The organism is Pseudomonas sp. yb_5, assembly GCF_043103865.1.
GTDB classification, from domain to species: domain Bacteria; phylum Pseudomonadota; class Gammaproteobacteria; order Pseudomonadales; family Pseudomonadaceae; genus Aquipseudomonas; species Aquipseudomonas putida_Y.
Genome location: NZ_JBICKE010000103.1, coordinates 1 through 55593, shown reverse-complemented (window position 1 = coordinate 55593; position 55593 = coordinate 1). Strand labels below are relative to the sequence as shown.

General features: G+C 61.0%; 56 protein-coding genes (1 of these 56 only partly in view). 20 read left to right on the top strand and 36 right to left on the bottom strand.

Features of this window, described 5'->3' with window-relative positions; all coding sequences use genetic code 11:
• The 9 genes in view from ACF8GF_RS18720 to ACF8GF_RS18680 are tightly spaced (at most 17 nt apart) and all read left to right on the top strand, a layout consistent with a single transcriptional unit that may run on beyond the window.
• Positions 1-614, top strand: the 3' end of a protein-coding gene (locus tag ACF8GF_RS18720; RefSeq protein WP_176683824.1) for a GspE/PulE family protein. It extends 835 nt beyond the left edge of the window; 614 of the gene's 1449 nt are visible here — the last part of the coding sequence; its start codon lies beyond the left edge, outside the window; it ends in the stop codon at positions 612-614.
• A 3-nt stretch (positions 615-617) separates the two neighbouring features.
• Positions 618-1820 carry a type II secretion system inner membrane protein GspF gene (gene gspF / locus ACF8GF_RS18715; RefSeq protein WP_392488547.1) on the top strand — a complete coding sequence of 401 codons (1203 nt, stop codon included), beginning with the start codon at positions 618-620 and terminating at the stop codon, positions 1818-1820.
• A gap of 17 nt (positions 1821-1837) precedes the next feature.
• Positions 1838-2272 (top strand): type II secretion system major pseudopilin GspG, encoded by a 435-nt coding sequence (gspG, locus tag ACF8GF_RS18710; protein WP_176683677.1) that lies wholly within the window; start codon positions 1838-1840, stop codon positions 2270-2272.
• A gap of 3 nt (positions 2273-2275) precedes the next feature.
• A complete protein-coding gene (gspH, locus tag ACF8GF_RS18705; protein ID WP_209967748.1) occupies positions 2276-2713 on the top strand; it encodes a type II secretion system minor pseudopilin GspH in 438 nt (145 codons plus the stop codon).
• A complete protein-coding gene (locus ACF8GF_RS18700; RefSeq protein WP_209967746.1) occupies positions 2710-3078 on the top strand; it encodes a type II secretion system protein GspI in 369 nt (122 codons plus the stop codon). The genes gspH and ACF8GF_RS18700 overlap by 4 nt, the downstream gene beginning before the upstream one ends.
• Positions 3075-3665: a type II secretion system protein J gene (locus tag ACF8GF_RS18695; RefSeq protein WP_176683674.1), complete on the top strand. Its 591-nt coding sequence runs from the start codon at positions 3075-3077 to the stop codon at positions 3663-3665. The genes ACF8GF_RS18700 and ACF8GF_RS18695 overlap by 4 nt, the downstream gene beginning before the upstream one ends.
• Positions 3662-4738 (top strand): type II secretion system protein GspL, encoded by a 1077-nt coding sequence (locus ACF8GF_RS18690; RefSeq protein WP_392488546.1) that lies wholly within the window; start codon positions 3662-3664, stop codon positions 4736-4738. Before ACF8GF_RS18695 ends, ACF8GF_RS18690 begins: the two co-directional genes overlap by 4 nt.
• Positions 4735-5121: a type II secretion system protein GspM gene (gspM, locus tag ACF8GF_RS18685; protein WP_392460668.1), complete on the top strand. Its 387-nt coding sequence runs from the start codon at positions 4735-4737 to the stop codon at positions 5119-5121. The genes ACF8GF_RS18690 and gspM overlap by 4 nt, the downstream gene beginning before the upstream one ends.
• Positions 5118-5780, top strand: coding sequence for a general secretion pathway protein GspN (locus ACF8GF_RS18680; protein ID WP_176683671.1), 663 nt, complete (start codon positions 5118-5120; stop codon positions 5778-5780). The genes gspM and ACF8GF_RS18680 overlap by 4 nt, the downstream gene beginning before the upstream one ends.
• 275 nt (positions 5781-6055) lie before the next feature.
• Here ACF8GF_RS18680 and ACF8GF_RS18675 read toward each other — a convergent pair whose 3' ends face one another.
• The 3 genes from ACF8GF_RS18675 to ACF8GF_RS18665 form a co-directional block, all read right to left on the bottom strand.
• On the bottom strand, positions 6056-6817 hold the full coding sequence (locus ACF8GF_RS18675) for a siderophore-interacting protein (protein WP_176683670.1): 762 nt from the start codon (positions 6815-6817) through the stop codon (positions 6056-6058).
• Positions 6810-7355 carry a PadR family transcriptional regulator gene (locus ACF8GF_RS18670; RefSeq protein WP_392488545.1) on the bottom strand — a complete coding sequence of 182 codons (546 nt, stop codon included), beginning with the start codon at positions 7353-7355 and terminating at the stop codon, positions 6810-6812. The genes ACF8GF_RS18675 and ACF8GF_RS18670 overlap by 8 nt, the downstream gene beginning before the upstream one ends.
• Before the next feature lie 89 nt (positions 7356-7444).
• Complete coding sequence (locus ACF8GF_RS18665; RefSeq protein WP_392488544.1) at positions 7445-10594, bottom strand: transglycosylase domain-containing protein; 3150 nt, start codon at positions 10592-10594, stop codon at positions 7445-7447.
• A 392-nt stretch (positions 10595-10986) separates the two neighbouring features.
• On the opposite strand from ACF8GF_RS18665, the gene ACF8GF_RS18660 reads away from it, so the two are divergent.
• Positions 10987-12405 (top strand): amino acid permease, encoded by a 1419-nt coding sequence (locus ACF8GF_RS18660; protein ID WP_176683667.1) that lies wholly within the window; start codon positions 10987-10989, stop codon positions 12403-12405.
• A 36-nt stretch (positions 12406-12441) separates the two neighbouring features.
• Here ACF8GF_RS18660 and ACF8GF_RS18655 read toward each other — a convergent pair whose 3' ends face one another.
• Positions 12442-14061, bottom strand: coding sequence for an FMN-binding glutamate synthase family protein (locus ACF8GF_RS18655; protein WP_176683666.1), 1620 nt, complete (start codon positions 14059-14061; stop codon positions 12442-12444).
• Positions 14062-14450: 389 nt separating this feature from the next.
• On the opposite strand from ACF8GF_RS18655, the gene ACF8GF_RS18650 reads away from it, so the two are divergent.
• Entirely contained in the window at positions 14451-14864 is a 414-nt protein-coding gene (locus ACF8GF_RS18650; RefSeq protein WP_176683665.1) for an NUDIX domain-containing protein, read from the top strand.
• On the opposite strand, the gene metR is transcribed toward ACF8GF_RS18650, so the two are convergent.
• The gene (gene metR, locus ACF8GF_RS18645) at positions 14848-15765 is read right to left on the bottom strand and encodes a transcriptional regulator MetR (RefSeq protein ID WP_003254981.1); all 918 of its coding nucleotides are present in this window, start codon (positions 15763-15765) and stop codon (positions 14848-14850) included. The two genes, ACF8GF_RS18650 and metR, sit on opposite strands and share 17 nt — an antisense overlap.
• Positions 15766-15960: 195 nt before the next feature.
• Between metR and ACF8GF_RS18640 the strand changes: the two genes are divergently transcribed.
• Complete coding sequence (locus ACF8GF_RS18640) at positions 15961-16956, top strand: alpha/beta fold hydrolase (protein ID WP_176683664.1); 996 nt, start codon at positions 15961-15963, stop codon at positions 16954-16956.
• Between the two features lie 80 nt (positions 16957-17036).
• Here ACF8GF_RS18640 and ACF8GF_RS18635 read toward each other — a convergent pair whose 3' ends face one another.
• The 6 genes from ACF8GF_RS18635 to ACF8GF_RS18610 form a co-directional block, all read right to left on the bottom strand.
• Positions 17037-18365: a sigma-54 dependent transcriptional regulator gene (locus tag ACF8GF_RS18635; RefSeq protein ID WP_339443739.1), complete on the bottom strand. Its 1329-nt coding sequence runs from the start codon at positions 18363-18365 to the stop codon at positions 17037-17039.
• Entirely contained in the window at positions 18362-20266 is a 1905-nt protein-coding gene (locus tag ACF8GF_RS18630) for an ATP-binding protein (RefSeq protein ID WP_339443738.1), read from the bottom strand. Before ACF8GF_RS18630 ends, ACF8GF_RS18635 begins: the two co-directional genes overlap by 4 nt.
• Positions 20267-20333: 67 nt before the next feature.
• Complete coding sequence (locus ACF8GF_RS18625; RefSeq protein ID WP_012273899.1) at positions 20334-21068, bottom strand: amino acid ABC transporter ATP-binding protein; 735 nt, start codon at positions 21066-21068, stop codon at positions 20334-20336.
• The gene (locus ACF8GF_RS18620; RefSeq protein WP_176683662.1) at positions 21065-21736 is read right to left on the bottom strand and encodes an amino acid ABC transporter permease; all 672 of its coding nucleotides are present in this window, start codon (positions 21734-21736) and stop codon (positions 21065-21067) included. Before ACF8GF_RS18620 ends, ACF8GF_RS18625 begins: the two co-directional genes overlap by 4 nt.
• Positions 21737-22483, bottom strand: coding sequence for an amino acid ABC transporter permease (locus ACF8GF_RS18615; RefSeq protein WP_392488543.1), 747 nt, complete (start codon positions 22481-22483; stop codon positions 21737-21739).
• 145 nt (positions 22484-22628) lie between these two features.
• Positions 22629-23546 (bottom strand): glutamate/aspartate ABC transporter substrate-binding protein, encoded by a 918-nt coding sequence (locus ACF8GF_RS18610; RefSeq protein ID WP_176683660.1) that lies wholly within the window; start codon positions 23544-23546, stop codon positions 22629-22631.
• Positions 23547-23878: 332 nt separating this feature from the next.
• Here ACF8GF_RS18610 and ACF8GF_RS18605 point away from each other — a divergent pair, with 332 nt between their 5' ends.
• On the top strand, positions 23879-28201 hold the full coding sequence (locus tag ACF8GF_RS18605) for an NEL-type E3 ubiquitin ligase domain-containing protein (RefSeq protein ID WP_392488542.1): 4323 nt from the start codon (positions 23879-23881) through the stop codon (positions 28199-28201).
• Positions 28202-28228: 27 nt separating this feature from the next.
• Here the strand turns inward: ACF8GF_RS18605 and glpD are convergent, their stop codons facing one another.
• From glpD to ACF8GF_RS18585, 4 genes are all read right to left on the bottom strand, one after another.
• Positions 28229-29767 (bottom strand): glycerol-3-phosphate dehydrogenase, encoded by a 1539-nt coding sequence (gene glpD, locus ACF8GF_RS18600; RefSeq protein ID WP_176683658.1) that lies wholly within the window; start codon positions 29765-29767, stop codon positions 28229-28231.
• A 303-nt stretch (positions 29768-30070) separates the two neighbouring features.
• Positions 30071-30826: a DNA-binding transcriptional repressor GlpR gene (gene glpR / locus ACF8GF_RS18595; protein ID WP_176683657.1), complete on the bottom strand. Its 756-nt coding sequence runs from the start codon at positions 30824-30826 to the stop codon at positions 30071-30073.
• 101 nt (positions 30827-30927) lie between these two features.
• On the bottom strand, positions 30928-32427 hold the full coding sequence (gene glpK / locus ACF8GF_RS18590; RefSeq protein WP_060495345.1) for a glycerol kinase GlpK: 1500 nt from the start codon (positions 32425-32427) through the stop codon (positions 30928-30930).
• A 51-nt stretch (positions 32428-32478) separates the two neighbouring features.
• Positions 32479-33330: an MIP/aquaporin family protein gene (locus tag ACF8GF_RS18585; protein ID WP_176683656.1), complete on the bottom strand. Its 852-nt coding sequence runs from the start codon at positions 33328-33330 to the stop codon at positions 32479-32481.
• 302 nt (positions 33331-33632) lie between these two features.
• On the opposite strand from ACF8GF_RS18585, the gene ybaK reads away from it, so the two are divergent.
• Positions 33633-34103, top strand: a complete 471-nt coding sequence (ybaK, locus tag ACF8GF_RS18580) for a Cys-tRNA(Pro) deacylase (protein WP_176683655.1) — start codon at positions 33633-33635, stop codon at positions 34101-34103.
• Between the two features lie 37 nt (positions 34104-34140).
• Here the strand turns inward: ybaK and ACF8GF_RS18575 are convergent, their stop codons facing one another.
• Both ACF8GF_RS18575 and argF read right to left on the bottom strand, forming a co-directional pair.
• Complete coding sequence (locus ACF8GF_RS18575; protein WP_176683654.1) at positions 34141-35250, bottom strand: ABC transporter ATP-binding protein; 1110 nt, start codon at positions 35248-35250, stop codon at positions 34141-34143.
• Entirely contained in the window at positions 35247-36167 is a 921-nt protein-coding gene (argF, locus tag ACF8GF_RS18570) for an ornithine carbamoyltransferase (RefSeq protein WP_176683653.1), read from the bottom strand. The genes ACF8GF_RS18575 and argF overlap by 4 nt, the downstream gene beginning before the upstream one ends.
• 373 nt (positions 36168-36540) lie before the next feature.
• Between argF and ACF8GF_RS18565 the strand changes: the two genes are divergently transcribed.
• Both ACF8GF_RS18565 and grxD read left to right on the top strand, forming a co-directional pair.
• Positions 36541-38649 carry a molybdopterin-dependent oxidoreductase gene (locus ACF8GF_RS18565; RefSeq protein ID WP_392488541.1) on the top strand — a complete coding sequence of 703 codons (2109 nt, stop codon included), beginning with the start codon at positions 36541-36543 and terminating at the stop codon, positions 38647-38649.
• Between the two features lie 91 nt (positions 38650-38740).
• Entirely contained in the window at positions 38741-39076 is a 336-nt protein-coding gene (grxD, locus tag ACF8GF_RS18560) for a Grx4 family monothiol glutaredoxin (protein WP_021781969.1), read from the top strand.
• A 57-nt stretch (positions 39077-39133) separates the two neighbouring features.
• Here grxD and bfr read toward each other — a convergent pair whose 3' ends face one another.
• Both bfr and ACF8GF_RS18550 read right to left on the bottom strand, forming a co-directional pair.
• Positions 39134-39607 (bottom strand): bacterioferritin, encoded by a 474-nt coding sequence (gene bfr / locus ACF8GF_RS18555; protein WP_003254948.1) that lies wholly within the window; start codon positions 39605-39607, stop codon positions 39134-39136.
• Positions 39608-39806: 199 nt separating this feature from the next.
• Positions 39807-40025 (bottom strand): bacterioferritin-associated ferredoxin, encoded by a 219-nt coding sequence (locus ACF8GF_RS18550; RefSeq protein ID WP_003254947.1) that lies wholly within the window; start codon positions 40023-40025, stop codon positions 39807-39809.
• Positions 40026-40249: 224 nt separating this feature from the next.
• On the opposite strand from ACF8GF_RS18550, the gene ACF8GF_RS18545 reads away from it, so the two are divergent.
• Positions 40250-40852 (top strand): peroxiredoxin, encoded by a 603-nt coding sequence (locus tag ACF8GF_RS18545; protein ID WP_003254945.1) that lies wholly within the window; start codon positions 40250-40252, stop codon positions 40850-40852.
• 196 nt (positions 40853-41048) lie between these two features.
• On the opposite strand, the gene ACF8GF_RS18540 is transcribed toward ACF8GF_RS18545, so the two are convergent.
• A complete protein-coding gene (locus ACF8GF_RS18540) occupies positions 41049-41891 on the bottom strand; it encodes a TIR domain-containing protein (protein WP_392519791.1) in 843 nt (280 codons plus the stop codon).
• A gap of 208 nt (positions 41892-42099) precedes the next feature.
• Between ACF8GF_RS18540 and ACF8GF_RS18535 the strand changes: the two genes are divergently transcribed.
• Positions 42100-42294, top strand: coding sequence for a hypothetical protein (locus ACF8GF_RS18535; RefSeq protein ID WP_252459572.1), 195 nt, complete (start codon positions 42100-42102; stop codon positions 42292-42294).
• Positions 42257-42532, top strand: coding sequence for a hypothetical protein (locus tag ACF8GF_RS18530; RefSeq protein ID WP_252459573.1), 276 nt, complete (start codon positions 42257-42259; stop codon positions 42530-42532). The genes ACF8GF_RS18535 and ACF8GF_RS18530 overlap by 38 nt, the downstream gene beginning before the upstream one ends.
• Positions 42533-42650: 118 nt before the next feature.
• On the opposite strand, the gene ACF8GF_RS18525 is transcribed toward ACF8GF_RS18530, so the two are convergent.
• From ACF8GF_RS18525 to pyrC, 16 genes are all read right to left on the bottom strand, one after another.
• Positions 42651-43355: a hypothetical protein gene (locus ACF8GF_RS18525; RefSeq protein WP_392519790.1), complete on the bottom strand. Its 705-nt coding sequence runs from the start codon at positions 43353-43355 to the stop codon at positions 42651-42653.
• A gap of 1 nt (position 43356) precedes the next feature.
• The gene (locus tag ACF8GF_RS18520) at positions 43357-43548 is read right to left on the bottom strand and encodes a hypothetical protein (RefSeq protein ID WP_392519789.1); all 192 of its coding nucleotides are present in this window, start codon (positions 43546-43548) and stop codon (positions 43357-43359) included.
• 3 nt (positions 43549-43551) lie between these two features.
• Positions 43552-44001 carry a hypothetical protein gene (locus ACF8GF_RS18515; protein WP_392519788.1) on the bottom strand — a complete coding sequence of 150 codons (450 nt, stop codon included), beginning with the start codon at positions 43999-44001 and terminating at the stop codon, positions 43552-43554.
• Complete coding sequence (locus tag ACF8GF_RS18510; RefSeq protein ID WP_392519787.1) at positions 43998-44186, bottom strand: hypothetical protein; 189 nt, start codon at positions 44184-44186, stop codon at positions 43998-44000. The genes ACF8GF_RS18515 and ACF8GF_RS18510 overlap by 4 nt, the downstream gene beginning before the upstream one ends.
• A gap of 98 nt (positions 44187-44284) precedes the next feature.
• Entirely contained in the window at positions 44285-45226 is a 942-nt protein-coding gene (locus ACF8GF_RS18505) for a hypothetical protein (protein ID WP_392519786.1), read from the bottom strand.
• The gene (locus tag ACF8GF_RS18500) at positions 45216-45635 is read right to left on the bottom strand and encodes a hypothetical protein (protein WP_392519785.1); all 420 of its coding nucleotides are present in this window, start codon (positions 45633-45635) and stop codon (positions 45216-45218) included. Before ACF8GF_RS18500 ends, ACF8GF_RS18505 begins: the two co-directional genes overlap by 11 nt.
• Positions 45632-46156, bottom strand: coding sequence for a hypothetical protein (locus tag ACF8GF_RS18495; RefSeq protein ID WP_392519784.1), 525 nt, complete (start codon positions 46154-46156; stop codon positions 45632-45634). The genes ACF8GF_RS18500 and ACF8GF_RS18495 overlap by 4 nt, the downstream gene beginning before the upstream one ends.
• A gap of 7 nt (positions 46157-46163) precedes the next feature.
• Positions 46164-46655 carry a hypothetical protein gene (locus ACF8GF_RS18490; RefSeq protein WP_392519783.1) on the bottom strand — a complete coding sequence of 164 codons (492 nt, stop codon included), beginning with the start codon at positions 46653-46655 and terminating at the stop codon, positions 46164-46166.
• Between the two features lie 77 nt (positions 46656-46732).
• Positions 46733-47065: a hypothetical protein gene (locus ACF8GF_RS18485; RefSeq protein WP_252459582.1), complete on the bottom strand. Its 333-nt coding sequence runs from the start codon at positions 47063-47065 to the stop codon at positions 46733-46735.
• Positions 47066-47638: 573 nt separating this feature from the next.
• On the bottom strand, positions 47639-47983 hold the full coding sequence (locus tag ACF8GF_RS18480; protein WP_392519782.1) for a hypothetical protein: 345 nt from the start codon (positions 47981-47983) through the stop codon (positions 47639-47641).
• A gap of 252 nt (positions 47984-48235) precedes the next feature.
• Positions 48236-50392 (bottom strand): DUF3987 domain-containing protein, encoded by a 2157-nt coding sequence (locus tag ACF8GF_RS18475; protein WP_392519781.1) that lies wholly within the window; start codon positions 50390-50392, stop codon positions 48236-48238.
• Positions 50393-50394: 2 nt separating this feature from the next.
• Positions 50395-50580 carry a helix-turn-helix domain-containing protein gene (locus tag ACF8GF_RS18470; protein ID WP_252459585.1) on the bottom strand — a complete coding sequence of 62 codons (186 nt, stop codon included), beginning with the start codon at positions 50578-50580 and terminating at the stop codon, positions 50395-50397.
• A gap of 96 nt (positions 50581-50676) precedes the next feature.
• A complete protein-coding gene (locus ACF8GF_RS18465; RefSeq protein WP_392519780.1) occupies positions 50677-51177 on the bottom strand; it encodes a hypothetical protein in 501 nt (166 codons plus the stop codon).
• Positions 51174-52439 (bottom strand): integrase arm-type DNA-binding domain-containing protein, encoded by a 1266-nt coding sequence (locus ACF8GF_RS18460; RefSeq protein ID WP_392519779.1) that lies wholly within the window; start codon positions 52437-52439, stop codon positions 51174-51176. Before ACF8GF_RS18460 ends, ACF8GF_RS18465 begins: the two co-directional genes overlap by 4 nt.
• Before the next feature lie 288 nt (positions 52440-52727).
• Positions 52728-53339, bottom strand: coding sequence for a ribonuclease T (rnt, locus tag ACF8GF_RS18455; RefSeq protein ID WP_010952252.1), 612 nt, complete (start codon positions 53337-53339; stop codon positions 52728-52730).
• Positions 53340-53398: 59 nt separating this feature from the next.
• Positions 53399-54445, bottom strand: a complete 1047-nt coding sequence (gene pyrC / locus ACF8GF_RS18450) for a dihydroorotase (RefSeq protein ID WP_176683651.1) — start codon at positions 54443-54445, stop codon at positions 53399-53401.
• A gap of 130 nt (positions 54446-54575) precedes the next feature.
• On the opposite strand from pyrC, the gene ACF8GF_RS18445 reads away from it, so the two are divergent.
• Entirely contained in the window at positions 54576-55508 is a 933-nt protein-coding gene (locus ACF8GF_RS18445) for an OmpA family protein (RefSeq protein ID WP_176683650.1), read from the top strand.
• Positions 55509-55593 lie beyond the last annotated feature (85 nt).

Below are 55593 nucleotides of genomic sequence, written 5' to 3'. Positions count from 1 at the left end.
ACGCCATCGCCGGCATTGGCCAAACCGCCATCAACCCGCGTGCGGGGCTGACGTTTGCCAGTGGCTTGCGCGCCATCCTGCGTCAGGACCCTGACGTGATCATGCTCGGCGAAATCCGCGATCAGGAGACTGCACAGATCGCCGTGCAGGCCAGCCTCACCGGCCACCTGGTGCTGTCGACCTTGCACACCAACAGCGCGGTAGGCGCAGTGACCCGCCTGCGCGACATGGGCATCGAGCCCTTCCTGATCGCCTCTTGCCTGCGCGGCGTCCTGGCCCAGCGCCTGGTGCGGCGTTTGTGCAACTGTGCCGTGGCGCACCCGCTGCAGGCTGCCGAGCGCGAGCTGTGGCCCGAGCTGGCGGCGCTGGGCAGCACTTATCACGCGGTGGGTTGCGAGCAGTGCCAGGGCAGCGGTTATATCGGGCGACTGGGGCTGTACGAATTTATCGAACTGGACGCTGGGCTCATCGGCCTGTTGTACGACGGCGCCAGTGAGCTGGCCATGCAGGATTACCTGGCTGAACGGCGCCAAAGCCTGGTGGCGATGGCCAGCGATTGCCTGGCTCGCGGTGAGACCAGCCTGGCCGAAGTGCTGCGCGTGGTACAGGGCTAAGACATGCCGACCTATCGCTACCAGGCCGTTGACCTCGCCGGCAAATTGCACAAGGCCAGCCTGCAGGCTGACAGTGAACGCCACGCTCGCCAGCTGTTGCGCGAGCAGGGCCTGTTCGCCCGCCAGTTGCAGCGTCATGAAGCCGGCAGCCGACAACCCCGTCGCCAGCGCCTGAGCCGCGCCCAGCTGTGTGAGCTGACCCGTCAGCTGGCCACCTTGACCGGGGCCGGTATTCCCTTGGTCGATGCCCTTGCCACCCTTGAACGGCAACTGCGTCAGCCCGCCCTGCACAGTGTGCTGGTGGCCTTGCGCGGCTCGCTGGCCGAAGGCCTGGGCCTGGCGCGCAGCCTGGCCCGGCAGGGCGCACCGTTTACCGGCCTGTACTGCGCGCTGGTCGAGGCCGGCGAACGTTCCGGGCACCTGGCCCAGGTGCTGACCCGCTTGGCCGACCACCTGGAGCAGGTGCAACGCCAGCAACACAAGGCCCGTACCGCGCTGATCTACCCCGCTGTGCTGATGGGGGTATCGCTGGCAGTGGTGATTGGCCTGATGACGTTCGTCGTGCCCAAACTCACCGAGCAATTCGCCCACGCCGGGCAAAGCCTGCCGCTGATCACCTCGTTGCTGATCGGCCTGAGCCAGGGGCTGGTGCAAGCCGGGCCCTGGCTGTTAGGGGGGGCGCTGTTGCTCGGGGTGCTGGGCGGCTGGCTGCTGCGCAAACCGCACTGGTGCCTGCGTCGCGACCAACTGCTGCTGCGCCTGCCGCGTATTGGCCACCTGCTGCAGGTGCTGGAAAGCGCGCGCCTGGCGCGCAGCCTGGCGATTCTCAGTGGCAGTGGCGTGGCCCTGCTCGAAGCCTTGCAGGTGGCCACTGAAACCATTGGTAACCGGCGTATCCGCCTGGCCATGGAGCAGGTGCGCCAGCACGTGCAGGGCGGCACAAGCCTGCACCGTGCGCTGGATGCCAGCCAGCAATTCCCGCCGCTGCTGGTGAACATGGTCGGCAGCGGCGAGGCCAGTGGCACCCTGGCGGACATGCTCGAGCGTGTGGCCGACGACCAGGAGCGCGGCTTTGCCCGCCAGGTCGATACCGCCATGGCGCTGTTCGAACCCCTGATGATCCTGGTGATGGGCGCCGTGGTGCTGTTCATCGTGCTGGCGGTGCTGCTGCCGATCATGCAACTCAACCAGGGCCTGCAATTGTGACGACAAGGAGTATTGCCATGCAGCATCGACGTAACCGCCAACGCGGCTTCACCCTCATGGAAATCATGGTGGTGATCTTCATCATCGGCCTGCTGATTGCCGTGGTGGCGCCCAGCGTGCTGGGCAACCAGGACAAGGCCATGAAGCAGAAGGTGATGGCCGACCTGGCCACCCTGGAGCAGGCGCTGGACATGTATCGTCTGGACAATTTGCGCTTCCCCAGCAACGAACAGGGCCTGGTCGCGCTGGTGAAAAAGCCGGCTCAGGAGCCGCTGCCTCGGGCCTGGCGCAGTGATGGCTACGTGCGTCGCCTGCCGGAAGACCCATGGGGCACCCCGTACCAGTACCGCATGCCCGGCGAACATGGCCGGGTCGATGTGTACTCGCTGGGCGCCGATGGCATGCCGGGTGGCGAAGGCCAGGATGCCGACCTGGGTAACTGGGCGCTGTAACCGGTGCGCGGTCAGCATGGGTTCAGTCTGATCGAGCTGCTGGTGGTGTTGGCCATCGCTGGGCTGATGACCGGGCTGGCGGTGGCTGGCCTCGGCAACGGCCAGGCCCGTGTCGAGCAGGCCCTGCAACGGCTGGCGGCCGAGGTCCGCGGCCAGGCCGCGCTGGCCCGGCATGCCGGGCAACTGCGCGGGCTGCGTTGGAATGGCCAGCGCCCGGAGTTCGTCCGCCGCCAAGGCAATGACTGGATCGTTGAAAAGGTCGCGCTCGGCGACTGGCCCAAGGGCCTTCACCCGGACTGGCCCCCGAGCCCGCAGCCGCGCCTGCTGTTCACGCCGCATGGCTGGGCACAGTCGGGCAGTGTGCGTTGGCGTTGGGCTGATGGCGGCCAGCAATGGGCTTGGCGCCGCAATGGTCACTTGCGGGTGGCGGTGGCGCCATGAAGCAGCGTCAGCGTGGTTTCACCTTGCTGGAAGTGACCGTGGCCCTGGCGATTGCCGCCGTGCTGGCAGTCATCACCAGCCAGGTACTGCGCCAGCGGCTGGCCGTTCAGGACAACCTGCAACAGCACCGCCTTGGCCTGTTGTGCGCGCGTGAGCTGCAAGCCCGCTTTGCTGTCGAGCAGTACTGGCCTGCCGAAAACCAGGTGGCCGGCAAGCTTGGCCAAGGTGGCCAACTGTGTCACTGGCAATTGCAACTGCGCCGCACCGGCGTGCGTGACCTGCGCCGTGGCGAACTGCAATTGTTCGCCGACCACGATCAGCGTCTGCCACTGGGCCAGTACACCGTGTTTCTGGAGCGCCCATGAAACGCCATCAGGCAGGTCTGACCCTGATCGAACTGATGGTCGCCCTGGCCCTGACCGCCATACTCGGCATCATGCTCGCCGCGCTGGTCAACGGCTGGCTGAAGGTGCGCGAACGCCTGCAGCACACCAATCAGCAAACCTCGGTGCTGGACTTTTGTCTGGCACTGGAGCGGCGCTTTGACAGCCCGGTGCTGCGCCGTGTCTACGACCAGCGTTTGCCGCTGGCCAGCCGATGGCTGGACTGGCAACCCGCCAGCAACCAGTTGCTGTGGGTCGCCAGCACCGGCCTGCCGGCGGCCGAAGGTGGCTCGCGCCTGCAACGCCAGCGACTGCGCTTCGAGGTCCGTGAGCAGCGCCTGCTGCTGGAAAGCTCGGCCGATTTGTACGCCGCCGTCGCCCCGCGCTGGGTAGAGCGCGAACGACTCGACCAGGTCAGCGCCATGAACGTTCTGTACTACCAGGGCGGCCGCTGGCTGGCCTGGCCTTCTGACCAACCGGTACACCCAGGCCGTGGTGTGCGTCTGGAACTGCTGCGTGATGGAGCCCCCTATGTCTGCACCTTCGCCCTCCCATGGGGGCGCTCATGAAACTTGAATGGCGGCGGCGTACGCCGGCGCAGGCGTGGCTATTGCTGCGCCCGGGTGTTGTCTGGCACTGGGCGCTGGTCCATGAGGGTATTTTGCAAAGCCAGGGGCAGGGTGAGCCACCGGCAAACCCGCAGGCCCATGTTGCGCTGGTTCTGCCTGCCGAGGCCTGCAGCCATTTTCGCGTGCCGGCCCCGCCCGGGCTCAAGCGCGAAGAATGGCCTTTGTTGCTTGAGGATCGCTTGCTGCAGGCCCCGCATGAGGTGGCCTGTGCCTGCCTGGCCCGTGAACCCGGGCACCTTCGCCTGCTGGTAGTGGCGCGCCAGCAGTTGGATGAATGGCGTGGCCAATGTGCCGCCTGGGGCTTGCAGGTAGTGCGCTGCTGGGCGGAGCTACAGTTGCTGCCATCGCCCGAGCCAGGATGCGCCTGGCAATGGCAGCGTACCCCCGGCATGTCCTGTTACAAAGGGCTGGCCGAAGACGGACAGGAACACTGGCTGGCCTGGCCTGATGCCTTGGGGGGAGTGCGGCAGCCACCGTGGGCAGGGCTGCACAAGACGTCGCTGAGCGGCAATTGGCCAGCCGTATTTACGCCGCTCGACACATTACCCGGTCTGTTCGAACGCATCCGCAAGGTGCGCTCGTTGCCGGCGGCGTCCCGACAGCAGCAGCGGCTGCTGGCAGCTTGCCTGGTGCTGGCCACCGTTTGGGGTGGCCTGTGGTTGAGCCAGCAATGGCGCCAGGCGCAACTCTGGCGCAGTCAGGTCTTTACCGTGACCGGCGAGCAGGCCAGCCCTCGACACGCGGCACAAGTCCTCAAGCGCCTGCGCGAGAGCGTACTGCAGCAGCAACTGCGTACACGCCAGCTAGACGACCTGCAGGCTCGCTTGCAGGCCTGGCTGCGTGACAATCCCGGCTTGCGCCTGCAAGCGGTGCGCTTCGATGGCCAGCGTTGGCACCTACACCTGCAGGGCGAGGGCAGTGCGCCGCCATGGCGTGATATGGCGGCTGCCGCTGGCGCCACAGTGCAGGTTCAAGATGGCCAAGTGATCTTCGACCTGGGAGCAGCCTCATGAACCGCGACTGGCTACAGCGTCATCGCTTCACGTTCGCCTGGGGACTGATCGCGCTGCTGCTGGCCTTCCTGGCCCTGCGCGAAGGCATTGCGCAATGGCGCGTGCTTGGCCAGTGGCGTGTGCTGGCCGAACAGGCGGCCAGCCTGCAAGGCGGGCCCGGTTTGAACCTGGAGCGGCTACGTCAGTCGGCCCAGGCCCGTGGGGTCGAACTGATCGAAGTCGATACGCAAGGCAAGGCCTGGCAACTGCGGGGGCAGGTGGCCGATGAGCGCATGCTGCAAGGCTGGGTGCAGAGCCTGCGTGCAGAAGGCGCATTGCCGTTGCAATGGGGGCTGGAGCAACAGGGCAAGGCTTTGCGATTCGACCTGGTGGTGCAGCCATGAGCCGCAGTGCAGCAATGGCCTGGGTGCTATTGGTATTCGTGCTCACGCTGTTTATCGAGCTTCCGGCCAATTGGGTGGTGCGTGCGTTCGGCCTGCCGGTACGTGATGTCGGCGGAAGCCTTTGGCAAGGGCAGGCACAACAATGGGGGCCGGTCGGGCCTTTGCGCTGGACGCTGCAGCCCTGGCGCTTGCAGGTGAATGCGCAAGTGGGGTTCCAGGGCCAGGCCTGGCAGTTGCGCGCAGAAGGCTGGCCTTGGCAGTGGCGGCTGGAGGCATCAGCCAAGGGGGCTTTGGCGACGGTCTCGACGGATTACCGCCTGGCCGGCCAGTGGCAGGGGGGGGTGAGGATGCAGGGGGCAGGGCGCCAATGCCAGGCCAGTGAAGGCCGCGTGATCGTAACCGACCTGGCTCTGAGCGACCCTTGGTCCCTTGGCCTTGGGCACGGTTGGCTGGAAATGGATTGCCGCAGTGGCTGGCACCTGCGCGGGCAGTTGGCGCAGCCAGGGCAACATCAACTGGCCGTGGATGCCGACCTGCCAGGGCGCCGGGCGCAGGTGGTGTTCCAGTTGCAGCCTGAAGCGCAGTTGACGCCATTGTTGCGTGGGGCTCAATGGCTCGGGCCGCAGGCCCTGGCGGGGCAGCGAGACCTTCGTTGGTGAGCAACTACGTGGCGTGGCGCCCTGTAGATACGCTGTGGGCGGTCGAGCTTTTCTGAGGTGGTCGGGGCTGAACCGCTTGGTCTTATCAAATGGTTCAAACCGCGAAGCAGGCGGCGCTTTGCGTGGCACCGGCTGCGCCGGTGTTCGCGGGTGAACCCGCTCCTACAACGGCCTGTGCCCAACCGCCGATATGTGCCCACCCACCGATTTGTGTCCATCCCCGATCAGTGTAGGAGCGGGCTTGCCCGCGAAGACGGCAGATCAGGCAATCACGATCACTCGTCGTCCGCAGTCCCGTTGGCCCGCCAGTAGGCCGCAGCCTTTAGCGCATCTTCCGGCACCCCTTTCTCCAGCAATAGCGCCTTGGCCTGGCGAGTCAGGGCTTTTTCCAGCGCCACCCAGGCATACAGCCGGCCTTGCGGCAAGCTCAGGTTCCGCACCAGTGCCAACAAGTCTTCCTCCTGGCGACGTACCCAGATCACTTCCACCTGGGCCTTGCTTGGCAGCGGCTGGCGCTCGTGCTCGTCTTCGATCTGGATCACTGCCAGCACCTGGCGGCCCGCCGGCAACTCCTCCAGCCGACGGCCAATGGCCGGGATAGCAGTTTCATCACCGATCAGCAGGTAGCTGTCGAAAATATCCGGCACCACCAGCGAGGCCCTTGGCCCTGCGATGTCCAGGGTTTGCCCGGGCGCGGCTTGCGCGGCCCAGGTAGAGGCAGGGCCGTCGCCGTGCAGCACGAAGTCGATGTCCAGCTCATTTGTCACCAGGTCGATGCGCCGCGGTGTGTACTCGCGCATGGTGGGCCGCGCGCCACCGTCCTTACCCATATTACGGGCCTCGATGGCCTGTTGTTGCTCCGGCGTTTCGGCAAACAGCAGCTTGATATGGTCGTCGCTGCCCATGCTGGTAAAGCCTTGCAGCTCGGCCCCCCCCAAGGTGATCCGGCGCATGCGCGGGGTCAGCTCGGTGACCCGCAGCACCTGCAGACGGCGCTGGCGGATCTCGTGGTTTACGCGGTGAATGGTGTCACTCATGGGGCGTCTCCCTGAAAGGTTCGGTTGGCCCGGAGGCGATGCCCGTGGCGGCATGGTTGAGCAGGTCACGGACCCGTTCGATTTCTTCCGCGGTCCAGCGGCCGCTGTGCATGTGTAGTGCATGACGCAGGTTACCGACCGCTTCATGAATCTCTGGCGGGCGGTCGTGGCCGCGCAGGGCGCGTTTGCTGACCTCGATGCGCATGCGCACGCCATCCAGGGCTACCGCCTGATCCGCCAAGGCGCTGCGGCCGGCATCGGTGATGGCATACAGGCGTTTGCTGCCCTGCACCTGGCCGCTGATCAGTTCGGCTTCTTCAAGAAAGTTCAGCGTGGGGTAGATCACCCCGGGGCTTGGGCTGTAGCTGCCTTCGAACAAGTTCTCGATCTGGCGGATCAGGTCGTAACCGTGGCCGGGTTGCTCGGCCAGCAAGTCCAGCATCAGCAGCTTGAGGTCACCAGGGGCGAAGACACGCGGGCCGCGCTCGCCACGGCCGGGGCGCCGCTCGAAGGGATCATGAGGGGTATGTTCGCGCATAAGGAAAGGGCTCCGTCGTTTGCGATATATCGTAAGATATTACTCAAGATATATCTAAAGACAAGCCATTTAATGCTGATGATTATCATCTACTCAGTCGATGTGTTACCTGTCGACGGCGGTGTGTGCACGGCAACCTGTGGCTGCTTGCACTCATTCGGGTTGCCTGGCTGCAGGTATGGCATGAGGATCGGTGCCATGCCCTTGAGCACCTGCACCGGCAGCGCCGAGGTAAATTTGAACGCTTCTGCCGTGCGACCCGGCACGAAGGCGGTCAGCGTGCCGAAATGGTTGTCGCCGAGGAAGAACACGAAGGTGGCGGTGCGGTTCAGCGAGCGCGAGCCGATCAGCCGGCCGCCGGCGCCGAAGCTTTCGATTCGGTTGTCACCGGTACCGGTCTTGCCGCCCATCACCAGTGGCGTGCCGTCCTGCAGCTTGAAGCTGCCGGAAATACGCCGCGCGGTACCTGCGTCGACCACTTGCGACATGGCGCCTTTGAGCGCACGCGCCACTTCGACCGGCAGAATGCGCGCGCCGCGGTCCGGGTCTGTGATCAACTTGGTCTCGTAGGGTGTGTTGGCTGCAAAGTGCAAGGTGTCGATGCGCAAGGTTGGCAGGCGAATACCGTCGTTCTGGATGATCCCGACCAGTTCGGAGAGGGCAGCGGGGCGGTCGCCGGAGCTGCCGATGGCCGTGGCCAATGAAGGCACCAGGTGGTTGAATGGATAGCCCACGCGTTTCCAGCGCTGGTGGATGTCGAGGAAGGCTTCGATCTCGACCATGGTGCGGATGCGGCTGTCACGGGCGCTCTGGTGGCGGCTCTTGAACAGCCAGCCATATACCTCCTGGCGTTCGAAACGGCTGGCATTGATCATTTCGGTCAGTGTCGAGCCTGGGTGCTTCAGCAGGTAGCCAAGCAGCCACAGGTCCAACGGGTGGACCTTGGCGATGTAACCCTGGTCGGGCAGGTCGTACTTGCCCGGGCCATAAGCAGCGTACATCTCTGACAGACGGCCATCGGTCAGTTTGCCCAGCACCTTCTTGTCATCCTTGAGGTGGGCACGCACGAATGCGTTGAAGGTTTCCTGGCCTGCCTCGGGGAACAGGTAGCGGTGTACTGCCGCCAACCGCTGTGGGGTCACGCGCATGTTGTCGATAAAGGTGTCCAGGCGTTGTTGCGAGGTTCTACGCTGGTACTTTTTCCAGAAGCGCATCAGGTATTTGGTGCCCTCCTTGTCGGCGAAGCGCGCAAGGTACTCCTGGCGGCGCGGGTCGGCGTCGTCCTTGAGCAGCGCCACGCGGTTGTATGGTTGCTGGTAAGTCACGTAGCGCACGAGGTCGCGCATCAGGCGGATGAACGGCAGGTTGATCGACTCGCGCAGTGCATCTTTGAGTGTCGGGTTGCGGTTGTTGTCTTCCTTGCGGAAGTTGTTGAACACATGCATCCCGCCGCCAGTGAAGAACCCTTCGCCGGTGTTGGCCGAGTACTTGCGTTCCAGCGCGGCGTCGAGCATGGCGTCCAGGCTCTGGTTCTTGCTGTTCTGCGCCAGCCATTCCAGCGACCATTGCGTGATGCGGTCGAGTTCGGCCACTTCGACCTTCTTCAGCTCGGCGGCAGGTTTGCCGGCGTACTTGTCGTGCAGCTCGGCGATAATCTCCAGGTAGGTGGTCAGTACCCGTAGCTTGGCGGTTGAGCCCAGCTCCAGCTTGCTGCCTTCGTTGATGTCGAAGGGCTGGTTGGTGCTGTCGGTCTGCACCCGCACCCGCGAACCATCGGCGGTGCGCTCGAACAAGGTGAAGCTGTAGCTCACCTGGTCGGTGGTCTTGGCGGTGAGCAGTCGCTCGCCGATCAGGCCGATCTGTGCGGCAAACGCCGGGTCGGCGAGGTTTTTCAGGTACTGGCTGACCTGCAGTTGCAGGTCGGCCTGCAAGGTACTGGTGGCTGACAGGTCAAGGCGGTCGAGGTCGTACAGTGGGCGGTTGAGCATGGCCGACAGACGGTTGCGCGCAAGGCTGATGCCCTTGTTGGTGATGATCGGTACGATGGTCGGCTGCGCTACCCAGTCGCGGTACACCGCCTTGCTGACCAGCGCGGCATCGGCCAGCGGCTGATCGATGACCTTGTTGGCGGCAAGCACGCGAATGTGCGAGTCGGTGAGTTCGGCCAACTCGACCCGGCCCTTGGACAAGTAATACGAGGGACGGCGCTGGGCAATCATCAGCGACAGCACCTGGCGCAGGGCCAGGCCACGCGCGGCCATGCTCTCTGAGTCGGTGGCGGTGGCGTTCAGGGCCTGGTTGACCTGGTCGAAGTCGGCGCCGTACCACACCCGCAGGCCCTCGGCCATGCCATGTACCTCACCATGCCCAGGCACGGCCGACAGCGGTACGCTGTTGAGGTAGTCGCGCACGATACGCTGGCGTGCCTCGGTGGTGTCGGGGCCGCCCTGGTAGGCACGCACGCTGGCAGAAATCATCTGCCGGATCTTCTCCGCGCCCGACACCGTCAGGCCATCCGGTGAGTGGCGATATTTTTCCAGCTGGGTGGCCAGGGTGCTGCCGCCGGCAGACTGACCGGGCAGGGCCAGGTACTTGGCGACCTGGCTGTAGGCGGCCTTGGCAAAGCGTGGCCAGTCCACAGCCGGGTTGTTACGTGGGTCGTCGGTATCCAGCAGGTCGCGGTTTTCGATGAACAGCAAGCTGTTGACTATTACGGGAGGTATCGCCGCAAAGTCCGGGTACAGGTGCTGGGGGTAGTTGTACTGGTACAGCGTGTCGCCGCGGCAATCGGTGATCGACAGGCCGGCCTGGATCTTCTCGATATAGGGCGCGAACAGCCCATGATCGACGTAGTTCATCAATGCGGGTGAAAACTTCACCTGTTCGCTGATGAGGTAGTCGCGCTTGAGCAGGCGTGGCAGGAATTCACCCAGGGCGCTATAGCCCAGGCGTTTGTCGAACGGCCCATCACCGGGGTAGACGATGGCATCGCTGGGACCGGGTTGCAGCGAGTAGGTCAGTGTAGCGGCCAGTCTGCTGAACTCGCGCGATTGTAGTTCGGAGGTACGGAATTCGTTATACGCGGCAACAGCGATGGCTACCAGTGCCACCAGCAGGATGAGGATGATCAGCCACCACCATAGCCGACGCTGACGGGGGGACTTGGATTGTGGCGTCTCGGCCTGAGGTATCTCGGGAGCTTCCGTTCTGCTGGGTTCCGATTGCCACAGTGCGCCCATAGTCTTCTATCCGGCCAAGTGTTTTCGTCTTGCTTGTCTGAAGCTTAGACGTTGAGTGGATAGGGTGAAAAATTTGTAGGAAGTTGGAAAAAGTGGTGTGGGGCTATACGGCTTTGGTGTGGGTTTCTTCAACGGACGATGTTGCTATGGTGCCTTGGCAATTCTTTGGGCGCGAAGCGGCCCCCAGAGTTCTAGCCAAATTTCTGCATATATACAGTGAAAACACCTACAACGGTCTTCCTATACTGCTGGCCCCCTTCGCCCTGCCGGGCGCTCTAGTCCGGCACATGGGCAGGCCCACAAGGCCAGCCTGGCAAGCCAACGCCACGCCTATCGGCATGGTCGCGGCTTCACGAAGGTCAAATCCAATAACAAAATGAGGTTGTATTGCTATGCCAGTCGGCAACCACTCTGCCCACGGCCAGGCCACTGAAGGCGGCCCGCTCAAGCGTGAACTGGGCGAACGGCACATCCGCTTGATGGCGCTGGGCGCCTGTATCGGTGTCGGTCTTTTCCTCGGTTCGGCCAAGGCGATCGAAATGGCCGGCCCAGCCATCATGTTGTCTTACATCATCGGTGGCCTGGCCATCCTGGTGATCATGCGCGCGCTCGGTGAAATGGCCGTGCATAACCCTGTCGCCGGCTCTTTCAGCCGTTATGCCCAGGATTACCTCGGCCCATTGGCGGGCTTCCTGACCGGCTGGAACTACTGGTTCCTGTGGCTGGTGACCTGTGTTGCCGAAATTACTGCAGTGGCCATCTACATGGGCATCTGGTTCCCCGACGTACCGCGCTGGATCTGGGCCCTGGCGGCACTGGGCAGCATGGGCGCGATCAACCTGGTGGCGGTGAAGGCTTTTGGTGAATTCGAGTTCTGGTTCGCGCTGATCAAGATCGTCACCATCATCGCCATGGTCCTCGGCGGCATCGGCATCATTGCCTTCGGCTTTGGCAATGACGGTGTCGCAGTCGGTATCTCCAACCTGTGGAGTTATGGCGGGTTCATGCCCAATGGTGTGACTGGCGTGCTGATGTCGCTGCAGATGGTGATGTTCGCCTACCTGGGCGTGGAAATGATCGGCCTCACCGCAGGTGAAGCACGCAACCCGCAAAAGACCATTCCGCAGGCCATCGGCTCGGTGTTCTGGCGCATCCTGCTGTTCTACGTCGGGGCGTTGTTCGTGATCCTGTCGATTTACCCTTGGAACGAAATCGGCAGCCAGGGCAGCCCGTTCGTCATGACTTTCGAGCGCCTCGGCATCAAGACCGCCGCCGGCATCATCAACTTCGTGGTCATCACGGCGGCGCTGTCGTCGTGCAATGGCGGCATCTTCAGTACCGGGCGCATGCTCTATAGCCTGGCACAGAACGGCCAGGCGCCGGCGGCCTTCGCCCGTACCTCGAAGAACGGCGTGCCACGCAATGCGCTGCTGCTGTCGATCGGCGCGTTGCTGTTGGGCGTACTGGCCAACTACCTGGTGCCTGAAAAGGTCTTCGTCTGGGTAACCTCGATCGCCACCTTCGGTGCGATCTGGACCTGGGTGATGATCTTGCTGGCACAGCTGAAGTTCCGCGCCGGCCTTACCACTGCCGAGCGCAAGGCACTGAAGTACCGCATGTGGCTGTGGCCGCTGAGTTCGTATCTGGCGCTGGCCTTCCTGGTGCTGGTGGTCGGGCTGATGGCGTACTTCGAGGATACGCGTGTGGCCCTGTACATCGGCCCGGCGTTCCTGGTGCTGCTGACGGTGCTGTACTACACGCTCCGCCTGGCGCCGAAAGACGCACAAGGTGTGACGAGTACCGCCTCCTGATCTGACGTGGGGCCGCTTTGCGGCCCCAGCGTTCCGTCAGGCCGCCACTTCGCTGTGCGGCTCGAAACTGTCCGCCCGAGCCAGTTGCCACATCCGCGAATAGAACTGCCCGTTCACCTCGCCGGTCAGCAACTCACCTGGCTTCAAGAACACATGCATCTGCGAGAACAGCTTGATCTCGGTGGCCGAAATGCGCCGCACCAGGTGCTTGGCCTCCAGTTGAGCCGGGTGCTCCAGGCCTGCCGCCGCCAGCATTTCTGCCAAGGCACGCAAGGTGTTGTGGTGGAAGTTCAGCACCCGCTGGGCTTTGTCGGGCACCACCAGCGCACGCTGGCGCAACGGATCTTGTGTGGCCACGCCGGTCGGGCACTTGTTGGTGTGGCAGCTTTGCGACTGGATACAGCCGATGGCGAACATGAAGCCGCGTGCAGAGTTGGCCCAGTCGGCACCAATGGCCAGCACGCTGGCGATGTCGAAGGCGCTGACTATCTTGCCGCTGGCGCCCAGCTTGATCTTGTCGCGCAGGTTCAGGCCGACCAAGGTGTTGTGCACGAACAGCAGGCCTTCACGCAGGGGTACGCCGATATGGTCGGTGAACTCCACGGGCGCTGCGCCAGTGCCACCTTCCTTGCCATCGACGACGATGAAGTCGGGCAGGATGCCGGTTTCCAGCATGGCCTTGGCGATGCCCATGAATTCCCACGGGTGGCCCAGGCAGAACTTGAACCCCACCGGCTTGCCGCCGGACAGCTCACGCAACTGGGCGATGAAGTGCATCATTTCGATCGGTGTCGAGAAGGCGCTGTGGCGCGACGGGGAGATGCAATCCTCGCCCATCAGCACGCCACGGGTTTCGGCAATTTCCTGTGTGACCTTGTGTTTGGGCAGTATGCCGCCGTGGCCGGGCTTGGCACCTTGGCTCATCTTGATCTCGATCATGCGCACCTGAGGGCTGCGCGCCTGGGCGGCGAAGCGTTCGGGATCGAAGCGCCCATCCGGCGTGCGGCACCCGAAGTAGCCGCTGCCCAGTTCCCACACCAGGTCGCCACCGTGTTCGCGATGGTAGGGGCTGATGCTGCCCTCGCCGGTGTCGTGGTGGAAGTTGCCCAGCTTGGCGCCCTGGTTGAGCGCACGGATGGCATTGGCACTGAGCGAGCCGAAACTCATGGCCGAAATGTTGAAGATCGAGGCCGAATACGGCTGGCTGCACTGCGGCCCACCAACGATAACGCGGAAGCTGGCCGGGTCGGCCAGCGGTGCCGGGCGCATGGAGTGGCCGATGAACTCGAAACCGGATTCATATACGTCGATCAGGGTGCCGAAAGGTTTGTCCGAGGCTTCGTTCTTCGCCCGGGCATACACCAGCGAGCGCTGGGCGCGGGAGAAGGGCAGGGCATCGCTGTCGGACTCCAGCAGGTACTGGCGGATTTCCGGGCGAATGGCCTCGACCAGATAGCGGATGTTGCCAAGAACCGGGTAGTTACGGCGTACGGCGTGGCGCTGCTGCAGTAAATCGAACAGGCCGACCAGGCTGAGGATGCCAGTGGTCAGGGTGAACGGCCACAACCATTCGTGGTGGCTGAAGGGGATGCTCGCCAGGGTGAACAGCACGCAGGCGGCGAAGAAGGCATAGCGACTGAGAAGTGACAGGCTCATACAGGGTCCTTGCGATGGCGCGGTCAGGCTCAGGGCCTGGGGGCAAACCCCGACCATAGCCAAGTTGCCGGGCGCTGCAAATTAAAATCGGGGTAGCGAAAATCATTCTCGACCCGAGCCGAATTGCCTGGGTGCAACGCATACCGCTGTAGGAGCGGGTTTACCCGCGAATGCGTCGGGAGCCTCACCATCGCATTCGCGGGTGAACCCGCTCCTACAGGGGGGACGTGCTGTGATCAAGATTTTCGATCCTGCTCAATAGCGTGCCGCCTCGACCAGATACGTGTAACGCCCAGTTGGCCTGTCAGGCCGGCACAGGAATGACCGGCCTTGTCAGGCCAATGACCCCATGGGATCCTCGCGGGTCATTTTTCAGCGAGCCCACCCCCATGCCCAACATCATCCGCATCGCCGCTGCCCTGCTGATCGACCCTCAGGGCCGCACCCTGCTGGTGCGCAAGCGTGGCACCGAGGCTTTCATGCAGCCAGGCGGCAAGATCGATGCCGGTGAAACGCCGGTACAGGCGCTGGTGCGCGAGTTGCACGAGGAACTGGGCCTGCGCATCGACCCGGCTCAGGCCGTGCACCTGGGCCAGTTCAGTGCCCCCGCCGCCAACGAGCCGGGCTTCGAAGTGCAAGCTGAACTGTTCCGTGTCGACAGCGCCGCTGCTGTGGTGCCGGCCGCAGAGATCGAGGAGGTGGTCTGGCTGGCAGCAGATCAGGCGCCCGTCATGCAACTGGCCCCCCTGACCCGCGACTTGATCCTGCCGCTGTATCGCCAGGCGCTCAACGCACCGCGCTGACACCGTCGAGGGTGGCGAACGAGGTGTCCTTGGCCGTCAGCAAAAAGTCGCGCATGTACGGGGCATCGAGCATGTCGGTGCGCACGGCGGCATAAAGCGTGGCAAACAGGCCTTTCTCGCCCAGGCGTTTGCCCTTCACATAGCCGCGCGAGCTGTACTCGTGCAGCGCCCAATGCGGCATGCCGCATACGCCACGGCCGCTGGCCACCAGCTGCATCATCATCACCGTCAGCTCCGAGGTGCGCACGGCGGCTGGCTCGATATCGGCCGGCTCCAGGAAGCGGGTGAAGATGTCCAGGCGATCGCGTTCCACCGGATAGGTGATCAGCGTCTGGTCGAGCAAGTCTTGCGGCACGATGTAAGGCTTGCTGGCCAGCGGGTGCTGGTTGGCCACTGCCAGCATCGCCTCGTAGGTGAACAGCGGCACATAAGTGATGCCTGCCAGGTCCACCGGGTCGGAGGTCACCACCAGGTCAAGGTCGCCACGGGCCAAGGCCGGCAGCGGGGCGAAGGCAAAGCCGGAGGCCAGGTCCAGTTCCACTTCCGGCCAGGCATCACGGAACTGGTCGATGGTCGGCATCAGCCACTGGAAGCAGCTGTGGCATTCGATAGCCATGTGAAGGCGTCCGGCAGTGCCTCCGGCCAGACGTGCAATGTCACGTTCGGCACTGCGCAGCAACGGCAGGGTGGCATCGGCCAGTTGCAGTAGACGCAGCCCGGCGCTGGTGAAGCGGATCGGCTTGGTCTTGCGCACGAAAATCGGGAGGCCCAGGCGCTCTTCAAGCTCCTTGAACTGGTGCGACAACGCCGACTGGGTCAGGTGCAGGCGTTCGGCGGCCTCCACCAGGCTGTCGGCTTCGCGCAGGGCATGAAGGGTTTTCAGGTGACGGATCTCCAGCACAGATGACTCCGGGGTATGGAATAGAGGAACCAGGTAATGAGTTGAGTTTCTCTCATGATGCTACATCTGTCGACTGGGCGATCGTCGCACCGCCTGGCGGGAGTCATGAAACTGTCACCGAACTGTGGCAGCGCGCCCGAACAGAATTCATCAGACTCGCGCTCTACTGGGGATCTGCATTCTGGTGTTTCTTTCATGCGGGCTTTTTGGCTTTTTCTTTTCTTCCTGTTCAGCGCACCTGCGAGTTTCGCCGAACAGCGCTGTGACGCCCATGTGCCGGTGCAGCGTGCCGAACTGGGGGCCGTCAGTCTGGTGTACCAGAGCGTCGGTGCGCCACGCGACCCGGCCTTGCTGCTGGTCATGGGCCTGGGCGGGCAGCTGATTCATTGGCCGGACGACGTGGTCGAGGCATTGTGCCGCCAGGGTTTTCGGGTGATCCGCTATGACAACCGCGATGTCGGCCTGTCACGCTGGAACCAGGTGCCACCGCACGCCAACCTGACGCTTGAGCTGTTGCGTTACAAGCTGGGCCTGCCAGTGTCGGCGCCCTATACGCTGACTGATATGGCAGATGACGGCGTGCGCCTGATGGACGCGTTGGGCGTGCGCCAGTTTCATGTCTTGGGGGTGAGCATGGGCGGCATGATTGCCCAGCATCTGGCGGCGATGGCGCCCGAGCGTGTGCGCAGCCTGACGCTGGTCATGTCCAGTTCAGGGGCGGCGGGGCTGCCGGCACCGGACCCGGCGTTGGTGCAGCTGCTGGCCCGGCGCAGCGCACCGAACCGCGAAGTGGCTATCGAGCAGCAGGCCGACCTGCTGGCGGCCTTGGGCAGCCCGGAAGTACACGACGACCGTGACGTGTTGCTGCAACAGGCGGCGCAGGCCTATGACCGGGCGTTCAACCCTGACGGGGCCAAGCGCCAGATCATGGCGATACTGGCCGAGCCGAGTCGCGTGGAGTTGCTCAACCAGTTGCGAGTGCCGACCCTGGTGGTACACGGTACGGCTGACCCGTTATTGCCGGTGATGCATGGCGTGCACCTGGCGGCGCATATCCAGGGCAGCCAGTTGCGCTTGATCCCGGGGCTGGCGCACCGGTTCCAGGAGCCGTTCAAGGCGCCGCTGCTGGGGGCGGTGTTGCCTTATTTGCAGGCGCATAGGCAAGCGGTCACGCACATCGCAGGGCTCTGAAATCCGCGCTGGCTGCTTCGCGGGCTTGCCCGCTCCCACCGGTGCTGCACCGATCTCAGGCTTTCCAGTTTGGGTTCAGGTCAGCCGAGGCCGTATTTTTTCACTTTGTCGAACAGCGTGGTCTTGGCCATGCCCAGTTCCTGGCTGGCCTGGCTCAGGTTGCCGCCAGTGCGTTGCAGGGCATCAGTGAGCAGGTTGCGTTCGAATGCTTCCACCGCCTCGGCAAAAAGCAGGCCTTGGTTGGCACCACCGCTGGGGCCTTTCTTGAACGCTGGCAGGCCGAGGGCATAGCGTTCGGCCACGTTGCGCAACTCGCGCACGTTGCCCGGCCAGTCATGGGCCATCAGGCGCGACAGGGTCTGGCTGTCCAGTGTCGGTGTTTCCCGGTCGAAGCGCAGGGCCGACTGCTGCAGGAAATGCTCGAACAACTGCAGGATGTCTTCACGGCGCTCACGCAGCGGCGGCAGCTCCAGGGTGACCACGTTCAGCCGGTAATACAGGTCGCTACGGAACTGGCCGCTCTGGCCCAACGCATCGAGGTCAGCCTTTGTCGCGGCGATCACCCGACAATCCACCGGGATGCTCTGGTTCGAGCCCAGTCGCTCCAGGGTGCGCTCCTGCAGTACGCGCAGCAGCTTGATCTGCAGGTTGATCGGCATGCTCTCCACTTCATCGAGGAACAGCGTGCCGCCATTGGCGTGCTCGATCTTGCCGATACGGCGCTTGCCGGCACCGGTGAAGGCGTTGGCCTCGTGGCCGAATATCTCGCTTTCAAACAGGTTTTCCGGCAGGCCTCCGCAGTTCAGCGCCACGAATGGGTGGCCCTGGCGGCGGCTGAAGTCGTGCAGGCAGCGCGCGACCAGTTCTTTGCCGGTGCCGGTCTCACCTTCGATCAGCACGTTGGCTGAGGTGTCGGCGACGTTGGCGATCAGTTCGCGCAAGTGCTCCATGGCCGGTGAGCGACCAATGATGCGTCCCTCCAGGCTGCTCTGTTCAGCCAGCTGGCGGCGCAGGGCCACCACTTCGCGTGAAAGCCCGCGCTGTTCCAGCGCGCGGCGTACCACGTCGACCAGGCGCTCGGGGGAGAACGGTTTTTCCATGAAGTCGTAGGCGCCGTTACGCATGGCGCCAACGGCCATGTCGATATCGCCATGGCCAGTGATCAGCACCACCGGCAGGCTGCGGTCACGGGCCTTGAGGCGATTGAGCAGCTCCAGGCCATCAATACCCGGCAGGCGGATATCGCTGACGACAATGCCGGCGAAGTCGTCGCCGATGCGTTCCAGCGCCTGTTCGGCACTGCCTACGCCCTCGCAGGCGATATCCTCCAGGGCCAGCGCCTGCTGGCAGCCGAGCAGCACATGCGGGTCGTCTTCGACGATCAGGACGGTAAGAGGCGCTTGGTTCATGGATGCTCTGCCGATTCGCTAGGGGGGAAAACCAGAGGCAGGGCCAGGACGAAGGCCGTGCCGCCGGTGGCGGGATGCTCGACGTTGAGGCTTCCCTTGGCGGCGGCGGCAAGGCTCGCCGACAGGGTCAGGCCCAGGCCCAGGCCATGCTCGCCCGGTTTGGTGGTAAAGAAGGGTTCGAACAGGTGCTTGCGCGCCTCGGCGTCGATACCGTGGCCGTTGTCGCGCACCTGCAAACGGTACTTGTCACCCTGCACCTCGCCTTCCAGCCACAGCTCAGGCTGCGGTTGCGCGGCCATGGCGTCAAGGGCATTCCCGATCAGGTTGACCAGAATCTGCTCCAGGCGGGTCTGGTCGATGGCCAGTTGCTGGTCCTCGAACTGGTGGTGCAATTTCAAGTGACAGGCACTGATGCGGTTGGCCAGCACCTGCAGGGTGGCCTCTACCGCCTTGGCCAGTGAAGCCTGGCCGCTGTCATCGCCGCGCCGGGCGAACGAGCGCAGGCTGGCGGTGATGCGGCCCATACGGTCGATCAGGTCATTCATGGTGCGCAGGTTGGTACTGGCGGTTTCCAGCGCCCCGCGCTCAAGGAAACGCACAGTATTACCAGACAAGGTGCGCAGCGCAGCCAGTGGCTGGTTCAGCTCGTGGGCAATGCTGGTGGACATCTGCCCGATGGCGGCCAGCTTGCCCGCCTGCACCAGCTCATCCTGGGCGTGGCGCAAGGTCTGCTCGGCGTGCCGGCGCTCGCGAATCTGGCCCTTCAGGCGTTCGTTGCTGGCGCGCAGGTCGGCGGTGCGTTCGGCAATCCGCCGCTCCAGCTGGCTGTTGGCTTCTTCAAGGGCTTCGCGGGCCGCCAGGCGGGTGGCGATCACTTTGCGCCGCTCGTTCCAGGCAATGCCGAGGATCGCCAGCAAGGCAAAGGCCACGCCCACCAGAATGCCCTGCACCATGGACTCGCGACGCAGGTCCTGCAGGGGGGTCAGCAGGGTGAAATGCCAGGGCGTGTCGACCAGGCGCCTGGTTTGCGCCAGGTAGGCCACTTCGTGCGGCTTGCCATGAGCGGTTTCGGTGTTGGCCGGGAAGGTCAGTTTTTCCACGCCATCGGCCAGGGTCTCCCGGGCCAGAGGCTGCAATTCGTTCAGCGGCCACCAGTAGTACTGCAGGCTTCGCGCCAGGCGCTCCTTGATTTGCGGGGTCAGCGGGCGCACCGACTTAAGGCGCCGGGCCGGGTCGCTGGAGAGGATGATGATGCCATTCTCGTCGCTGACGAACGCCTCCAGGCGGGCACGCTGCCAGCGCTCCTCGAGGGTGTCCAGGCGCACCTTGATCACCGCAACGCCTATGATCTTGCCGTGCTCCTCAAGCCCATGGGCCAGGTAATAGCCGGCCTCGCCCGTGGTACTGCCGATGCCGTAGAAACGCCCGGGTTCGCCGCGCACGGCAGTCTGGAAGTAGGCGCGGAACGACAGGTCTTCACCCAGGAACGAGTCGGCATCGCGCCAGTTGCTGGTGGCCTGCACCCGGCCATTGGTGTCGAGGACGAAGATGGCCCGACTGCGACTGCGACGATTCAGGCCTTCAAGGTATTCATTGACCGTCTGGCGTGAGCCGCCGTCCGGGTCGGTGAGCAGGTGCGAGACGCTGTCTTCCAGCTCCAGCAGGCTCGGCAAGTAGGTGTACTTGCTGATCTCGCTTTCGACCGTGCGTGCGTGCAGCTCCAGCTGGCGTTCACCGTTTTCGCTGAGGGTGCGGATGCCGTTGCTCTCGCTGATCAGGTAGCCAGCCATTCCCAGGCCGACCATCAGCAGGATGATCAGCGGCGGTAACAGCAATTGACGGATCAGGCGGGAATTCACGGCAGGCTTGGCAGGGCGAAGTAGCGAGGGGTCGCATTTCATCACAGTGGCCTTGTAACGACCAGCTTCCGCTGCCTGGTGGTCCCTGGCAGCGGAAGCTGTGGCCGGGTCAGTGCTGCAGGATCTTGCTGAGGAAGTGCTGGGTGCGCTGGTCGCGGGCGCTCTGGTCACCGAAGAACTCTTCCTTGGTGCAGTCTTCGATGATACTGCCCTTGTCCATGAAGATGACCCGGTTGGCGACTTTGCGGGCAAAGCCCATTTCGTGGGTTACGCACATCATGGTCATGCCTTCGTGGGCCAGTTGCACCATCACGTCCAGTACCTCGCTGACCATTTCCGGGTCCAGTGCCGAGGTGGGTTCGTCGAACAGCATGACGATCGGGTCCATCGCCAGGGCGCGGGCGATTGCCACGCGCTGCTGCTGGCCACCAGAGAGCTGGCCAGGGTGTTTCTTGGCATGGGCACTGAGGCCTACACGGTCAAGCAGGGCCAGGCCTTTCTTGGTGGCTTCTGCCTCGCTGCGGCCCAGGACCTTGCGCTGGGCAATGGTCAGGTTCTCGGTGATGGTCAGGTGCGGAAACAGCTCGAAGTGCTGGAACACCATGCCCACTCGCGAGCGCAGCTTGGGCAGGTTGGTCTTCGGGTCGGCAATCGAGGTGCCATCGACCACGATGTCGCCCTTCTGGAACGGCTCCAGTGCATTGACGCACTTGATCAGGGTGGACTTGCCCGAGCCCGACGGGCCACAGACCACCACTACCTCACCTTTCTTGACCTCGGTGCTGCAATCGGTCAGTACCTGGAAGTCGCCGTACCACTTGTTGACGTTCTTGATGGAAATCATACGGTGATCCTTTTTTGCAGGCGCTTGACCAGCCACGAAGCGGTGAAGCTGATGATGAAGTAGACAACGCCGGCGAAGATCAGGAACTCATGGGAGCGCCCGATGATGTCGCCGTTGGAGCGAGCCGAGTTGAGGAAGTCGACCAGGCCCACGGTGTACACCAGCGAGGTGTCCTGGAACAGGATGATGCTCTGCTGCAGCAGCAGCGGGGTCATCTTGCGGAAGGCCTGGGGCAGGATGATCAGGCGCATGGTCTGCGCGTAGTTCATGCCCAGTGCTTGTGCGGCGCCCATCTGGCCCTTGGAGATCGACTGCACGCCGGCGCGGACGATTTCGCAGAAGTACGCGGCCTCGAACATCATGAAGGCGACCACGCAGGAGGTGAAGGCACCCACCGGGGTATCTTCGCCGGTGATCCAGCGCAGCACGAACGGCACCGCCAGGTAGAACCAGGTGATCACCAGCAGCAGCGGGATCGAGCGGAAGTAGTTGACGTAGGCACCGGCCAGGTTCGACAGCAGTTTGCTCGACGACAGGCGCATCAGGGCCAGGATGGTGCCCAGCACGATACCGCCGATGACTCCCATGACCATCAGTTTGAGGGTCATGACCATACCGTCCCAGAGGGCAGGCAGGGCGGGGATGATTTCGCTGAAATCCATTTCCATTTACTTGCCCCCCACGGAGATCAGGCCAGGCACGGCGACTTTCTTCTCGACCATGCGCATGAGCAGCATCAGGCCCATGTTCAGGGTGAAGTAGATCAGCGTGGCCAGGGTGAACGCCTCGAACAGGTTGGCGGAAAACTCAGCGGTCTGTTTGGTCTGCGCCAGCAGCTCCATCAGGCCGATAAGCGACGCCACCGAGGAGTTCTTGAACACGTTGAGGAACTCGGAGGTGAGCGGCGGAATGATGATCCGGTAGGCCTGCGGCAGCAGCACATTGTTGTAGATCTGCGGGAGGCTGAAGCCCATGGCACGGGCGGCAGCTTCCTGGCCCTTGGGCAGCGCCTGGATACCGGTACGTACTTGCTCACAGACGCGTGCGGCGGTGAACAGGCCCAGGCAGATGACCACGCTGATCAGCGCCGAAGTGGTCGGGTTGAGGTCCTGCTTGAACCATTCCTGCAAGCCTTCTGGCAGCAGGTCCGGTACCAGGAAGTACCAGATGAACAGTTGCACCAGCAGTGGCACGTTGCGGAACAGTTCCACGTAGGCGGTGGCGATACCCGATACCAGGCGGTTCGGCACGGTACGCATGACGCCGAGGAGTGACCCCAGCAGCAGCGCGATGATCCAGGCGGTGATGGCGATGGCGATGGTCCAGCCCAGGCCGGTGAAGTACCAGTCCAGATAGGTTTCGCTGCCCACGCCGGTGGACTTGAAGAACACGCCCCAGTCCCAGTTGTAATTCATCGGGATTTCCCCTCAGACGGTTGTTTCACGGGCACCTTCGAGCATCCGGGGGCGCAAGGCGCCCTCGGATGAAAGGTTAGACACTAATGAGTGGCCTGCAGAATTGATTCGTGCTTGTGAGCACCAGGCCACTATTTGCTGAGGATCAGGACTTCTTCTCGTCCGCAGCCTTGTCGGTTGGCTCGGCGATCAGTTTTTTCAGCTCGTCGCTCATCTCGAAGTTGAGGTTCAGACCTTTAGGCGGGATCGGCTGCATGAACCACTTGTCATAGCTCTTGTTGACTTCGCCCGACTTGAAGTAGGCAACGATGGCGTCGTCGACCGCTTTCTTGAACGCAGCGTCTTCCTTGCGCACCATGCAGCCGTAGATTTCATACGACTGTGGCGTACCGGTGATGACCCAGTCTTTTGGCTTGCGCGCCTTGGCCATTTCACCGGCGAGCAGGGCGTCATCCATCATGAAGGCCACGGCGCGGCCGCTTTCGAGCATGTTGAAGGCTTCACCGTGGTCCTTGGCGGAAATCACGTTCATCTTCATCTGCTTGTCGGCGTTCATCGCCTTGAGGATGCGCTCGGAGGTGGTACCGGCGGTGGTCACCACGTTCTTGCCGGCCAGGTCCGGGAAGTCTTTGTATGCAGGCTGACCGTCCTTGACCTTGGTCAACAGGCGGGTACCGACTTCGAAGATGCCGACCGAGAAGCCGACCTGTTGTTGGCGCTCGACGTTGTTGGTGGTGGAGCCGCACTCCAGGTCGACGGTGCCGTTCTGCACCAGCGGAATACGGGTTTGCGAGGTGACCAGGTTGTAACGGACCTTGATGTCCGTGCCCAGTTGCTTCTTCAGCGCGTCGACGACAGCCAGCTGGATGTCATGCGAATAACCGACGGGCTCGGGTTTGCCGGCCAGGTAGGAAAATGGAATGGAGGAGTCGCGGTGCCCCAGCGTGATGGTGCCCGATTCCTTGATCTTCTTCAGGGTGCCGGTGAGCTCCTCGGCCATGGCCGGCGAAGCGATGACTGCAGCCGCGATGGCTGCGCCCAGCAATTGACGAACGATACGCATCAAATTTTCCTCGACGTGTTTGTTTTTTTTATGGAGCCGTTGGCGGACTCTTCGTTCAACGAATACAGCAAGAAGCGGGTGCATTCGGCTACCAAGTGTAGAGCATGACTCGTGCCAAGCCCTGCTGTCGACCTTAAACCACTGGTATTGCTCGTGCTTGACAGTCTCGACAGCTCTCTGGGGTTCGCCAGGCCGAATAAATAGCGTTTTCTTGTTCGGTTATCCGAACGCGCGGGCTGCCGCACATCCAGGTATCGCGTGTGGTAACTATGCAGTGCGCGGCAAGGGCGCAGACGTAGTGTGCTCTCCTCTTTGTCTGGAGAGCTTCACAGATGTCACCGCACCAGCCCCCGAACGATTCCATCGATAGCCTGATTGCCCAAAACTTGCCTGGATGGCTAGTCGACCACGTGCAACCGGAAAGGCTCGATGCGTTACGTAACGCCCTGCGTCGCCAGGCGCACTGCAATGCGCGGCTTGGCCCGATCCTCCAGGCCATCCCTTCTTTGCAGGCCTACGCAGCAGAGTTGCTCAAAACGAAACTGCGCAAGAGCGGCCTCAGCAACCCGGACGTGACGGGCTGGAAGGTACGGGTCTCGCAGCGTCTGTTGCTGCCCAGCGCTTCGCCTGCGCTGCTGCGGCCTACCTATGTTCGCCGCTCCAGGCGGTCGTTGCTGGAGGCGACGCTGCATAACTATCATCGCAGGGAGACACGCCCCGGGCTGATGCGCAGAGGGGAACTGGTCGATGGCAATGGTAACCGCCTGCCGATGAGCTTCCACGCGTTTGCCTCCGCGTGTCGCGAGGTCGATGCAGGTGGCAAGTACCAAGCGTTGCTCACGCACCATCTGCAGCCTGAAGACGGCCCGGAGGATGAGCCGGGCCAGGCCATTTCCCGCTTGCACGGGCTGTTCGAAGCGAGTTTCAAGGCCCATTTCGAGGTGGCGATGCGGATCGCTGCGTTGAAACAGGACATTGACGAACGCACGTATTTTCTTCTGTTGCCACATATTGCCGAAAAACCGGTGGTGCCTGCGCTGGTTGGCACTGTGGTCCCCCGGCAGTTGTACCTGCTGGGCCGCCCGGTTCAAGGCGTGCTGGCGCTGGAAGTGCGTCCCTCAGCTGATGGCGCAGTGGCGTCGGTGGTGCTCTGGATACCCGATGACCCTCATCAGCCCGTCTCCCGTCATGCCAGCTGGGATGCACTCGACAAGTACCTCGGTAAGCGCTTCCGTGCGCCGGCCTATCGGCGCTTTTTCGCGCGCTTCATTACCGAGCGTGAGCGCATCAATTTCTATCGGGTATTGAACGAACGGGTCGCGCAGGCATCGACAGCCGGGGTGGAACTCGACGCCCGTTCTGCACCGATCGCTGACGCGCCATTCGTACACCTGCGCCGGCAATACCTCGCCAAGATCAAGGATGACGCCAAGGTGCTCGCGGTGCCCACCGATGTCGAAGATGACGAAGACCGCGAAGCGCGCATGCAGGGCTACAAAGAGCTGGGTATGAATTTGCTGAGCGTGGCGGGGGCCTTCGTGCCGGTACTTGGCGAGGTGCTGCTGGTGGCAAACGCGGTTCAGATCGCTGACGAGGTTTATGAAGGATATGCAGATTGGCGCATAGGTGATCGCGAAGGGGCGTTGAACCACCTGTTCAACGTTGCCGAAAACGTGGTGGTCGGCGGGATGATCGCAGCCGGCAGCCAAGTGGCCGTGCGTGCCCTTGAGCGTCTGGCCTTTGTGGATGACTTGGCACCGGTGTGCACCTCCGCAGGCAAGGTCAAGCTCATGGCCATGGATCTACCGGGTTACGATGCCCAACCTTTGCGTGGTGTCGGCGCACAGGAATGGTTATGGCACCTCGATAGCGGCCGCTATCGGGTGATGGAGGACCCGCAGGATGGTCGCGCCAGGATCCTGCACCCTGGTCGTCCCGGCGCCTACCGGCCGGTGATCGAGCAGAATGGCGCCGGTGGCTGGCGCCATGAACTCGAAGCTCCCCAATACTGGGAAGGGCGGGCCAATCTGGTACGCCGCCTGAGTACGCCCCTGGCAGAGCTACCGGAAGCGACATGCGACTATCTGCTCCAGGTGACAGGGCTGAGTGAGGCGCAGATTCGCCGTTTGCACGTCGAACACATGGGTGCACCTGCACGATTGCTCGATGCCCTGGAGCTTTATCAGGCACATGCATTACACCCGGATTTCAGCGCGCCGCAACTGGCGCAGTACGTTGCTGCCCGGCAAGTGCAGCCCAATGGCATCGAGCGGATATTGCAGCGCACTTTCCCGGGCCTGTCGGCTCGCTGTACGCGTGAGTTGCTTCAGCAATGCAGTGGTGCGCAGCTTGATACGCTCAGCGCCGCACAGCGGGTCCCTCTGGCAGTGGCCGAGCGCGCACGATGGTCGCTGCGCGAAAGCCGTCTGGACAGGGCATGCGCGGGTCTGCGCCTGCCGCGTTGCGTCAATCCCGACACCGAACGCCTGGCGTTGGGCTTGCTCAAGCGCCAGCTGAAATGGCCGGACGCCCTGCGCATCGAACTGCGCGAAGGTAGCCCGAGTGGGCGGTATCTGGCCGGTATCGGCGCTGAGTCTGCGCAGGATGTACGGTGTATCGTGCGCCGCGGCGACGGCTACCGCTATGCCGGTCAAAGCGCATCCGGCCCCTACCTGGCGGCACTGCTGTCTGCGCTGGACGAGACGCACACAGCCGATCTCGGCGATGCTGCTGTCAGTCCAGGCGCCTTGGGCTCGTTGCTGATCGAGGCCGCTGCCGGTGATCGTACCCAAGCGGCTGAGCTCTGTGGCATGCCCCGTATGGGCGTTGGCCTGCGACCCCCGACCCGGTTGGGGGATGGGCGTATCGGGTATGCCTTGAGTGGGCGAGGGGAGAGCAGTCGGCGTGCCATAGGGCGTGGTATTCACCAAGTGTTTCCGACAATGACAGACGGGGAGCTACAAGCCTATCTGCTTGATCTCATGGAGCGGCGAGTAGGGTTGTGGGAGCACTACAGCCAGCTCACGGGACAGTTGGCACGCCTGCGTCAGAGCCTGCGCCAGTGGCGCAGGGATGCCAGTAACCCACTGGACGCGCTGCGCCGCCGTCGGGTCGCTACTGCCGTTCGGCGAAGCTGGCGGCGCAAGATAACCGACGAGGCTGGGGACTACGCGCTGATCATCAGCGGAGAGCGTATCGGAAGTCTGCCCGAATTACCGGAGGGGGTGAGCTTTGATCATGTGCGACGGCTGATCCTCAGTGACCTGCGCCTTGGTGAAATCAATGGGGACTTTCTTCGACGTTTTCCCAACCTGATTGAGCTCGACCTGTCCGGCAATCGCCTGACTGCGATCCCTCACGGCATTGAACATATGCCCCGCCTGCGGCAGCTAAACCTGCGCCGCAACAGCGTGATCATGGATGAGGCCGGTGAGTTGCGTCTTGCCGGAATGAGCGCGCTGCGGTACCTCGACCTCAGCCACAACCCGCTGGGAAGGGCGCCGGTACTGACGCGCCTGGGCAATTTGCGTGAAGTCAACCTGCGCTCTGCCGGCCTTGAGGCGTTGCCTGAGCGGATTTCATTTCGTGCCCACATAGACTTGCGTAACAACAACATCCGCACACTGCGCCGAGAGGTGCAGCAGCTGCGCCTGCAGGTGCACCAGTTGTCCTTGCACGATAATCCAATAGGCGAAGCTGACGCATTGCTGCTCGATGAGGCTCGAGGTGTAACCCCGGGGCAGTGGGGGTCTGCGTCCGCACGCCATCGCGCCATTGACAGTGATCTTTTCAACACCTGGGCCAACAGTACAGCCGACGCCGAGCGTGATCGCCAGCAGGCCATATGGACAGCGCTGCTTGAGGAACCGCAGTCAGATGGAATGTTTCGCTTTCTGGCAGACTTCGTCCACGGCGAGGACTTTGAACAACATCCAGGGCATTACCGCAGCCGTATCTGGCGGATTCTGGAAACGTGTGAGCAGCACGAGCAGTTGCGTCATCAGTTGTTTCTCGAGGCATCTGGCCGGCGCAGTTGTGAAGACCGCCTGCTGCTGTTGCTGGAGCAGATGGAACTTGGGGTTCTGGTGCTGCGCGCCGTCGAAGATGCTCATGGCAGTCGGATGGAAGCTCGTTTGTTAAGCCTGGCGCGTGGTTTGTTTCGCCTGGACGAGGTCGACCGTCACGCGACGTTGCACGTGCAACGCATGCATGCCGAGCACGCTCCACATATCGATGAAATCGAGACACGGCTTTTTTACCGACAGCGGCTTGCGCGTCCCTTGGGCTTGCCGATCGAGCTCGACGAAATGCATTACCCGGGTTTTGCAAACGTAACCACCAGCGACGTGCTGCGAGTCCAGGACGCGGTTTTGCAAAATGAGTCGACGGATGCCCTGATAGCCTCGTTGGCACAGCGGCCTTTCTGGGAGCAATACGCGCGAGAGTTTCATGCGCAGCGATTTGAAGAACTGGTACAGCCACTGCACCAGCGCATGGAGGCCCTACAGGCTCAGGTAGATGAGCAAGTGATTAGCGAAAACGAGTTTCTGCAACGCTGTGAAGCACTGAAGACTGATTACGATCGCAGCGAGCGGGCGCTGCTGGCGCGTTTGGCCCGTGAAGCCTATGAGCGCTGGGCGAATACGCCCCCTTGATGAGTCAAGAGGGCTTCACCGTCGATATCAGGCTGCGCGACTATTCGCGCGCACCTTGCGGGCTTGCTGCAGATACGCCTCCAGAGCCCTCTGCTCCTGCGCGGTCAGCGACAGGCCCAGCTTGGTGCGACGCCAGATAATGTCAGCGGTTTGCTCTGCCCATTCCTCCTCCAGCAGGTAGTCCACCTCGCGGGTGAACAGCCCGGCCCCGATAGCCTGCCCGAGGTCCTCGGGGCCGTGAACGCCATCGAGCAGCCGCCACACGCGGCTGCCGTAGGTGAGCACCCAGCGTTTGGCCAGGTCAACAGGCAACCAGCCGCAACGTGCCAGCACGGCATCGATCAGCGCCTGTACCGTTGTCATGCCCTCTGCGCCCGGCAGTGGCGCACTGGCAGTCCAGGCGCCGCGCATCTGGGTGAAGAAGGGCTTGAGTTCAACCATGGCCGATTCGGCCAGCTTGCGGTAGGTGGTGAGCTTGCCGCCGAACACAGACAGTAGCGGTGCCTGGCCTTCCTCTGCCGAAAGCGCGAGTGTGTAGTCCCGGGTCACCGCCGAAGGGTTGTCCGACTCATCGTTGCACAATGGCCGAACGCCGGAGTAGGTATGCAGGATGTCGGCTGGGCTCAGTTGATGGTTGAAGTGCTCGTTGACCACCTTCAACAGGTAATGTGTTTCCTGCTCGGTAATGGCGACCATGGCCGGGTCGCCGCTGTATTCCCGGTCAGTGGTGCCGATCAGGGTAAAGCGGTCCAGGTACGGGATGCAGAAAACGATGCGCTGGTCTTCGTTCTGCAGAATGTAGGCATGTTCGCCTTCATACAGGCGCGGCACGATTATGTGGCTGCCCTGGATCAGGCGGATGCCGTAAGGCGCATCGAGCTTGAGGTCGTCCTTGATGAAGCTGGCCACCCAGGGGCCAGCGGCGTTGACCAGTGCGCGGGCATGGATTGTCTGGAGGCTGCCATCGGCGTGCTGCAGTTCTACCTGCCACAAGCCTTCTACACGTTCGGCGCGCAAGCAGCGTGTGCGGGTGTGGATATGTGCGCCTAGCTCACGGGCAGCCATGGCGTTGAGCACCACCAGGCGGGCGTCATCGACAGCGCAGTCGGCGTATTCGAAGCCCCGGGTGATTGCCGGTTTCAGGGGGTAGCCCGGGCCGAAGCGCAAGCTACGCGAGGCGCCCAGGCGCTTGCGCTTGCCCAGGTGGTCGTAGAGGAACAAGCCGGCGCGGATCATCCAGGCAGGGCGCAGGTGGGGGCGGTGCGGAAGCACGAAGCGCATAGGTTTGACGATGTGCGGCGCCTTGGCCAGCAGCACTTCACGTTCAGCCAGGGCCTCGCGGACGAGGCGAAATTCGTAGTGCTCCAGGTAGCGCAGGCCACCGTGAATCAGTTTGCTGCTGGCTGATGACGTGTGTTGGGCCAGGTCGTCCTTTTCGCAAAGGAAGACCTTCAAGCCGCGTCCAGCGGCGTCGGCAGCAATGCCCACGCCATTGATGCCGCCGCCGATCACGGCAAGGTCATAGCAGTCGGCTGTTGGGGGCTGGGACGAAACTGGCTGGGACACGGGCAAGGCCTCCTGGTGCTGTTCATATCGAATATGAACATTAATGTTCGTTTGCGAAAATACTAGCGCAATAGAAAGCCAGTCGCTAGCCAGTCTCTATAGAAAAAACTGATCAAATGACAATAAAGTGAACATTTATGAAAATTCAGGAGGGTACGGCTTGGGTTTTGGTTAGGACGCGCCTCTACCTCAGGAATAACTGGCCCGAAACAGGTGCAGGCGTTAGCTTCGCTGGCGATGCGCCGCGCGGGCGGCGCATGGTTTCACAGCCGCCACGAACCTGGCGGCATGCGCCCACAAGCCTTAAACCACCTCAAGCCTGATCTTGTTCTGGTTCAACAATTGGGTAAGGGGTGGGGTAGGAGCCTGGTCGGTCACCAGGCAGTCGACCAGGTCGATTGAGCCCAGACGTACCATGGCATTGCGCCCGAACTTGCTGGAGTCAGCCGCGAGAATCACTTGTCGGGCATTGGCAATGATGGCTTGCGACACGCGCACTTCCTGATAGTCGAAATCGAGCAGGCTGCCATCCTCGTCGATACCGCTGATGCCCACCAGAGCGAAGTCGACTTTGAACTGGTTGATGAAATCGACACTGGCCTGGCCGACTACACCACCATCTCGGCGCACCGTGCCACCCGCCACCAGCACTTCGAAATCGTCCTTGGCGGCCAGGATCGCAGCCACATGCAAGTTGTTGGTGATGACTTTCAGGTGGCTGTGGTTGAGCAGCGCCCGTGCAATCGACTCGGTGGTGGTGCCGATGTTGATGAACAGCGAGGCATGGTCGGGAATCTGCCGGGCCACGGCGTCGGCAATGCGCTGTTTTTCGTCGCGCATCTGGTCGGCACGCATGGCGTAGGCGGTATTTTCGATGCTCGAATCGTAAGCCGCACCGCCGTGGTAACGGCGCAGCAGGTTGAGCTCGGCAAGCTGGTTGATGTCGCGCCGGATGGTCTGGGGAGTGACAACGAATAGCTGCGCCATTTCCTCGATACTGACATAGCCGCGTTCGCGCACCAGTTCGAGGATTTGTTGTTGGCGGGGGGGCAGATTCATGGGCGGTCCTTTGGGGCTGCCGGACAAATTCTGCAATGATGCCGTAGGAAAGGGATGACGGCCAGTGGACGTTTGGGGCCGCATGGCGGCCCCAACAGGTATTATGCCTCGTGATCTTCCCAGTCACGGGTACGCTCGACTGCCTTCTTCCAGCCGGCATACAGCTTTTCTTTCTGCGTTTCATCCAGCTGCGGGCTGAACTCGCGCTCGATGATCGCCTTGTCGCGCAGCTCGTCCAGGCCGCTCCAGAAGCCACAGGCCAGGCCTGCCAGATAGGCGGCGCCCAGTGCCGTGGTTTCGCGCATCTGTGGCCGCTCCACGCAGGTGCCGAGGATGTCGGCCTGGAACTGCATGAGGAAATTGTTGGCCACTGCACCGCCGTCCACGCGCAGCTCGGACAAGCGCTGGCCGCAGTCCTGCTGCATGGCGTCGAGGACATCGCGGGTCTGATAGGCGATGGACTCCAGTGCGGCGCGGATGATGTGGTCCACCTTCACGCCACGTGTCAGGCCGAACAGCGCACCACGGGCATACGGGTCCCAGTACGGGGCACCCAGGCCGGTAAAGGCTGGCACCAGATACACGCCGTTGCTGTCCTTGACCTTGCTGGCGAAGTACTCGGTATCCAGGGCATCGTTGACGATCTTCAGTTCGTCACGCAGCCATTGCACGGTAGAGCCACCATTGAATACCGCGCCTTCCAGTGCATAGGCCACCTCACCACGCGGGCCGCAGGCAATGGTAGTGAGCAGGCCGTGGGATGACTTCACCGCCTGGTCGCCCGTGTTCATCAACAGGAAGCAGCCGGTGCCGTAGGTATTCTTGGCCTGGCCCGGCTCCACGCACATCTGGCCGAACAGTGCCGATTGCTGGTCGCCGGCGATACCGGCAATGGCAATGCCGCTCTTGGTGTGGCCGTACACTTCCGAAGAGGGGCGCACCTCAGGCAGCATTTGCCGCGGGATGCCCAGGATTTCCAGCAGCTTGTCGTCCCACTGCAGGCTGTGGATGTTGAACATCAGCGTGCGCGAGGCGTTGGTGTAGTCGGTGACATGCACCTTGCCGCCGGTAAATTTCCAGATCAGCCAGGTGTCGATGGTGCCGAACAGCAGTTCGCCACGCTCGGCGCGTTCACGGGCGCCGTCGACATTGTCGAGGATCCACTTCAGCTTGGTGCCGGAGAAATACGGGTCGGTGACCAGGCCGGTGGTTTCACGAATGTAGTCTTCATGGCCGTCACGCTTGAGCTGGGCACAGATCTCGGTGCTGCGGCGGCACTGCCAGACAATGGCGTTGTACACCGGGCGCCCGGTTTCCTTGTCCCACACCACAGTGGTTTCGCGCTGGTTGGTAATACCCAGCGCGGCGACCTGGGCGTGGCTGATACCTGCCTGGGCCAGAGCCTCGACCATGGTCGCGCTTTGTGTGGCGAAAATCTCCATCGGGTCATGCTCGACCCAGCCCGCCTGCGGGTAATGCTGTGCGAACTCGCGCTGGGAGGTACCCACAACATTGGCGTCACGGTCGAAAATGATCGCCCGCGAACTGGTGGTGCCCTGGTCCAGGGCGATGATGTAGTTCTTATCCTGGGTGTCTGTCATGGTCGTAGGCCTTGCAAGAATAGAGGGTCAGGGCTGTGCGTGGTGGCAGCATCAATTGGCTTGAGTATCGCCCTGGCGAATGTCATTTGTCTCAGGGATCGCGGCGGGCGCTAATGGCAGGTTGCGTGCAATAAGGCCGCGATAGCCAGCTGCACCCAGACAGGCGCCCAGGATCGGTGCAAATACCGGAACCAGGAAATAAGGAATATCCCGCCCGCCAGTGAAGGCGATTTCGCCCCAGCCGGCCAGGAATGTCATGAGTTTTGGCCCGAAATCGCGGGCCGGGTTCATCGCAAACCCCGTCAATGGGCCCATGGCGCTGCCAATCACCGCAATCAGCAGGCCGATCAGCAGCGGGGCCATGGCGCCGCGCGGCAGGCCGTTGTTGTCGTCGGTCAAGGCCATGATCACGGCCATCAGGATGGCAGTTATCACCACTTCGACCAGAAATGCCTGGCTGGTGGACAGCGACGGGTGCGGGTAGGTGGAGAACACCGAGGCCAGCTCCAGGCTGCCTTCGCTACCGCGCAGCATGGCGTGGGCTTGTTCGAAATCGAAGAACAGGTTGCTGTACAGCGTGTAGACCAGTGCGGCGCCACAGAATGCGCCGCATACCTGGGCCAGCATGTAGAAGGGCAGCTTGCGCTTGTCGAACCCTGCGAACAGTGTGAGGGCGATACTCACGGCTGGGTTCAGGTGCGCACCGGAAATACCGGCGGTGAGGTAGATGGCCATGCTGACGCCCACGCCCCATATGATGCTGATTTCCCAAAGCCCGAAGCTGGCGCCCGCGACCTTGAGGGCGGCGACGCAGCCGGTACCGAAGAAGATGAGCAGGGCGGTGCCGAGAAATTCGGCCAGGCATTGGCTGGACAGTGTGGGTTGGCGCAGAGCAGTCGTCATGTATGACCTCGTTTTTTTTGTTGTGAGGCGCGTGGCGCTCGACAGCAAAACCCGGTGTCTATCCCCATTGACCCCGGGTGATGTAGGAAATGCACCTTAAATGTGCATCGCTTATTCAGAAACGAAAAAATATAGACAAGAAACGCTGATGTCAAAGGTCGAAAGTGAACGGTCAGTCACGATATGGCCGCTAGAATCAGCTGCGGATCCTCGTACTAGAGGTGCGCTATTGCTGTCCGCTGGCTGGGATGTAGGAATTGTCCTAAAGTAGCCGCCGAGTCATCCCTGACTGGAGCCCTTGCATGACCCCCGCCCTAGACCTGTTGAAGAAGCACCGTGCCGAGCATCGCGTGCACAGCTATGAACATGACCCGAAATCGGCGTCGTATGGCCTGGAGGCGGCGGAAAAGCTCGGGCTCGACCCGCAGCAGGTGTTCAAGACGTTGCTGGCAAGCAGCGAGAAAGGGGAATTGCTGGTAGCGGTTGTGCCTGTGGTGGGTACCTTGGACCTGAAGGCGCTGGCCCATGCTGCCGGGGTGAAGAAGTGCGAGATGGCCGACCCGGCGGCGGCGCAGCGGGCGACCGGTTACCTGGTGGGTGGCATCAGCCCGCTGGGGCAGAAGAAGCGCCTGCGAACCTTTATCGATGACTCGGCGCAGAGTTTTGCAACTATCCATGTCAGCGCCGGTAGGCGTGGCCTGGAAGTGGAGTTGGCAGCGGCGGTGCTGGCGGAGCATACGCAGGGCACGTTTGCCGGGATCGGTCGAGGCTGAGAGCATGGGGCCGCCAAGCGGCCCCATGGCGCTGAAGTCAAGTCGCCGAACTGTAACGACGCACGCCATTCTCCTGGCGTGGCAACTGTGCCGCAACGCTACCCGGTACAGGGAATAGCACGAGGTGATCAGCCTTCACTGCAATCTCCACGTTCTCACCGACCTCGTGGTCGTCATGGCTAGGGAAGATTGCTTCCAGCTGGCTACCGGTGGGCAACTGCAAGCGGTAGAGCGTCGATGCGCCGAGGAAGCTCTTGCCAATGATGTTCGCCAGTAGCGCGCTGCCTGGCGCATGCACGATATCATCCGGGCGCAGCAGTACATCCACCGAGCTGCCCGGCGCCATGATGTAGGCGCGGTTACCGCGCAGTTCACCCACTTCGGTATTGACCGCCTCGTGGCTGCTCATTTGCCCACGGATGAAGTATCCCTGGCCGATGAAACTCGCCACGAATGGCGTCTGCGGTTCGTGGTAAAGGTTGTAGGGCGTGTCCCACTGTTCCAGACGACCTTCCTTGAAGACGCCAACCTGGTCGCTGACGGCAAAGGCCTCTTCCTGGTCATGGGTGACCAGAATGGCGCTGGTACCGCGGCTTTTGAGAATGTCGCGAACCTCATGGCTCAGGCGCCGGCGCAGTTCCACGTCGAGGTTGGAGAACGGCTCGTCAAGCAGCAGCAGTTGCGGCTCGGGTGCCAGCGCCCGGGCCAGGGCGACACGTTGCTGCTGGCCGCCAGACAGCTCATGGGGGTAACGCCCACCCAGCCCGCCGAGTTTGACCAGTTCCAGCATCTCTTCGATGACGGCGGCCTGGCGTGGGTGTTTGGCGATACCAAAGGCAATGTTCTGCGCAACGGTCAGGTGCGGGAACAGCGCGTAGTCCTGAAATACCATGCCGATGCGGCGCTTTTCCGGAGCCAGGGTGAAGCCAGCCCGGGAAATGACCTCGCCGGCCAAGTGGATTTCACCTTCGTGCACCGGTTCGAAACCGGCGATGGCGCGCAGGGTGGTGGTCTTGCCACAACCGGATGAACCCAGCAGGCAACCGATGTCGCCTGCGTTCAGGTGCAGGTTGAGGTTCTGGACGATGCGCTGGTCGCCATAGCCGCAGGCGAGGTTGCGCAGGTTGAGCAGTAGGGGTTGACTCATGCGTGGTGGTAAGCCGGTTCTACAAGGAATTCGAGAAGCGCCTTCTGTGCATGCAGGCGGTTTTCAGCCTCGTCCCAGGCGACCGAACGTGGGTCGTCGAGCAGGTCCTGGCTGATTTCCTCGCCACGGTGGGCGGGCAGGCAGTGCATGAAGAGGACATCGGGTGCCGCCAGGTCGAGCAGTTCGCGGGTGACCTGGTAAGGCGCGAAATGCGCCAGGCGCCGTGCAGTTTCCTCCTCCTGACCCATGGAAGTCCAGACATCGGTGACCACCAGGTGTGCATCACGCACGGCTTCCCTGGCATCACGGATGATCTGCACGCGGTCACCGCCCAGTGCCATGAAACGTTGATCCGGCTCATAGCCTTCGGGGCAAGCGATGCGCAACTTGAAATCGAACTGCCTGGCGGCTTCGATGTAGGAGTTGCACATGTTGAAGCCATCGCCGATCCAGGTCACGGTCTTGCCTTGAATCGAGCCGCGGTGTTCAACAAAGGTCTGCATGTCGGCCAGCAGTTGGCACGGGTGCGATTCGTCGGACAGGCCGTTGATCACTGGCACGCGCGACTTGGCGGCGAACTCGGTCAGGGTGCTGTGGGCGTGGGTACGGATCATCACCACATCAACCATGCTCGACAGCACGATGGCGCTGTCACCAATCGGCTCGCCGCGGCCCAGCTGTGTGTCGCGAGGCGACAGGAAGATGGCCTGGCCGCCGAGCTGGATCATGCCGGCCTCGAAGGACACACGGGTACGGGTCGAGGACTTCTCGAAGATCATGCCCAGTACACGGTTCTTCAGCGGTTCGAACAGCACGCCTCGCTTACGCAGGTCCTTCAGCTCGATGCCGCGGCGGATCACCCCGAGCAATTCGTCGGAGGTGAAGTCCAGCAGGGAGAGAAAGTGCCTAGCGTTCATGATTGACTACCTTATCTGCAACGGTATGCAGGTCGACCGTATGGTTTTCTTGACAACGGGAGTGACCTGCGGCGTAAGCCGCACGGGGCGGACGAAATAGGGAAAGGCGCAATACTATAAGTAAATGTCGCCTGAAGCCAAGGGGGGAAAAGCGGCCTGATTGCAAAGGGTGTTGCAAAGGGTGTCTTTGCCCGTTGGCCCGTGCTGTTCTTTATTTGCTACACAAGGTTGTACACGGCTTGCCGGCAATTTGGCAAATGGCTGTCGTAAATCGTGCGCCTGATGTCGGTGGATTCACACGGCGAAGCGCACTGGCCGCAGGCAGGGGGCGGGCGCATAGTCACTGTTCGACAACAACAAGGCAGAGGCGGCCATGACCAAGACCCTGCATCACCGTGCCTGTCACCTGTGCGAAGCGATCTGCGGGCTCAACATCGAAGTCAGCCATGAGCAGGACGGGCGGGCCCTGATCAGCTCGATCAAGGGCGACCCACTTGACCCGTTCAGCCGTGGCCATGTCTGTCCCAAGGCCGTGGCGTTGCAGGACATTCAGAACGACCCGGATCGCCTGCGTCAGCCACACAAGCGAGTAGGCGAGCATTGGCACGCCATTGGCTGGGATGAGGCCTTCGCACTGGCTGCCGAAAAACTGTGGGCGGTCCAGCAGGCCCATGGGCGCAATGCCGTGGCGGTCTACCAAGGCAATCCGAGTGTGCACAATTACGGCTTGATGACCCACAGCAACTACTTTCTGGGCCTGCTCAAGACCCGTAACCGTTTCTCTGCCACTTCAGTGGACCAGTTGCCCCAACACCTGGTCAGCCACTTGATGTATGGGCATGGGCTGCTGCTGCCGATTCCGGACATCGACCACACCGGGTTCATGCTGATTCTTGGCGGCAACCCGCTGGCCTCCAATGGCAGCATCATGACCGTTCCGGACGTGGAGAAGCGCCTGAAGGCCCTGCGGGCGCGTGGTGGGCGCCTGGTGGTGGTTGACCCTCGGCGTAGCGAAACGGCGGCAATGGCTGACCGCCACTTGTTCATTCGCCCTGGTGGGGATGCAGCCCTGTTGTGCGGCTTGCTCAACACATTGTTCGAAGAAGGCCTGGCTCGGGGCTCACACTTGCCGGTCAGCGGCCTGCAGCAGGTGCGCGAGGCCATTGCGCCGTTCAGTGCCGAGGCCATGAGCGCCCAATGTGGTATTGCTGCAGCGGACATCCGCCAGCTGGCACGCGACTTCGCCGCTGCCGGGCAGGCCGTGTGCTACGGCCGCATGGGCGTCTCGACCCAAGCATTTGGCACTCTCTGCCATTGGCTGGTGCAACTTGTGAACCTGGTGACCGGCAACCTCGATCGCAGTGGCGGCGCGTTGTGCACGGAACCTGCCGTCGACTTGGTGGCAACCACCTCGGGTGGCCATTTCAATGCCTGGCAGAGCCGTGTCTCGGGCTTGCCCGAGTACGGCGGCGAGCTGCCTGTGGCGGCCCTGGCGGAGGAAATGCAAACACCGGGCGAAGGGCAGGTGCGCGCCCTGGTGACAGTCGCCGGCAACCCTGTGTTGTCCACACCTAACGGTCGCCAGCTGGATGCGGCGCTGGAGGGGTTGGAGTTCATGCTCAGTATCGATCTCTACATCAACGAAACCACCCGCCATGCCGACCTGATCCTGCCCTCTACCACCGCGCTGGAAAACGATCATTACGACAGCACCTTCAACCTGCTGGCGGTGCGCAACGTCACGCGCTTCAACCGGGCGATCCTGGCCAAGCCGGAGGGGGCACTGCATGACTGGGAGATTTTCGTCGGTCTGGCGCAGGCGTTTGCCAAGCGTGCCGAGTTGGAGTTGAAGCCGACCTGGTCGCCTGCGCAGATGATTGATCAAGCCCTGCGCAAAGGGCGCTACGGTGAAGCAACGCGTTGGCAGCTTTCCCTGGCAACACTGGACGATCACCCGCACGGGCTTGACCTGGGGGCGTTACGCAGCAACCTCGCTGGGCGGCTGGCGACTGCCAGCAAGGCTGTCGAAGCAGCCCCGCAGGTTTTGCTCGACGACCTGCACCGCCTGGCGCAAATGACGCCCCCGGCGCCGGGCGAACTGCTGCTGATCGGGCGCCGCCATGTGCGCAGCAACAACTCGTGGATGCACAACTTCCATCGCCTGGTGAAAGGCAAGCCACGGCATCAGTTGTTGATGCACCCGCAAGACTTGCAGCAGCGGCAACTGCAGGATGGCCAGCGCGTGCGCATCCGTTCACGTACTGGCTCACTGGAGGTCGAGGTGCAGGCCTGCGAGGACATGATGCCCGGTGTGGTCAGCTTGCCCCATGGCTTTGGTCATGGTCGTCAGGGTGTGCGCATGCAAATCGCGCAGGCGCAACCTGGCGTGAGTGCCAATGACCTGACCGATGAGCGCTTTCGGGACCAGGTATCCGGAAACGCTGCGCTCAATGGCGTACCTGTGCAGGTCGAGGCCGCTTGAGGAACGGCAAGGCCGAGCACTGCGCTCGGCTTTCCGTTACAATGCGACACCGTGCCGACGACTGTGTCGGATAGTTCAGCCGAGGTGCTACATGGATATCATCGAAACGATCAAAGAGCAGATTGCCAACAACACCATTCTGCTTTACATGAAAGGCTCGCCGAATGCCCCGCAATGCGGCTTCTCTGCGCGTGCATCGCAGGCCGTGATGGGTTGTGGCGAAAAGTTCGCCTACGTCGACATCCTGCAGAACCCGGAAATTCGCGCCAACCTGCCAAAATACGCCAACTGGCCGACCTTCCCGCAATTGTGGGTAGCCGGTGAGCTGGTTGGCGGCAGCGACATCATGCTGGAAATGTTCGAGAACGGTGAGCTGCAAACCCTGATCAAGGAAGCGGCTGCCAAGGCCAAGGCTTCTGAAGCCTGATCTTCCGGCAAGCATGAAAAAACCCGCTGATCGCGGGTTTTTTCATGGGGCGAATATTTATTCTTCGCCCATCTGCGACTGCAGGTAGTTCTCGATACCGATCTTGTCGATCAGACCCAGTTGGGTTTCCAGCCAGTCGATGTGTTCTTCCTCGGACTCGAGGATATCTTCGAGCACGTCACGGGAGCCGAAGTCGCCAGCGGTTTCACAATGGGCGATGGCTGCCTTCAGGTCGACCAGGCCTTGCTGTTCGATCTTCAGATCGCACTCAAGCATTTCCTTGGTGTGCTCGCCGATCAACAGTTTGCCCAGGTCCTGAACGTTAGGAATACCTTCGAGGAACAAAATACGCTTGATCAGTTTGTCAGCGTGCTTCATTTCATCGATGGATTCTTTGTACTCGTGCTTGCCGAGTTTGTTCAGCCCCCAATCTTCGTACATGCGTGCGTGCAGGAAGTACTGGTTGATCGCGACCAGCTCGTTTCCGAGGATCTTGTTGAGATGCTGGATGACGCTTACGTCGCCTTTCATGTCGGGTTCCTGCCCTGTAGAAGTGTGTCAATCCACTGAAGTTTGAGCCCGATACTTAGGTGTGTCAAACCTAAGTTCTTGAATACTAAGTGAAAATTAATAGGAATAAGAATGTTTGTGAACCGCGTTGCACCGCTAACTTATTGAATTTCAGGCATAAAAAAACCGGACACCAGGTCCGGTTCTTGAAATTCTGGGTTCAGGCAGCGGTAAATTCGACGGGGTAGGGCAGGGCTGCCTGGCTGACCTGAAGCTCGGTCAGGGTCTCGCGGACCACCTGCTTGGCCACGCAGGCGCATTTCCCACACTGGCTGGCGACATTGGTGGCGGCTCGCACTTCCTTGTAACTGCAGCATCCTTCATAGATCGCATCGCGGATCTGTCCGTCGGTAACGCCGACACAAAGACACACATACATAAGGGCTGACCATCGCTGGTTGGGTCGATGGGTTGGAGCTTAATGGTAATGAGAATGCTTGTCAAAGATCTTTCTGAGAGGGCTGTGCTTGAGCGACCGGTGGTCGCTTTGTCGACGGAGTCGGCCTGTCATGAGAAGCCGTGTATGATGGTCGGCCTTTGTTGGATGTCGGGCAAGCCCGTCTGGCCCGGCAAACGGTTTTTCACCCTCATCAGGAGATTACAATGAGCGTACTCGTTGGTAAGAAAGCCCCCGATTTCACCGTTCCGGCCGTGCTGGGCAATGGCGAGATCGTCGATAGCTTCAACCTGGCCTCGGCCATCAAGGGCAAGTACGGCCTGGTGTTCTTCTACCCGCTGGACTTCACCTTCGTCTGCCCGTCCGAGCTGATCGCCCTGGACAACCGCATCCCTGACTTCCAGGCGCGCAACGTGGAAGTGATCGGCGTGTCGATCGACTCGCACTTCACCCACAACGCCTGGCGTAACACCCCGGTCAACAACGGCGGCATCGGTCAGGTGAAGTACACCCTGGCTGCCGACATGACCCACGAAATCTGCAAAGCCTACGACGTCGAGTCCGAAGGCGGCGTGGCCTTCCGTGGTGCCTTCCTGATCGATACCAACGGTGTTGTCCGTTCGCAGATCGTCAACGACCTGCCACTGGGCCGTAACATGGACGAGCTGCTGCGTCTGGTCGACGCCCTGCAGTTCCACGAAGAGCACGGCGAAGTCTGCCCTGCCAACTGGAAAAAAGGCGACAAGGGCATGAACGCTTCGCCTGAAGGCGTTGCTGCCTACCTGAGCGAGAACGCTGGCAAGCTGTAATTGCTGCGCGCATGAAAAAACCGGCCTTCGTGGCCGGTCACCCATGGCACGATATTTTCCAGAATTCGAGCCAAAACAAAGGCCTACATCGCTGTAGGCCTTTGTCGTTTCTGGCCGGGGTTACGCCGGGGTCACAGCCCAGGCGAAGGCCCCACCCGACAATCGGTAGCTGAGCAGACAGGAACTGAGCTTGCGCTTACCAATTGTTGATGGTGTAACCACAAGCCCTAAGCTCTTTGACGATTTCTTTTTGCCACGCCCCTGATTGGTCCAGAGACACATAAACCACACCACTAACGTCATTAGGTGTCTCAATTGTGCCTTTGACCAAGGCGCATACGTTTTCCCTGCCGAGCTTCGCCATCAAATAACCGTGCTCGAAGACCACATTCTGCCGAGCGCGGTCCTTGGGTGGCATCTTTTTCTCATGATGCCCCCGCCCTTGATCGCAAGGCGTGTAGAGCACCAGGGCGAAGTCGGCTTCACCTGCATAGTGCTCAATCTTCTCGATGATGGTCATTCCAGCATTGGCTTGTTCGTGCAGGATTATCGCCCTGAGCCCAATGCTTTCGATGAAGCGACTTACGTCCAGCTTGGCTTCGTTATCCCTGCCATGAACGATAAAGACATTCCTTTTGTTCCTGGCAACGGTCGGGGTCGGGGTCGGCCCTGCGACCGGCATAGGTATGGGGAAGGTGCGAGGATCAACGACGGGACCGGGCGTTGGTTGGGCGGGCGTATATCCAGTCGCACCGAACTCTAGCGCATCAAGCAGCGGGGTAAACTGCTGTGATATGTAGGTTCTTCGCTCGGCATATGTACCAAATTTTGGTTGGATAAAGCCCCAAAAAGATTCTAGATCCCTGTGAAGCTTGAGCCATGCGGGGAGCTGCTTAGCTATTTCGTTGTCGCTAAGAAGCTCATGACGGAGTTGAGCGTACTCACCCGAGTCTGCTGGTTTCCCTGTGGCGTGAGCAATCAGCAGGTTCTGCAGATAGCTGACCTTGTCAAAGCGGGTTTCCAAAAAATGTAAGCTCATCAAGCGGATTCCGTTCTTGCAACTCAATGGCCTGAAAGCTACCGAGTTGCCATCACCCTGTCTACATGATCGGCTCCAGCGTCCGCGTCAGGCCACTGGTCTGACACGATGTGTGACCACACCAGTCGGTGTAGGATGGAATCGCGCCCTGATTTGCCAATTGAAGGGGGGCGCCAGCGATTTGCCTTCTAATTGGAGACTCGCCCTCATGCCTACCATCATCGTCATCGACCAGCAAAACCTTCAAGCCTTCACCCATCCAGGCATCGACCTGGACACCGGCCTAGTCATTGAACTGGACCCGTTAGCAGACCCGGCGCCTGTGCAACTGGAACTGTTCAGCGCTGACGTTCAAGGAGGTCACGATGCCAAAGGCGCGCATTGCCGTAATCATCTCACCTGACGAATATGATGCCTTCGCCGCCATCATCGGTCATGACCCTGAATTTCCCAAAACCTACGACGATTGGCTCAAACGCACTACGAAGGAAAACGAGCAACATCGAGCGCGTGGCGAGGTCATCAACGAGGTGACAATCCACCCTCAAGAGCTCGCCGACTGGTGCAAGGCTTGCGGCCTCGATCCCGCTTTCATTCACCTCGGCGCTGTCGCTGTCGCCAAGTCCAGCGGGCAGAAGTAGATTCATCCTGCACCCCAGTCCAATGTCCGGGCTGGGACTGCTCAGCATCAGCGATACGGTGCGCACAAGGGCGCCCAAAGCGGCTGCATGTCGTTCGTTCATACTTGATCCCTCTTGATCACAGCAAATCACGCCCACGGCGGCTCAACGCCCGGCATAGTTCACCGGCTGATGACCGGCGCGATGACGGTCGGGCCGGGGCGTCGAATTGCTCTGCACTGCTGCCGCCATGGTAGTTGCTGATGTTGCATTCCACCGTCTCCCGGACCAGGGCATTGTCGGCGCGCTGTTCCGGGGTGAGAGGCAGTTCTTCGACCCAGCGCTGACGGGCCATGTCACGCTCAAGGTCGTCTTGGTGGGGTGACGGGTTCGGCTGATCGGGCGCGCCCCAGCGACAAGCTTCTTGGGGTGACATCATTTCCGGCTCGGGTTCAGGCGTTGCGCGGGAAGCCGTCACGCGTACCGCTTCGATTGTGGGTGTCGCCTGTTCTTGTTCATAGGCCGCCTTGGCCAGTGCGAAGGCGATCCGTTGGGCCGCTTCGAAATCAGACATGTTGCCGATGTTGACTTGAGTGTTGACCTGCACGTCCGGGTCATCCTTTTGCGGTGCGGGGAAGAGACGGCTTAAAACCTGGGTGTAGAAGACGGTGCGATTTGCGGACGCCCACGACAGCATGTCATCCACACCGCCGAGGCGCTCGAAGGTCGTCAGGATCGACGCCGCCAGTTCCGCACTGACCAACTGCCTTTCGCCCTTGTCCAGGGACTTGCGAACCCGACCACCAGTCTTCGGCTGTCCTGGCGGTCTACCTCGGGTGGCCATGTCAGTCATCCCCCAAGGTCACGGTCACGGACTTGAGGCTACCACCTTCACCGTAGGCGAAGGATGCAGCAGCCGGTGGTGCCGCATCAGGCTGTACCTGCTCGCGCAGCCACAGGGTCAGGGTGGTGGCCAAAGCCCTAGCTTCTGCCACAACCACCGCGTCATCGGTACTGGTGAAGGTCACAGTGGCCATGGCTCATACCTCGTCGTTGCCGTACAGCTTGCGGTTGGCTTTGGCCGGTGGCACCGGCAGGTCGTCATAGCGAACCTCGGACGCCTTGTCCTCGGACACCACCCCGATCAGTTGGCCAGCGGCGTCACGCTGCGCCAGATAACGCACACCGTTGACCACCATGGCCCGTGCCACACCGGCGCCGTCGCGCTGGATGGTAGCCTGCATGGCCTTGGGCGCCCGCGTCTGCGGCACCGGTGGAATCTGCTCGAAGCTGGTGTACTGCGGCTTGGGCATGGTCAGTTCCAACTGCCGCCGCTGTTCTTGCAAAGCGGCCGCAACGCGCTGTTCCACCGCCTCATTGATTACATGCTCAAGAGCTGCGCCCAAGCCTGAAGTTTCCACAGGTGCCGGGGCCTGTTGCTGTTCTCGCCTTTCCATTTGACGGGCGATCAATTGCAGTCGTGGGGTCATAATGCAGCCTCCCGTGCCAAGAGGTTCTTAACTTTCAGCTGCTGGCCGCCATGCCACCCGTGCAGTTTTAGCATGTCCTTAAGCTTCGCCAATAATACGGGCTGGTCGCCGCGTAGTTCGAGTCGTGCGACAGCGGCTTCGGCGGCCAAGAACAGTTCGTTACCATGAAAAACGTGGTCGGTCACTTTATTTGCTCCCGTTGTTACGCCTTTGCTTTTTAAGCCAGCGCGCACGTTCTTTTGCTAACTGACTGTCGATCTTTTTAACTTTCTTGGATTGCATATCAGCCCCCATCGCGCATGGTATATAAAGTACGCAGTCGAGCTTGCAGCTGGGCATCCTTCAAATAAGCGCGGCGGCTAACGGGGTCACGCATCAATCCTTCAATTTGGCTTATTTCTGCTTGCACACCGCCACCTGATGTGGGGATATTGGCTGCACCAATGGCCATGTTGAACAAGCCTTCGATCACCTCTGCTGTGTTCAGGGCCTTAACCCAACCAGTGGTGAACTGTTCAAAATGTTGGCGCTCTTTTGGTGGCAGGCTATCCAAGTAGCGCTGAGCCACTTGGACATTTTGAACGTAAGATGAATCACCCCATTTACGACGAAGGGTGATTTCGGTGTTCATCGCAGCTTGCTGGTTTATTTTAACTACGGCCTCGAACTCGGCGTCGGTAAGACTATCGGTCGGGTCGGAAGAAGGGGCCATCCTTGGCGGGGTGCCATGTTGGGACTGGGAATTCTGACTTAATTTACGGCCAGCTTCCGACACCCACCAGCACATATCCTGCACCATGCGGGTGGACATGCCTTTTTCAGCCGCGAAATAACTAAAGGCACAGAACAGGGGGTCGGAGGCGTGCTCAAATAAATTGTATCGAGTGTGTGGCTGTTGTTTGGCAGGTGGATTCGTAATGGAATCCATAAACCACTTCACAGCCTGTTGTGTATGCGTGATGTTGTGGCCCAACTTCATCATGTCGCCGACAAAGACACCGCCCAGCTGTTGAAAGCCTTGCATCACCTGCTCGATGCTGACACCGGCCGGCAACGGCCGACCAAAGACCAGCGGTTGGCCTTGGCTGGGGGCATGGTAGTCGGTGGGCAGCAGGTCGCCGCCATGTTGCCAGTCCGGCGCCGGGGCCGGTGCCAGTGGCTGAAGGCCGCCCGGCGAGTACGGTGCCAAGTCACCGGGGTCGTACAGATCGAGTTCATTCGCCATCTAACACCCCTCCCATGGCCCGGCGCCCGAAGCGCATCTTTTCGTAGCGTTCTCGGCAGAGGTGGTGGACCCAGCTGGCATCACCGACCCGAACCAGTTCCCGTGCGTCATCCTCTTCGCACAAGCAAAGGCGGCACATGTTCTTGCCCACTTCCTGCTGGCCTCGGTGCGAAAGCGTATCGACGACCCGAATCAGGTGGTCGCAGCCAATCCACAGGTTGGTGCCGACCTGATACAAAACTTTCTGAAAGCCCGCGTCATTAATCAGGCTGGCAATCGCCGCCTTGTCGTCCACCGGTACGTCAGACTTGTCGATAGCGCGCAGAAACTGCGGAAACGTCAACTTTCGCGGCTCGCGCTTGGCAATGGTCAAGCAATGCCGGTAAACATCTATTTCAAAGGGGGTCATAAAAGGCTCTCCCGTACTTTATCGGTGTCGTCGGCTGTTTCGTCGGCTGTTTGCGGATTCCGCGCTACCAGATTGCGAAGTTGCTTCCACGGCCGTTCACACTGGCGATGCAAACTTACACCGGCGACAGGATTACCATATAAGTCGAACTCCGGTTTTAGGGCGTTGTATACGCCACGTTCGTCTTGGAAGCAGAATGCACAACAATCTGAGCTAGGTGGTCGGCGTTCAAGTAAACGAGCCGCGACTTGCGGATCGGATGTAGTAGCAAGGCAGATCAAGCGCCATGATTTAGCACGATCAGCGGACTGCCAGAGTGCTGTTTCGTATTCCAGTTCAAGGGTCTTTTGCGTCGATTCTTTCAGCAGGAAAAGCCTGATCTGATCGGGTGCTGGCGCGGCTTCACCGATGCTGTAACGGATAAACTCGATCAACTTGTCCAGTGGACAACGTAGGGCAATGAAGTGCCTGGCCGTGAACTGGATGTGGGCTAACAGGATTAGCTGCTGTTCGATGTTCATGGCGTTGTTACCGCAAGGTGGCACTGTCGAGGAGTTCGGCCAGAGCGGCTTCGCGGGAAGTTTTACCCTGCACCATGAGGACGCCATCACAGAGCCTCTTAACGCAATATCCCCGGCTGGCGTTCTCGACCGGGCCGCTGTAAAAAATCTCGAACCCAGGCGGCAAACCGGCTTCGGAAACGAGCAACGCGGGAAGGGGGTGATAACTAAGCAAGATGACGTTTGCATATCCACGACCAGCATCTAACACCAGCAGTTCGGCGTAGGCGCTCCGGTCTTCCCAAATGCAATTCACGCGGTCGAAACTATGCCATTGGTCACTACATACACTCCACAGGGCGGAGAGCACCACTGTTTCTTTGGTGACGCCGCGTGGAATTACAACTGACCAGTCCATGTTACGTGTTTCGTGGAAGGTCATCGCAGACCGCACAAGTGGCTTGATCTTGATAGGCGCTTCAGCGGTGTCAACTTTATCGGTACTGGGCGCATTGGCCATGGTCTGTTACTCCATATACGTTGGTTAACGTACATGCAGCATGAGCCAACTTCCGGGTTGGTTGTGCGGGTTGTTTGTCAGAACCCGTCAAAACTTTTCACGACGCGGCGCACGACTTCTTCGTCCGGTGCCTTGATGCCGCGCTTGGTGAAGTAGTGTTCCAGCAGGATGCTAGTCCAGGCGCACCGGGGTTCCTTTTCCAGTCGTGACCGCTTGGCCTGGATGGCGTCCAGCACCTGGGCTTCGATGCGAGCGGTACGGGCGGCGCGCATGCGTTGTGCCTTCGCTGCATCGGCGGCCTTGCGCCTGGCCAGTTCGGCGTCCTTGGCGTACAGGTAGGCTTGTGCACCGGGGGACAGACCCTCAATCTCGGCCACGTATGGCAGGCTGGATTCAATGGTGGTTTTCATGCCGTCGTACTCCTGTTCATGCCCCGTGCAGCTCCAATGAGGCCTTTTCCAGCGTTTTCTGTCGGATTCCTAGCCCAGCCGCCCTACCGGGTCGGCCTTTCGCTTCACCAGCGCGCTCGTTGGGGCTTCTGGCGCCAGGTGGGTTTTTCCAGAAATACTGTGCGTAAATACAGTATTTGCACAGGTGCCGTAACCCAGCCGTAACCCCAAAACGATAAAGCAGCTCTAGTACGCTACTTTCGCAGCGGCTGAATAGGCCGGTTACGGTATTTTCGGCTGGCCAATGCCGAGTGCTGGGATGTGGCCGGACCTTCCACACCGGACGCGCAGTTGGGCGATATGGCAACGGGACAGGCGCCCGACGAACTCGGGATAAGTACCAGTAGGCTCGCCATGGTCGACGCACCAGTCACGCCAGCGGGCAAAAACGTCGTCGTCGAAGTTAGTTTGAGATTTATAAAAATCTAGCATTAAGGCGTCTTTCACGTTGGAACCCTCTAGATCACGGGTTTGTGGTCACTGATAAATTGGCGCCGGAAATTCTATTTTGTATGCCTGCTGTAACGAGTCTCGTTACAACAAACTCCGTTCCCTAGCCAAGCGCACCAACAACGCGGCGTAGCTTTCACCGGGGTGCTTAACTGCCGTGACTGCTGCAACCTCTTCGGGCGACAACCAGAAGTAAAGCGACAACCAGCCAGCGAGCCGCCTTTGCTGGCGTTGGCAACGCATCCGCTTGGCATCCTTGGTCTTGGGTTTCGCACTCGCCAGCAGCCAACCCATAGCCAACAATCTCTCGACCTCCAGCGGGTCGCTGATTGTCCGGGCTTGGCTGCCATGCACAAGCAATTTTGGTTTCACCGTCGCCACCTCCAAAAGTGACTGTTCCGCCGGAACATTGGTGTGTTCCGGGAACACGCCTAGCCAGCGTGCTAGAGCGGATGCAATGGGATTTTTTTCGTGTGTTCCCGGTATACGCGCACAGAAGGAAAAAAAGACCAAAAATAAGTATTTTTAACTAAAAATAACCTTCCACCGGTGGAAAATTTCACCGTGGGGTAGGTATAGGAGGAACATATATATAAATACCTCTCTAACCGCTCTAGCTCGCTGGCTGGCCGTGTTCCCGGAACACACGGGAACATTGGGAACACAACCCCCGGTGTAGCCTCAGTCATCATCGCCCAGCCCTATTACCTGCATGTCCTTGCTTCCGAACTTCCCTATTACAATCTCGCTGCGTTCTTGCAGGTTTCGCAGCGCACGGTCGAAGCTCTGCAAGTCCATTTTCGCCGCACGCATCAGGACCGACCGAGGCACCCCGCCTGCATCGAGCGCTGCCTGTTCCCCCTTGCGTTTCGTCGTGAACCCGCCGTCGCGGATCATCGCCAGCAGGATGGCGGCATTCTTCTGTTCCACACCGCCGTGTATTTCACTTTCAACGTAACCCAGCACCGCCGCATTGGATGCCCGCACGAATTGCGCGGCCCACTCCACGTTTGCCGTGGTAATTACTGGCTTATCGGGGTTGTCGAGCACAGCCAGGACACCAGAAATATGTTCGACGTTCTCCAGCGAACGGGCGCAGAGTGCTCTTTCGTGGGGTGCGCCAACATCACGACCGATCAAATCGAATTCATCATTGAGGGTGTCGAGCAGTGCGTCGGCGTCAGAATTGATATCCACCAGAACCGGCGTGCCGTTTGCCAAGTTACTGCTCGCCAGATTAACTTTTATTTTCATGGCTGTACTGCTAAACGCTTTAGGCATCACGAATGGCTTTCTGATACGGCGGTTTTTCGGCATGTCATCACTGACCACCCACAACAAACGCCCGCACAGTCCGTTTTCGATATCGGCCAAGGTAAGAGCCTGTGCAAGTACCCCCGGTGTGGTGAAGCCAATAAGATTCAATGCCGGATTCGGGATAGCACGCCCCGGCTTGCCTGCTTTGCCGCGCTGGTAGTAATTGTCATCTGCCCCGGCTGCATACAGGTCAAGGATTTTGCGCATTAATGAAACGTGCCACGCTTTTGCGTCCCTTGCGTTCGTTAATGCCAGCAGGTGCCCAATTTCATCGACGACACAATAAGTTCCAATGTGACTGAGCAGATCATCTTCCAAGGCTTCACCGGATGCGGGCGCGCTGATAATTTTTACATTACCCTGCGCAGCAAGTTTTTTGGTCAGCTGCTGCGGCTGATTCTTGCCGCCAGCGGTGGGCAATACGCCGATGCCGTATAGATTCAACCGGCAGCCGCTGGCAAGGGCATAGAAACTGCCGCATAAGGATGCCGAGGCAATCAAAACCGCCAGCATGGTCAATTGTGGCTGCGGCTTGTGCGCCACTTCCAAGGCCGCTTTTACCACTTCATCCATGATGCCGGGGTAGGGTGTCGGGTAGGCCACTGTTTCAGGTTTTGGTGTGTTAGCCCACTTCTTGTTATAGGGAACAAGAGCAGCCTGTTTGCCCTTGATGGACAGCGGATAAGCCTTGTTGACTTCATCTTGGGCGAACTTGAGCGCTTTGGCTTCATCCTCGGAACGATGGCTGAGCAGATAAGCCCACAGGTTGGGCTCCTTGACCAGTGTGGCCAGTACGTCTTCATTGGATTCGTTACTGTCCAGCAGACGGATGATAAGCCCTTGGAACGTCTTGGACTTGTCACCCTTGTGCGTGCCGTTGATAAGGTTTTTCTGGTCGTCGGTAAGCTGTATGCGGGCAAGGTTGATTGGCTTGCCCGCCGTGTCTGGTGCTATGGGCGCTTCGACCTTTTCGACATAGGGTTTCACGCCCCACGATTCGATGGCTTTTAAATCAGCTTTATCCAGCTGTTTAAACTCAACCATCTGGATGGTATCGAAGGTCACAGTCAGGAAGCGCGGGGCTGTGCCGATGTAGATTTCGGCGTGCTCGCAGAATGGTGGGTGCGTGTCGGTGGAATCCTGATACTTGAGCGCCCACGCTTTAGGTGCCCACGCAAAGGCGCGAATGCCTTTACCTGATGGCGACCACTCGGTGTAGGTGTCGAAGGGCAAGGCGAAGTCATCACCTACACCATCGAAATCGAAGCCAACCAGCACGAGCCCGTCAACCTCGACACCGGAGGTCATGACGAAGCCGACACCGGATAAACCGAACCCTTCCTTGGCTACTTGCAATGCGTTTAACAGCGGTTTCCAGTCCAGTGGATCTGTAGTGGATAACCCGTGCCGTCCGTTGTCTGGCACCTTGTCGTGCTTGTTGCGCTTTGGATTGAAGACCAGCTTATACGGCACCCAGCGGTTAAGCTCGCTGACGTAGCCAAAGATATCGTCAAGAGTCATGTTTACGCCCCTTCCCGAACCGTCCGACTTTCGAGAAAGGCATCGAGGTCGCGTTTCCAATAAAAAACCTTGGAGCCGACTTTGATGTACGGAATGGGATAGCGTTTTTCGCACCGCCAGACATTAAGCGTGTTTTCGGTGATACCGATGTACGCGGCGGCTTCTTTGTGTGGGAGACGGTCGTTCATGCTCTTAGCCTCACTCCGTATAAACCGCTGGAACTTCAGCGGCCTTCGTGTGGTGATGCTAAGTAGGAATAAAGATTATGTCGGGTTAGACTTTTTTCAATTCCTAACCCGCTTCTTGAGAGACTCGGCCAATTGGCCGAAGGCGATTTGCAGGTCCACTTGGCGCTGGCGGCTAGCTTCAGGAGTCATCGGCAGTTCTTCAAAGAAACCGGCCTCGACCTGTTTTTTCATTTCATCGTAAATTTGTTTAATGCGAGCGGGGCTTAAATCATATTCGGCACCGATGGTGGCAAACGCACCCGTCTTCTTGCCGTTGTCTTTTAACGGCAGCGGATCAACAGCCCGATGGTTCAGCTTCCACACTGCCTGGGCGATTTCATAGTGCCGTTTAAAGGTGCTCTTCCCATCGGTGTTGAGCACCCTGTCAGCAGATCGCCCGTCCGCAATCAGCCTGAACGCGGTAGCGAAGTACGCGGCCAGAACCGCTGGTGGGGCTTCACCGCGCTCCAGGCATACGGCCAAATACCGCACCAGCCCGCGTGCCGCTGCATCGTCACCGGCCTTGGCCGCTTCTATCAGAGGATCGAAGAAGGTCATGGCCGCGCCCCCCGGATTGGCACCACGTTGTCGGCGGCGACAGCTTCTATATGATCGGCAACCTTCTGCCAGCCTTCGCGCATCGCTGCCTTCGCCTTACGGATGTAGTTTATGTCGGTAACATCATCCAGCTTTCGGTGGTTCATCATGCGCTTCAGCGTGGAAGACGACACCAGGTCATCGGCGACGGACGCGAACAAGCTGCGCAGCATCTTGGGCACAAATTCGATGCCCATTACTTCCTTCAATTCATGCGCCATGGCGTTGGCTTGGGCTGGTGTCACCTCGAATAAGCGGTCTGTCGCCGCTTTGCCTTCGGCGTTCCTTTCCGCGATGGCCAATGCCTGGGATGGCAGCAGCAGAATATGGTCGCTGCGGTTTTTCGTGTCGCGCAGCTTGATCGTGCCGTTGGCCAGATCACCGGCCAGCACCTTCAGCGGCTCGCCAGGGCGGCAGCCTGTCAGGGTGAGGAAGGCGAGGTAGTCACGCACGGGGGTTAGTGGTTGCTCGTGCAGCTTCCGCCAGAATGTGCCGAGATTGTCCAGCAGCGCCTCACCCAGTGCTTCGTCAATGACACCTGCTTTCTCGATGTGGAGGCGGCCGACTTCAGGCGTATCACTGCTGAAAGGGTCACCCGGCATCTTGATCGCGTAGAAGTGCAGTATCGCTTTCAACGTCTGCATCGCGTAGAAACACTGGCGGCGGCTGTGCAGCTTCAGGTTTTCCGCGTGCGTCGCCTTGATGTCGTCGGTGGTGAGCGCGTAGATCGACTTTCCGGCCAGTCTGGCTAGGGTGCCGCCTTTCGTTTTCTTGCCCGCCGCTGTCAGCCTCGACGCCTTCAGCATAGCGGTGTAGTCGTCCACCGTGCGCTGCTTCAGCGGTAGTTTGTCTTTGCGCCTGCGCTTGTTCACAACGTAATACTGCATGGCAGCGGCCAGGGTCAGTGACTCGGCTTTTTCCACCCGCTTGGCTGCGCTCGGGCTTTGGCCCTCGGCTATCTGCGCAATGAGCACCTTCGCCTTCGCACGCGCCTGGTCGATGCTTAGTGTGGGGTAGGTGTGGTCACCCACCTTCACCCGTTCAGGTTTGCCGTTTACTCGCTGGAAAACGTAGAAGGTCTTGGTGCCATTGGCCGTGACCCGAAGCTGTAGCCCATTCACTTCGGTGTCGTGGTAGGTGACACGCTGTCCAGACTCGGGCAGCGGCAACGCGTCGAGCTGCGCCTTGGTGAATTTGATCTTGAGTGACGGTGCCCGTTTCATGGCCTTCACCTCATGGGGTTACAGCAGGGTTACGCGACAGGTGTAACCCGGTGAATTTCAGTGTAACCCCATAAAGCACTGTTTCCCCCTACATAGCTAGACCGTAAAGGGTTATGAAACTAGGTAAAAACGGATAGAACGATATAAAACCGGCCTTCGTGGCCGGTTTTTTTATGCCTTCCTGTGCCGGCCTCTTCGCGGGCGTGCCCGCTCCCACCGATTCTCTGCATGCCTGAAGGCAAAGGTGAACCTGTGGGGGCGGGCGTGCCCGCGAATGCTTTTGGCAGATCAATCGTTGAAATCGCGCCAGCCGCCCATTTCTTTCCAGCGGTTGACGATGCCACAGAACAGTTCAGCGGTTTTCTCGGTGTCGTAACGTGCCGAGTGCGCCTCACGCCCGTCGAAGTCGATGTCGGCGCTCTGACAGGCCCGCGCCAGCACGGTCTGGCCATACGCCAGGCCCGCCAGGGTGGCGGTGTCGAAGCTGGAGAACGGGTGGAACGGGTTGCGCTTCAGGTCATTACGCGCCACTGCCGCATTGAGGAAGCCCAGGTCGAAGCTGCTGTTGTGGCCGACCAGAATCGCCCGCTTGCAGCCGTTGGCCTTGAGTGCCTTGCGCACGCCGCGGAAGATGTCGGTCATCGCGCTTTCCTCGCTGACCGCCATGCGCAGCGGGTGGTCCAGCTTGATCCCGGTGAACTCAAGCGCGGCCGGCTCGATGTTGGCGCCCTCGAACGGCTCCACTCGGTGGAAGTAGGTATGTTCGGGGAACAGGAAGCCTTTTTCGTCCATGCCGATGGTGACAGCGGCAATCTCCAGCAATGCATCGGTGGCGCTGTTGAAACCGCCGGTTTCAACATCCACCACGACCGGCAGATAGCCGCGGAAGCGTTCGGCCATCGGGTGGCGAGGACCGCTGCTGCCTTGGGTTTCCAGGTCGTCTTCGTAAAGGTCTTCGCTCACGCGTTTGCCTCCAGCAGGCGCCAGCGCAGTTTTTCGCCAGCGCGCAGCGGGACTACGGTTTGCTCGCCAAATGGCAGGCTTTCCGGAGCGGTCCATTCTTCGCGGACCAGGGTAATGGTGTCGGTGTTCGCCGGCAGGCCATAGAAGGCCGGGCCGTGCAGGCTGGCGAAGCCTTCCAGCTTGTCCAGCGCGTTACGTTGTTCGAACGCTTCGGCGTACATCTCGATGGCCGCATAGGCGGTGTAGCAACCCGCGCAACCGCAGGCTGCTTCCTTGGCGTGCCGGGCATGAGGTGCCGAGTCGGTGCCGAGGAAGAACTTCGGGTTGCCGCTGGTGGCGGCGTCCAGCAAGGCCACCTGGTGCGTGTTGCGCTTGAGGATCGGCAGGCAGTAGAAGTGCGGGCGAATGCCGCCAACCAGCATGTGGTTGCGGTTGTACAGCAGGTGCTGGGCGGTGATGGTCGCACCCACGTTGGCCGGGGCCTCGGTGACGAACTGCGCGGCGTCGCTGGTGGTGATGTGTTCGAACACCACTTTCAGCGTCGGGAAGCGCTCGACCACACGGCGCATGTGCTCGTCGATGAAGCGCTTCTCGCGGTCGAACACGTCGATCTCGCTGCGGGTCACTTCGCCATGCACCAGCAGCGGCATGCCCACTTCCGCCAGTGCCTCCAGGGCCGGGAAGATGTTGTCGATGCTGGTCACGCCGGAATCGGAGTTGGTGGTGGCACCGGCCGGGTACAACTTGGCGGCGTACACGAAACCGCTGGCCTTGGCCGCGCGGACGTCCTCGGGGCTGATGTTGTCGGTGAGGTACAGCACCATCAGCGGCTCGAAGCGGCTGCCGGCCGGGCGGGCAGCCAGAATGCGCTCACGGTAGGCGCCGGCCTCGGCGGCATTGCGCACCGGCGGAACCAGGTTGGGCATGATGATGGCACGGGCGAAGGTACGCGCCACGTCGCCAACGGTGTGGGGCAGGACGGCACCATCGCGCAGATGGATGTGCCAGTCGTCGGGGCGCAGGAGGGTCAGGCGATCGGACATTGGGGATTCCAGGCGGGTCGAACTCAAGCCCCAATCCTACCGGAAAACCCCGGGGCGAGCACGGCTATCAAGTTTTCCGCGCGGCGTCCGATAGCCTGCTGGTAAGCCGTCAGAAATTGTGGAGCCGCCCGTGCGCCAGCGTTACCTAGCCCTGTTGACCCTGTTCGCCAGCCTGCCGGCCGGCGCACTGACTTTCCAGACGCGCATGGAGAACATTGCCTGGAAGGTCGAGGGTGACCAGTTCGAGTGCCGTCTGAGCCAACCGATCGAAGGTTTCGGCAGCGGTACGTTCGTGCGCCGGGCAGGCGAGCAGCCGGTGTTCCAGCTGCGTTCGGACAGCAACGTACTGGGTGCCGGCACCGCCAGCCTGCTGGCCGCGGCAGCGCCATGGCAACCTGGGCGTGGCGATATCAACCTGGGTCATGTGCGTATGGCCCGCAGCGGTGTGCTGTTCAGCTCCTCCCAAGGGCAGGCCAGCCGGCTGATCAACGGTTTGCTCGACGGGCGTAGCACAGTCGTGCGCAACTACACCGGTGAGGCGGGCAGGCCGATGGAGGTGCGTGTGCTGCCGGTCAGCTTCGCCAAGGCCTACAATGACTATCAGGTCTGTGCGGGCAAGCTGTTGCCGATGAACTACGATCAGGTGCGCCAGACTCAAGTGGGCTTCCCTGGGGGCGGTTTCGAGCTGGATGCAGCAGCCAAGGCGCGGCTGGAGGTGATTCTCGACTACCTGAAGGCCGACCCCACGGTTAACCATATCGAGCTCAACGGCCACTCCGACAACAGTGGCAACCGCCTGACCAACCGCGACCTGTCGCGCCGTCGCGCATTGGCCGTGGCCGATTACTTCAAGGCTCACGGTGTGCCACAAGAGCAGATTACTGTGCGCTTCCATGGCGAGCGTTATCCGCTGGCGAAGAACAACAGTGCGTCGAACCGGGCGCGTAATCGGCGGGTGAATATCGAGCTGGATCGGGTGGCGGTGGTTGAGAAGCCGGTGGAAAAGCCGGTTGAGCAAGCGGCGCCGGCTGTTGCACCGGTATCAGGGGCGAAGGCGCCCTGAGATCTGGTCGGTGTGTGTCATGGGCTCGCATCAAGGCCGCCAGGGGGTCGTCACAACATTTTCAGCGCCTGTGAGATCGAGCGCC

Coding starts and splice junctions, on each gene's coding strand:
- ACF8GF_RS18620 (WP_176683662.1), bottom strand. CDS start 21,736: ATGGAAATGGATTTCAGCGAAATCATCCCCGCCCTGCCTGCCCTCTGG.
- ACF8GF_RS18625 (WP_012273899.1), bottom strand. CDS start 21,068: ATGATTTCCATCAAGAACGTCAACAAGTGGTACGGCGACTTCCAGGTA.
- rnt (WP_010952252.1), bottom strand. CDS start 53,339: ATGGCCGAACGCTTCCGCGGCTATCTGCCGGTCGTGGTGGATGTTGAA.
- ACF8GF_RS18665 (WP_392488544.1), bottom strand. CDS start 10,594: ATGGGCGCACTGTGGCAATCGGAACCCAGCAGAACGGAAGCTCCCGAG.
- ACF8GF_RS18565 (WP_392488541.1), top strand. CDS start 36,541: ATGACCAAGACCCTGCATCACCGTGCCTGTCACCTGTGCGAAGCGATC.
- ACF8GF_RS18575 (WP_176683654.1), bottom strand. CDS start 35,250: ATGAGTCAACCCCTACTGCTCAACCTGCGCAACCTCGCCTGCGGCTAT.
- ACF8GF_RS18610 (WP_176683660.1), bottom strand. CDS start 23,546: ATGCGTATCGTTCGTCAATTGCTGGGCGCAGCCATCGCGGCTGCAGTC.
- argF (WP_176683653.1), bottom strand. CDS start 36,167: ATGAACGCTAGGCACTTTCTCTCCCTGCTGGACTTCACCTCCGACGAA.
- ACF8GF_RS18700 (WP_209967746.1), top strand. CDS start 2,710: ATGAAGCAGCGTCAGCGTGGTTTCACCTTGCTGGAAGTGACCGTGGCC.
- bfr (WP_003254948.1), bottom strand. CDS start 39,607: ATGAAAGGCGACGTAAGCGTCATCCAGCATCTCAACAAGATCCTCGGA.
- ACF8GF_RS18465 (WP_392519780.1), bottom strand. CDS start 51,177: ATGACCTTCTTCGATCCTCTGATAGAAGCGGCCAAGGCCGGTGACGAT.
- ybaK (WP_176683655.1), top strand. CDS start 33,633: ATGACCCCCGCCCTAGACCTGTTGAAGAAGCACCGTGCCGAGCATCGC.
- ACF8GF_RS18470 (WP_252459585.1), bottom strand. CDS start 50,580: ATGAACGACCGTCTCCCACACAAAGAAGCCGCCGCGTACATCGGTATC.
- ACF8GF_RS18680 (WP_176683671.1), top strand. CDS start 5,118: ATGAGCCGCAGTGCAGCAATGGCCTGGGTGCTATTGGTATTCGTGCTC.
- ACF8GF_RS18485 (WP_252459582.1), bottom strand. CDS start 47,065: ATGAAAACCACCATTGAATCCAGCCTGCCATACGTGGCCGAGATTGAG.
- ACF8GF_RS18630 (WP_339443738.1), bottom strand. CDS start 20,266: ATGAAATGCGACCCCTCGCTACTTCGCCCTGCCAAGCCTGCCGTGAAT.
- ACF8GF_RS18540 (WP_392519791.1), bottom strand. CDS start 41,891: ATGAGCTTACATTTTTTGGAAACCCGCTTTGACAAGGTCAGCTATCTG.
- grxD (WP_021781969.1), top strand. CDS start 38,741: ATGGATATCATCGAAACGATCAAAGAGCAGATTGCCAACAACACCATT.
- ACF8GF_RS18635 (WP_339443739.1), bottom strand. CDS start 18,365: ATGAACCAAGCGCCTCTTACCGTCCTGATCGTCGAAGACGACCCGCAT.
- ACF8GF_RS18525 (WP_392519790.1), bottom strand. CDS start 43,355: ATGGCCACCCGAGGTAGACCGCCAGGACAGCCGAAGACTGGTGGTCGG.
- glpR (WP_176683657.1), bottom strand. CDS start 30,826: ATGAATCTGCCCCCCCGCCAACAACAAATCCTCGAACTGGTGCGCGAA.
- ACF8GF_RS18690 (WP_392488546.1), top strand. CDS start 3,662: ATGAAACTTGAATGGCGGCGGCGTACGCCGGCGCAGGCGTGGCTATTG.
- ACF8GF_RS18530 (WP_252459573.1), top strand. CDS start 42,257: ATGCCAAAGGCGCGCATTGCCGTAATCATCTCACCTGACGAATATGAT.
- gspM (WP_392460668.1), top strand. CDS start 4,735: ATGAACCGCGACTGGCTACAGCGTCATCGCTTCACGTTCGCCTGGGGA.
- ACF8GF_RS18670 (WP_392488545.1), bottom strand. CDS start 7,355: ATGCGCGAACATACCCCTCATGATCCCTTCGAGCGGCGCCCCGGCCGT.
- glpK (WP_060495345.1), bottom strand. CDS start 32,427: ATGACAGACACCCAGGATAAGAACTACATCATCGCCCTGGACCAGGGC.
- ACF8GF_RS18500 (WP_392519785.1), bottom strand. CDS start 45,635: ATGACCCCCTTTGAAATAGATGTTTACCGGCATTGCTTGACCATTGCC.
- ACF8GF_RS18475 (WP_392519781.1), bottom strand. CDS start 50,392: ATGACTCTTGACGATATCTTTGGCTACGTCAGCGAGCTTAACCGCTGG.
- ACF8GF_RS18490 (WP_392519783.1), bottom strand. CDS start 46,655: ATGGCCAATGCGCCCAGTACCGATAAAGTTGACACCGCTGAAGCGCCT.
- ACF8GF_RS18660 (WP_176683667.1), top strand. CDS start 10,987: ATGCCAGTCGGCAACCACTCTGCCCACGGCCAGGCCACTGAAGGCGGC.
- ACF8GF_RS18460 (WP_392519779.1), bottom strand. CDS start 52,439: ATGAAACGGGCACCGTCACTCAAGATCAAATTCACCAAGGCGCAGCTC.
- ACF8GF_RS18695 (WP_176683674.1), top strand. CDS start 3,075: ATGAAACGCCATCAGGCAGGTCTGACCCTGATCGAACTGATGGTCGCC.
- ACF8GF_RS18650 (WP_176683665.1), top strand. CDS start 14,451: ATGCCCAACATCATCCGCATCGCCGCTGCCCTGCTGATCGACCCTCAG.
- ACF8GF_RS18550 (WP_003254947.1), bottom strand. CDS start 40,025: ATGTATGTGTGTCTTTGTGTCGGCGTTACCGACGGACAGATCCGCGAT.
- ACF8GF_RS18520 (WP_392519789.1), bottom strand. CDS start 43,548: ATGGCCACTGTGACCTTCACCAGTACCGATGACGCGGTGGTTGTGGCA.
- gspG (WP_176683677.1), top strand. CDS start 1,838: ATGCAGCATCGACGTAACCGCCAACGCGGCTTCACCCTCATGGAAATC.
- ACF8GF_RS18495 (WP_392519784.1), bottom strand. CDS start 46,156: ATGAACATCGAACAGCAGCTAATCCTGTTAGCCCACATCCAGTTCACG.
- ACF8GF_RS18515 (WP_392519788.1), bottom strand. CDS start 44,001: ATGACCCCACGACTGCAATTGATCGCCCGTCAAATGGAAAGGCGAGAA.
- ACF8GF_RS18505 (WP_392519786.1), bottom strand. CDS start 45,226: ATGGCGAATGAACTCGATCTGTACGACCCCGGTGACTTGGCACCGTAC.
- ACF8GF_RS18585 (WP_176683656.1), bottom strand. CDS start 33,330: ATGACGACTGCTCTGCGCCAACCCACACTGTCCAGCCAATGCCTGGCC.
- ACF8GF_RS18535 (WP_252459572.1), top strand. CDS start 42,100: ATGCCTACCATCATCGTCATCGACCAGCAAAACCTTCAAGCCTTCACC.
- ACF8GF_RS18545 (WP_003254945.1), top strand. CDS start 40,250: ATGAGCGTACTCGTTGGTAAGAAAGCCCCCGATTTCACCGTTCCGGCC.
- ACF8GF_RS18655 (WP_176683666.1), bottom strand. CDS start 14,061: ATGAGCCTGTCACTTCTCAGTCGCTATGCCTTCTTCGCCGCCTGCGTG.
- ACF8GF_RS18640 (WP_176683664.1), top strand. CDS start 15,961: ATGCGGGCTTTTTGGCTTTTTCTTTTCTTCCTGTTCAGCGCACCTGCG.
- ACF8GF_RS18675 (WP_176683670.1), bottom strand. CDS start 6,817: ATGAGTGACACCATTCACCGCGTAAACCACGAGATCCGCCAGCGCCGT.
- gspF (WP_392488547.1), top strand. CDS start 618: ATGCCGACCTATCGCTACCAGGCCGTTGACCTCGCCGGCAAATTGCAC.
- ACF8GF_RS18615 (WP_392488543.1), bottom strand. CDS start 22,483: ATGAATTACAACTGGGACTGGGGCGTGTTCTTCAAGTCCACCGGCGTG.
- ACF8GF_RS18605 (WP_392488542.1), top strand. CDS start 23,879: ATGTCACCGCACCAGCCCCCGAACGATTCCATCGATAGCCTGATTGCC.
- pyrC (WP_176683651.1), bottom strand. CDS start 54,445: ATGTCCGATCGCCTGACCCTCCTGCGCCCCGACGACTGGCACATCCAT.